Source organism: Bradyrhizobium vignae (genome assembly GCF_004114425.1).
GTDB lineage: Bacteria > Pseudomonadota > Alphaproteobacteria > Rhizobiales > Xanthobacteraceae > Bradyrhizobium > Bradyrhizobium vignae.
In genome coordinates, this window is the sequence record NZ_RDQF01000036.1 from 1 (window position 1) to 57,671 (window position 57,671).

The 57,671-nt window shown below is 65.7% G+C and carries 43 protein-coding genes (1 of these 43 running past the window's edge); 25 read left to right on the forward strand and 18 right to left on the reverse strand.

What is annotated here, in order from left to right:
• Positions 1-198: 198 nt before the first annotated feature.
• Positions 199-1,593: a hypothetical protein gene (locus tag EAV90_RS25715; RefSeq protein ID WP_162500202.1), complete on the reverse strand. Its 1,395-nt coding sequence runs from the start codon at positions 1,591-1,593 to the stop codon at positions 199-201.
• Between the two features lie 75 nt (positions 1,594-1,668).
• On the opposite strand from EAV90_RS25715, the gene EAV90_RS25720 reads away from it, so the two are divergent.
• Positions 1,669-2,865 (forward strand): MFS transporter, encoded by a 1,197-nt coding sequence (locus EAV90_RS25720; protein WP_122402380.1) that lies wholly within the window; start codon positions 1,669-1,671, stop codon positions 2,863-2,865.
• Here EAV90_RS25720 and dgcA read toward each other — a convergent pair.
• The gene (gene dgcA, locus EAV90_RS25725) at positions 2,835-3,830 is read right to left on the reverse strand and encodes an N-acetyl-D-Glu racemase DgcA (RefSeq protein WP_122402381.1); all 996 of its coding nucleotides are present in this window, start codon (positions 3,828-3,830) and stop codon (positions 2,835-2,837) included. The genes EAV90_RS25720 and dgcA overlap by 31 nt on opposite strands.
• Positions 3,831-3,964: 134 nt before the next feature.
• Between dgcA and EAV90_RS25730 the strand changes: the two genes are divergently transcribed.
• From EAV90_RS25730 to EAV90_RS25760, 7 genes are all read left to right on the forward strand, one after another.
• Positions 3,965-5,098 carry an MlaE family ABC transporter permease gene (locus EAV90_RS25730; RefSeq protein WP_122402382.1) on the forward strand — a complete coding sequence of 378 codons (1,134 nt, stop codon included), beginning with the start codon at positions 3,965-3,967 and terminating at the stop codon, positions 5,096-5,098.
• 2 nt (positions 5,099-5,100) lie between these two features.
• Positions 5,101-5,871 (forward strand): ABC transporter ATP-binding protein, encoded by a 771-nt coding sequence (locus EAV90_RS25735; protein ID WP_162500203.1) that lies wholly within the window; start codon positions 5,101-5,103, stop codon positions 5,869-5,871.
• Positions 5,872-5,910: 39 nt separating this feature from the next.
• Complete coding sequence (locus tag EAV90_RS25740; RefSeq protein ID WP_122402383.1) at positions 5,911-6,780, forward strand: MlaD family protein; 870 nt, start codon at positions 5,911-5,913, stop codon at positions 6,778-6,780.
• Positions 6,781-7,014: 234 nt separating this feature from the next.
• Complete coding sequence (locus EAV90_RS25745; RefSeq protein WP_129145030.1) at positions 7,015-7,191, forward strand: DUF3311 domain-containing protein; 177 nt, start codon at positions 7,015-7,017, stop codon at positions 7,189-7,191.
• Positions 7,181-8,671: a monocarboxylate uptake permease MctP gene (gene mctP, locus EAV90_RS25750; protein ID WP_129145031.1), complete on the forward strand. Its 1,491-nt coding sequence runs from the start codon at positions 7,181-7,183 to the stop codon at positions 8,669-8,671. Before EAV90_RS25745 ends, mctP begins: the two co-directional genes overlap by 11 nt.
• Before the next feature lie 149 nt (positions 8,672-8,820).
• Positions 8,821-12,366 (forward strand): hybrid sensor histidine kinase/response regulator, encoded by a 3,546-nt coding sequence (locus EAV90_RS25755; protein ID WP_162500204.1) that lies wholly within the window; start codon positions 8,821-8,823, stop codon positions 12,364-12,366.
• On the forward strand, positions 12,363-13,016 hold the full coding sequence (locus tag EAV90_RS25760; RefSeq protein ID WP_122406561.1) for a response regulator: 654 nt from the start codon (positions 12,363-12,365) through the stop codon (positions 13,014-13,016). Before EAV90_RS25755 ends, EAV90_RS25760 begins: the two co-directional genes overlap by 4 nt.
• 72 nt (positions 13,017-13,088) lie before the next feature.
• On the opposite strand, the gene EAV90_RS25765 is transcribed toward EAV90_RS25760, so the two are convergent.
• Entirely contained in the window at positions 13,089-18,863 is a 5,775-nt protein-coding gene (locus EAV90_RS25765; RefSeq protein WP_129145032.1) for an apolipoprotein A-IV repeat region-like domain-containing protein, read from the reverse strand.
• Positions 18,864-19,289: 426 nt separating this feature from the next.
• Here EAV90_RS25765 and EAV90_RS25770 point away from each other — a divergent pair, with 426 nt between their 5' ends.
• Together EAV90_RS25770 and EAV90_RS25775 are read left to right on the forward strand one after the other, a co-directional pair.
• Complete coding sequence (locus EAV90_RS25770) at positions 19,290-19,634, forward strand: Hpt domain-containing protein (protein WP_162500573.1); 345 nt, start codon at positions 19,290-19,292, stop codon at positions 19,632-19,634.
• A 165-nt stretch (positions 19,635-19,799) separates the two neighbouring features.
• Entirely contained in the window at positions 19,800-20,120 is a 321-nt protein-coding gene (locus tag EAV90_RS25775; protein ID WP_008143731.1) for a 2Fe-2S iron-sulfur cluster-binding protein, read from the forward strand.
• Positions 20,121-20,135: 15 nt separating this feature from the next.
• Here EAV90_RS25775 and EAV90_RS25780 read toward each other — a convergent pair whose 3' ends face one another.
• The gene (locus tag EAV90_RS25780; protein ID WP_122402388.1) at positions 20,136-20,603 is read right to left on the reverse strand and encodes an acyl-CoA thioesterase; all 468 of its coding nucleotides are present in this window, start codon (positions 20,601-20,603) and stop codon (positions 20,136-20,138) included.
• 182 nt (positions 20,604-20,785) lie between these two features.
• Between EAV90_RS25780 and EAV90_RS25785 the strand changes: the two genes are divergently transcribed.
• The 3 genes from EAV90_RS25785 (at position 20,786) to EAV90_RS25795 (ending at position 23,161) form a co-directional block, all read left to right on the forward strand.
• Positions 20,786-21,814 carry an NAD(P)/FAD-dependent oxidoreductase gene (locus EAV90_RS25785; RefSeq protein ID WP_122402389.1) on the forward strand — a complete coding sequence of 343 codons (1,029 nt, stop codon included), beginning with the start codon at positions 20,786-20,788 and terminating at the stop codon, positions 21,812-21,814.
• Positions 21,815-21,919: 105 nt separating this feature from the next.
• A complete protein-coding gene (locus EAV90_RS25790) occupies positions 21,920-22,510 on the forward strand; it encodes a DUF2147 domain-containing protein (RefSeq protein WP_122402390.1) in 591 nt (196 codons plus the stop codon).
• 297 nt (positions 22,511-22,807) lie between these two features.
• Positions 22,808-23,161 carry a hypothetical protein gene (locus EAV90_RS25795; RefSeq protein WP_164937105.1) on the forward strand — a complete coding sequence of 118 codons (354 nt, stop codon included), beginning with the start codon at positions 22,808-22,810 and terminating at the stop codon, positions 23,159-23,161.
• Positions 23,162-23,342: 181 nt separating this feature from the next.
• Here EAV90_RS25795 and garD read toward each other — a convergent pair whose 3' ends face one another.
• From garD to EAV90_RS25840, 8 genes are all read right to left on the reverse strand, one after another.
• A complete protein-coding gene (gene garD, locus EAV90_RS25805; protein WP_129145034.1) occupies positions 23,343-24,884 on the reverse strand; it encodes a galactarate dehydratase in 1,542 nt (513 codons plus the stop codon).
• 92 nt (positions 24,885-24,976) lie between these two features.
• Positions 24,977-26,425 (reverse strand): aldehyde dehydrogenase family protein, encoded by a 1,449-nt coding sequence (locus EAV90_RS25810; RefSeq protein ID WP_122402392.1) that lies wholly within the window; start codon positions 26,423-26,425, stop codon positions 24,977-24,979.
• A gap of 18 nt (positions 26,426-26,443) precedes the next feature.
• On the reverse strand, positions 26,444-27,787 hold the full coding sequence (gene gudD, locus EAV90_RS25815) for a glucarate dehydratase (protein WP_122402393.1): 1,344 nt from the start codon (positions 27,785-27,787) through the stop codon (positions 26,444-26,446).
• Between the two features lie 24 nt (positions 27,788-27,811).
• The gene (gene kdgD, locus EAV90_RS25820) at positions 27,812-28,756 is read right to left on the reverse strand and encodes a 5-dehydro-4-deoxyglucarate dehydratase (RefSeq protein ID WP_129145035.1); all 945 of its coding nucleotides are present in this window, start codon (positions 28,754-28,756) and stop codon (positions 27,812-27,814) included.
• A 124-nt stretch (positions 28,757-28,880) separates the two neighbouring features.
• Positions 28,881-29,786 (reverse strand): LysR family transcriptional regulator, encoded by a 906-nt coding sequence (locus EAV90_RS25825; RefSeq protein ID WP_122402395.1) that lies wholly within the window; start codon positions 29,784-29,786, stop codon positions 28,881-28,883.
• A 122-nt stretch (positions 29,787-29,908) separates the two neighbouring features.
• A complete protein-coding gene (locus EAV90_RS25830) occupies positions 29,909-31,261 on the reverse strand; it encodes an MFS transporter (protein ID WP_162500205.1) in 1,353 nt (450 codons plus the stop codon).
• Between the two features lie 319 nt (positions 31,262-31,580).
• The gene (locus EAV90_RS25835) at positions 31,581-33,530 is read right to left on the reverse strand and encodes an SGNH/GDSL hydrolase family protein (protein ID WP_122406563.1); all 1,950 of its coding nucleotides are present in this window, start codon (positions 33,528-33,530) and stop codon (positions 31,581-31,583) included.
• 82 nt (positions 33,531-33,612) lie between these two features.
• Positions 33,613-34,695: a lysylphosphatidylglycerol synthase transmembrane domain-containing protein gene (locus tag EAV90_RS25840; protein ID WP_129145036.1), complete on the reverse strand. Its 1,083-nt coding sequence runs from the start codon at positions 34,693-34,695 to the stop codon at positions 33,613-33,615.
• Between the two features lie 426 nt (positions 34,696-35,121).
• Between EAV90_RS25840 and EAV90_RS25845 the strand changes: the two genes are divergently transcribed.
• Complete coding sequence (locus tag EAV90_RS25845; protein WP_122406564.1) at positions 35,122-35,628, forward strand: YciE/YciF ferroxidase family protein; 507 nt, start codon at positions 35,122-35,124, stop codon at positions 35,626-35,628.
• A 57-nt stretch (positions 35,629-35,685) separates the two neighbouring features.
• Here EAV90_RS25845 and EAV90_RS25850 read toward each other — a convergent pair whose 3' ends face one another.
• Complete coding sequence (locus tag EAV90_RS25850) at positions 35,686-36,906, reverse strand: MFS transporter (RefSeq protein ID WP_122402399.1); 1,221 nt, start codon at positions 36,904-36,906, stop codon at positions 35,686-35,688.
• A 271-nt stretch (positions 36,907-37,177) separates the two neighbouring features.
• Here EAV90_RS25850 and EAV90_RS25855 point away from each other — a divergent pair, with 271 nt between their 5' ends.
• Entirely contained in the window at positions 37,178-39,577 is a 2,400-nt protein-coding gene (locus tag EAV90_RS25855; protein ID WP_122402400.1) for a bifunctional diguanylate cyclase/phosphodiesterase, read from the forward strand.
• A 195-nt stretch (positions 39,578-39,772) separates the two neighbouring features.
• Here the strand turns inward: EAV90_RS25855 and EAV90_RS25860 are convergent, their stop codons facing one another.
• Positions 39,773-40,207 carry a hypothetical protein gene (locus EAV90_RS25860; protein WP_122406565.1) on the reverse strand — a complete coding sequence of 145 codons (435 nt, stop codon included), beginning with the start codon at positions 40,205-40,207 and terminating at the stop codon, positions 39,773-39,775.
• A gap of 55 nt (positions 40,208-40,262) precedes the next feature.
• Between EAV90_RS25860 and EAV90_RS25865 the strand changes: the two genes are divergently transcribed.
• Positions 40,263-40,853 carry a hypothetical protein gene (locus EAV90_RS25865; protein WP_407119664.1) on the forward strand — a complete coding sequence of 197 codons (591 nt, stop codon included), beginning with the start codon at positions 40,263-40,265 and terminating at the stop codon, positions 40,851-40,853.
• Positions 40,854-40,861: 8 nt separating this feature from the next.
• Here the strand turns inward: EAV90_RS25865 and EAV90_RS25870 are convergent, their stop codons facing one another.
• Positions 40,862-42,205, reverse strand: a complete 1,344-nt coding sequence (locus EAV90_RS25870) for an aminotransferase-like domain-containing protein (RefSeq protein ID WP_122402401.1) — start codon at positions 42,203-42,205, stop codon at positions 40,862-40,864.
• A gap of 186 nt (positions 42,206-42,391) precedes the next feature.
• Between EAV90_RS25870 and EAV90_RS25875 the strand changes: the two genes are divergently transcribed.
• The gene (locus EAV90_RS25875) at positions 42,392-42,628 is read left to right on the forward strand and encodes a DUF1127 domain-containing protein (protein ID WP_122402402.1); all 237 of its coding nucleotides are present in this window, start codon (positions 42,392-42,394) and stop codon (positions 42,626-42,628) included.
• A gap of 391 nt (positions 42,629-43,019) precedes the next feature.
• Here the strand turns inward: EAV90_RS25875 and EAV90_RS25885 are convergent, their stop codons facing one another.
• The 3 genes from EAV90_RS25885 to EAV90_RS25895 form a co-directional block, all read right to left on the reverse strand.
• A complete protein-coding gene (locus EAV90_RS25885; RefSeq protein WP_244607951.1) occupies positions 43,020-44,024 on the reverse strand; it encodes an IS110 family RNA-guided transposase in 1,005 nt (334 codons plus the stop codon).
• Positions 44,025-44,645: 621 nt separating this feature from the next.
• Entirely contained in the window at positions 44,646-45,071 is a 426-nt protein-coding gene (locus EAV90_RS25890) for a universal stress protein (RefSeq protein WP_122402404.1), read from the reverse strand.
• A 55-nt stretch (positions 45,072-45,126) separates the two neighbouring features.
• A complete protein-coding gene (locus tag EAV90_RS25895) occupies positions 45,127-45,663 on the reverse strand; it encodes a SixA phosphatase family protein (RefSeq protein WP_122402405.1) in 537 nt (178 codons plus the stop codon).
• A gap of 224 nt (positions 45,664-45,887) precedes the next feature.
• Here EAV90_RS25895 and EAV90_RS25900 point away from each other — a divergent pair, with 224 nt between their 5' ends.
• From EAV90_RS25900 to EAV90_RS25935, 8 genes are all read left to right on the forward strand, one after another.
• The gene (locus EAV90_RS25900) at positions 45,888-47,363 is read left to right on the forward strand and encodes an NAD(P)/FAD-dependent oxidoreductase (protein ID WP_122402406.1); all 1,476 of its coding nucleotides are present in this window, start codon (positions 45,888-45,890) and stop codon (positions 47,361-47,363) included.
• A gap of 82 nt (positions 47,364-47,445) precedes the next feature.
• Positions 47,446-47,958, forward strand: coding sequence for a peptide-methionine (R)-S-oxide reductase MsrB (msrB, locus tag EAV90_RS25905; protein WP_129145038.1), 513 nt, complete (start codon positions 47,446-47,448; stop codon positions 47,956-47,958).
• A 228-nt stretch (positions 47,959-48,186) separates the two neighbouring features.
• Complete coding sequence (locus EAV90_RS25910) at positions 48,187-50,439, forward strand: flagellar hook-basal body complex protein (RefSeq protein WP_129145039.1); 2,253 nt, start codon at positions 48,187-48,189, stop codon at positions 50,437-50,439.
• Between the two features lie 35 nt (positions 50,440-50,474).
• Positions 50,475-52,358: a flagellar hook-associated protein FlgK gene (flgK, locus tag EAV90_RS25915; RefSeq protein WP_122402409.1), complete on the forward strand. Its 1,884-nt coding sequence runs from the start codon at positions 50,475-50,477 to the stop codon at positions 52,356-52,358.
• Positions 52,359-52,379: 21 nt separating this feature from the next.
• A complete protein-coding gene (locus tag EAV90_RS25920) occupies positions 52,380-54,263 on the forward strand; it encodes a flagellar protein (protein WP_129145040.1) in 1,884 nt (627 codons plus the stop codon).
• Between the two features lie 72 nt (positions 54,264-54,335).
• Positions 54,336-55,121, forward strand: a complete 786-nt coding sequence (locus tag EAV90_RS25925) for a hypothetical protein (protein ID WP_122402411.1) — start codon at positions 54,336-54,338, stop codon at positions 55,119-55,121.
• Between the two features lie 53 nt (positions 55,122-55,174).
• Positions 55,175-56,428: an ATP-grasp domain-containing protein gene (locus EAV90_RS25930; protein WP_122402412.1), complete on the forward strand. Its 1,254-nt coding sequence runs from the start codon at positions 55,175-55,177 to the stop codon at positions 56,426-56,428.
• Positions 56,425-57,671: the 5' portion of a pyridoxal phosphate-dependent decarboxylase family protein gene (locus tag EAV90_RS25935; RefSeq protein ID WP_122402413.1), read on the forward strand. 253 nt of this gene lie beyond the right edge of the window; the window shows 1,247 of its 1,500 coding nt (coding positions 1-1,247); the start codon lies at positions 56,425-56,427; its stop codon lies off the right edge, out of view. Before EAV90_RS25930 ends, EAV90_RS25935 begins: the two co-directional genes overlap by 4 nt.

Below are 57,671 nucleotides of genomic sequence, written 5' to 3' on the forward strand. Positions count from 1 at the left end.
GACCTTGACTCGATCTGCGCGCGCCATCCTACGTGCTCCACGGTCGGGACGAAGAGCTGGCCTGCAATCGAACAAAGAGCTGAACAAACCGCCTTGACACACCAAATCCCCATGTGAGCAATCCAGAATCTTTCCGCGGCGGCAGTCTGGATTTGCTTCGCTGCGCTCGCAATGACGGTGTGGAGAGAGCGTAGTCTCTTACGAGAAGAACGCGATCTTCTCAGCCTGGGTCATGCGGCGGATCGGGGCGAGGGGATCGTTGGCCGGCGCGCGGGGCTTTTGCAAGATGCCGCTGGCGAGGATGGTGGCGCCGAGCGAGGGCTCGGGCGAAGACGTGGGCAGGGGCGAGGGCATCGGCAGCGTCGCGGTCGGCCCTGCGGCGAACGTTGCCGTCGCCGCCATGGCTGGGGCCTGCTGCTCCATCACTTCGGCGGCGGCTTCCGCGATGGCGTCGGTGAGGCGCGCGAGCGAGTCCATCGCGATCGGTGCGTCCGCTGCAGGCTCTTCCGCGACGGCTGCGACGACCCGCTGAGTTGCGATCGGCTCCGGAAGCTCGGAGGCAATGGGCGCTGCGACATCCGAGGGCATTGGTTCCGGCTTTACCGGGGCAATCTCGACCGGCTCGATGATCTCGTCGAACTGAGGATCGGGCGCCGCCATCTCCAGCGCGATGGCCTCGAGGATGGCTTCGTCCTCGGCTTCCGCGGCGGCGTCGAGCGAGAACTCGTCCGTGACCTCCAGGACCGCGGCGGGCCCTTCAAGAGCGACGTCTTCAACCGCGACCTCGTCCGGCGCTCGCTCGCTTCCAGCGATGTCCGGCGCGATGGTCGCATCCATGGCCTGCTCGGCCACTGCGAATGCTTCCGCGCTGCCGGCTTTCTCAAGCGCTGCTTCGGCCTCGCCAGCGGCCGCGACGTCCTGCAGCGCCTCCGTAAAGGCCACGGGAGCTTCGCTCGCCATCGCGGCGGGCGCGGCTTGCGCAGGCGCAGCTTCCGCCACGGCGGAGGGCGCTGACTGCACCGGCGCCGGCGAGGGATGCTCTGCCTGCGACGCTGCGCCGCCCTCGGTCTGCTCGATCCGCTCCCTCAGCAGATCGAACGCAGCCTTGAGCTCGGCGCGAGGGTCGAGGGTCGAAATCTGTCCGCAGGCGGCCTCGATCGAGGCGAGCTGCGAATCAATGAGGTCGCAGATTCGCCCGTCGGCGCCGATCTCGCGCCAGCGCCAGGAGATCTCCTTGATGATGCGAACCCCGCGCGGGATCGGCGCGAGGCTCGCCTCGATCGCGGCGGGATCGAATGCCGCGATTGCGATCGTCTCGGCCTCGCGGATGGCGCGGCGGATCTCGACCAGCGCCTCCGGCAGGCGGTCCTCGACAACGGGTTGCCGCTGTGCCGCAAGGGTTTCTTCGATTTTCGCGACCGCGTCCAGCACCATGCGGGTGTCCGCATTGCGGTTGCGCTTGGCATATTCGCCGAGGAACCAGCGGCCGCGCGCGGTCTCCATGAAGGCTTCGCGGATCGCGTCGTAATCCTGCTCGTTCGGCTCGGCCGCGCGGGCAGACATGGGCGAGAGGGCGAATGCTTCGTTGGCCATGACAATCTCGTCGCGCAAATCAGTGCGCGTTACTGTAACGATCACCACGATATCGACCGAATCGCAATTGGTTTGATGCAGCCCGAATCACAAATCCCCATCGCGGCAGCGAAGAAGCGGCGATTTGCCGTGAGCCTCGCGCTGTTCTATTCGGCGGTCTTCGCGGTTTCGGGCACGCATCTGCCGTTCTTTCCGGTCTGGCTGAAGGCGATCGGCGTGGACGCGGCCTGGATCGGTCTCATCAACGCGCTGCCGGCGATCACGCGCTTCACCACGCTGCCGCAGGTCACGGCGTTTGCCGAAAAGCGACGGGCCATTCGCGCCGCCATGATGGTGTCGGTGCTGGCGACCGCGATCGGCTTCACAGCGGTTGGACTACAACAGCAGCCGCTGGCGCTGTTCCTGATCTATGCGCTGACCTGCGTGCTGTGGACGCCGACGATGCCGCTGACCGATGCCTATGCGCTGCGCGGCGTTGCCCGTTATGGGCTCGACTACGGGCCCTTGCGGCTGTGGGGCTCGGCGGCCTTCGCCGCGGGTTCGCTCGCCTGCGGCTATCTCGTCGACGTCATCGCGGCGCGCGATCTGATCTGGGTCATCGTGGCCTGGGCGGTCGTTGCGATCCTTGCCAGCCTGTTGCTTCAGCCGCTCGACGACATCAGGCGCAAGAGCGCCGAAGCGCGCGCCAACACGGCGCTGCTGCGCGATGCCGGCTTCTGGGCCATCATCGCCTCGGCCGCGCTGATCCAGGGCAGCCACGTCGCCTATTACACCTTCTCGGCCATCAACTGGCAGCTCCATGGCATCAGCGGGCTGACCATCGCGGGCCTGTGGACACTGGGCGTGATCGCCGAGATCGTCGTGTTCGCGCTGTCGCCGCGCTTCTCGCTGCATCCCTCCACCATGATGGCGATCGGGGGCCTGGCCGCCGTGCTGCGCTGGACCGTCACCGCCAACGAGCCGCCGCTCGCGCTGCTCGCGATCGTGCAGCTCGGCCACGGCCTCACCTTCGGCATGACCATCGTCGGCACCATGAATCTGCTGGTGCAGCGCGTGCCCCCGCATCAGATCGCGCGGGGGCAGGGCTATTATGCCGCCTGCAACGGGCTCTTGGGCGCTGCGACCTCGATCGCGTCAGGCGCGATCTACGCCCGCATCGGCGATGGCCTGTACTACGTCATGGCGGCGATGGCCGCGGCCGGCGCGCTGGTGATCTGGTCGGCGCGGCACCGATTCTCGGCTCATCCCCAGAGCGAGGCGTCCGGCGGATAGACCAGGCTGCCGTCATAACGCAGGCCGTGGTCGCGGTCGCGCGCGAGCAGAAGCGGGCCGTCGAGATCGACGAAGCGCGCCTGCGGCGTCACCAGCATGGCGGGGGCCATCGACAACGAGGTCGCGACCATGCAGCCGATCATGATCTCGAAGCCGAGCGCCTGCGCGGCATCGGCCATGGCCAGCGCCTCGGTGAGACCGCCGGTCTTGTCGAGCTTGATGTTCACGGCGTCGTAGCGTTCGCGCAGCGGTGCCAGCGAGGAGCGGTCATGCACGCTCTCGTCGGCGCAGACCGCGAGCGGCCGCTTGATCCGCGCCAGCGCCTCGTCCTTGCCTGATGGCAGCGGCTGCTCCACCAGGGTGACGCCGGCGGCGGCGCAGGCGGCGAGGTTGTGCTCCAGATTGGCTTCGGTCCACGCTTCATTGGCATCGACGATCAGCTGGGATTCGGGGGCGGCCCTGCGCACGGCGGCGATGCGTTGGGGATCGCCGTCGCCGCCGAGCTTGATCTTGAGCAGCGGCCGGTGCGCCGCTTTGGCGGTCGCGGCGGCCATGGCCTCGGGGGCACCTAACGAGATCGTGTAGGCCGTGGTGCGCTCGCCCGGCACGGGGCGATCCAGCAGGTTCCAGGCGCGCAGGCCGGCCGCCTTGGCCTCCAGGTCGATCAGGGCGCAATCAAGGGCATTGCGGGCCGCACCGGGCGGCATGGCGGCCTGGAGGGCCTGCCGCGTCAGCCCGCCCGCTACGGCCCCCTGCATGGCCTGGATGGCGGCGAGCGTCGCCTCGGGCGTCTCGCCGTAACGGGGATAGGGCACGCACTCGCCGCGGCCGGTCAGGCCGCCGCGGCTGACCTCCGCGACGACCGTCACGGCCTCGGTTTTCGCCCCCCGGCTGATGGTAAAGCTGCCGGCGATCGGGAAGCGCTCGATTCGCGCCGCCAGAGCCACAAGTTTGCTGGAAGTCATTTTGAACTCTGGCGAAATCTGAACCTGCTAGTTACCTCTAGCAACTAACATTAACCACTTGGGGATACCTTCTCTGGGTAAGGGCGCGTGCGCAACCATCTGATTTTCTCCGCCCCGGCACGGGAGCGGACGTCTTGAGTAGCGATCCGAAGCTGGAGCGGATTGCGAAGGGCAACGCGCTGGCACTCCGCGCCACCGGAACCTGGACCGCGAGCTTTGCGCCGGTCCTGGAACGGATGGTGGCCGACGCCGAGAAGCTCGGCGGCAGTCCGCAAAGCATCTTCATCGACGTGTCCGAGATCGCCAAGCTCGACACGTTCGGAGCCTGGCTGATCGAGCGGCTGCGCCGCAGCCTGACCACGGGCGCGGTCGAGCCGCAGATCGCCGGGCTCTCCGCGAATTATTCGAGCCTGGTCGACGAGGTGCGGCGGGTGCGGGCGACCCCCGTGATCGACCGCAGCCCCATCACCATCACCGGCATGCTGGAGCAGATCGGCCGGGCGGTGGCCGGCCTCGCCGGCACGGTGGCAGGCCTCGTCGACATGCTCGGCGCGGTGCTCGCTGCGGGCTTTCGCGTCCTGATCCATCCGCGCTCGTTCCGCCTGACCTCGACGGTGCATCACATGGAGCAGGTCTGCTGGCGCGCGGTGCCGATCATCGTGCTGATCACCTTCCTGATCGGCTGCATCATCGCGCAACAGGGCATCTTCCATTTCCGCCGCTTCGGCGCCGACATCTTCGTCGTCGACATGCTCGGCGTGTTGGTGCTGCGCGAGATCGGCGTGCTCCTGGTCGCGATCATGGTCGCGGGCCGCTCCGGCAGCGCCTACACCGCCGAGCTCGGCTCGATGAAGATGCGCGAGGAGATCGACGCGCTGCGTACCATGGGCTTCGATCCGATCGAGGTCCTGGTGCTGCCGCGCATGATGGCGCTGGTGCTGGCGCTGCCGATCCTTGCCTTCCTCGGCGCGATGGCCGCGCTCTATGGCGGCGGTCTGGTTGCCTGGCTCTATGGTGGCGTGCAGCCGGAGGCCTTCCTGTTGCGCCTGCGCGACGCCATCTCGATCGATCATTTCATCGTCGGCATCGTCAAGGCGCCGGTGATGGCCGCCGTGATCGGCATCGTCGCCTGCGTCGAAGGGCTCGCCGTGCAGGGCAGCGCGGAATCGCTGGGACAGCACACCACGGCGTCGGTCGTGAAGGGCATCTTCTTCGTCATCGTCATGGACGGCGTGTTCGCCATCTTCTTCGCCTCGATCGGGATGTGACGATGGCAGGCGAAATTCAAAACCCCATCATCCGCGTCCGTGACATCACCGTCCAGTTCGGCGCAACACGTGTGCTCGACGGGCTCAACCTCGACGTCAAGCGCGGCGAGATTTTGGGATTTGTCGGCCCCTCGGGCGCGGGCAAGTCCGTTTTGACGCGGACCATCATCGGTCTGGTGCCGAAGGTCGCGGGCAGCATCGAAGTGTTCGGCGTCGACCTCGATTCCTCCAGCACGTCGCAGCGGCGCAACGTGGAGCGGCGCTGGGGCGTGCTGTTTCAGCAGGGCGCGCTGTTCTCCTCGCTGACGGTGCGGCAGAACATCCAGTTTCCGATGCGCGAATACTTGCGCGTCTCGCAGCGGCTGATGGATGAGATCACCATGGCCAAGCTGACCATGGTCGGGCTCAAGCCCGAAGTCGCCGAGCGTTTCCCGTCCGAGCTCTCCGGCGGCATGATCAAGCGCGTGGCGCTCGCCCGCGCGCTGTCACTCGATCCCGATCTCGTGTTCCTGGACGAGCCGACGTCGGGCCTCGACCCGATCGGCGCCGGCGATTTCGACGAGCTGGTCCGGACCCTCCAGCGCACTTTGGGACTGACGGTTTTCATGGTAACCCACGATCTCGACAGCCTTTACACAGCGTGTGACCGCATCGCCGTTTTAGGGAACGGTAAGATCATTGCGGCAGGGTCGATCGCCGACATGCAGGCCTCGCAGCATCCCTGGCTGAGGCAATATTTCCATGGCAAGCGCGCCCGCGCGGTCATGGGTTAAGTGGCTGGGTTGAGAGCTGGGTCGTAGCCGGAGCACCTGATGGAAACGCGGGCGAATTACGTATTGATCGGCTCGTTCACGCTGGCGGTGATCGCCGCGGCGATCGGCTTCGTGCTGTGGTTTCAGTCGCTGCACACCACCAAGCAGCGCAGCCCCCTGCGCGTCGTGTTCGAGGGGCCCGCAGCGGGCCTGCGCAACGGCGGCAGCGTCAACTTCAACGGTATCCGGGTGGGCGAGGTGGTCTCGGTGAAGCTGGACAACCCGCGGCGGGTTGTCGCACTCGCCATGATCGAGAACAACGCCCCGATCCGCAAGGACACCCTGGTCGGCCTCGAATTCCAGGGCCTCACGGGCGTCGCCGCAATCTCGCTCAAGGGCGGCGACGAGGCCGCGGCACCGCCGCCGCTCGACCAGGACGGCATCCCGACGCTGACCGCCGACCCCAACAAGCTCCAGGACGTCACCGAGGCGATCCGCGCCACGCTGCAGAACATCAACAAGATCGTCGCCGACAATCAGGAAACGGTGAAGAACTCGCTGAAGAATCTGGAGACCTTCACCAACTCGCTCGCCCGCAACTCCGAGAAGATCGACGGCGTGATGGCCAAGGTCGACGGCGTCATGCTCAAGGCCGACAATCTCATGCTCGGCCTCAACACGCTGGCGGGCGGCAAGGATGGCGGCGAGCTGTTTCAGGCGGTGAAGTCGATCCGCGAACTCGCCGAGGATTTCGACAAGCGCTCCGGCGCGCTGATGGCCGACGGCCGCCGCACCCTCGGCGACATCAGCCGCGCCGTGAACAATTTCGACCGCAACCCGACCCGCGTGCTGTTCGGCGCCAGCAACTCATCGCAACCCGCCCCGCCGCCCGAACCGCCGAAGCCGGCGGCGGCCGAGCGCAGGCGGTAGCAGGCGGACGCGTTCACGCACCCTGTGCGTTCGTCATCGTGGGTCTCGTGTCCCGGACGCGCGGCAGCCTGCAACGCTGCTGCGCAGATGTGGGGCCGCTGCGCCAGTACGAAAGTATGGGGGTCGGGCCGAGCCAAGGTAGGGGGAGGGGCCGTCCCTCGTTGTCAGCTATACCGCGCTCAAGGCGCGTCCACGAAAAGGCGCGTCGACTTCACTCACAGGGGAGGAGAGCGCGTGGTACGCCTGTTGCTGTTGTTGCCGTTCATCGGCCTGATGATCGTGCCGTTCTACAATGTCTGGGAGCCCCATCTATTCGGCTTCCCGTTCTTCTATTGGTATCAGCTCGCCTGGGTGCCGCTGACCTCTCTACTCACCTACATCGTCTACAGGAGCGTGCGCCGTGCTGACTGATGTCGATAGCGCGGCGTTCGCCGTATTCATCGCTCTCTTCGTTCTCGTTACCGGCATGGGTTTCGTCGCTTCGCGCTGGCGCAAGCCGGAAACGCTCGCTCATCTCGACGAGTGGGGCCTGGGCGGCCGCAAGTTCGGGACCTGGATCACCTGGTTCCTGGTCGGCGGCGATTTCTACACCGCCTACACCGTGATCGCGGTTCCCGCGCTGGTCTATGCGGTCGGCGCCTACGGCTTCTTCGCGCTGCCCTACACCATCATCGTCTATCCCTTCGTGTTCGCGGTGATGCCGGTGCTCTGGAAGGTCGCCAAGGAGCGCGGCTATGTCACCGCCGGCGACGTGGTGCGCGGTGCCTACGGCTCGCGCGGCCTCGAGCTCGCGGTTGCGGCGACGGGCGTGCTGGCGACAATGCCCTATATCGCGCTCCAGCTCATCGGCATGGAGGTCGCGATCAAGGCGCTCGGGCTTCACGGCGAGGTGCCGCTCGTTCTCGCCTTCCTGGTGCTCGCGCTCTACACCTACTCGTCGGGGCTGCGCGCGCCGGCGCTGATCGCCTTCGTCAAGGACATCATGATCTACATCGTGGTGATCGCTGCGATCGCGATCGTGCCCTCCAAGCTCGGCGGCTATGGCGCGATCTTCACCGCGGCGGATGCGGCTTTTGCCGCAAAGGGCTCGGGCGGTATCCTGCTGTCGCCCGCGCAGATCGTGCCCTATGCGTCGCTGGCGCTCGGCTCGGCGCTCGCGGCCTTCATGTATCCGCACACGCTGACCGGCATCTTCGCGTCGTCAGGCGGCAAGACCATCCGCAAGAATGCGATGCTGCTGCCGGCCTACACGCTGCTGCTCGGTCTCCTCGCGCTGCTGGGCTACATGGGCCATGCGGCCGGGTTGAAGCTCGCGAGCAACAACGACGTCGTGCCTGAGCTGTTCAAGACCCTGTTCCCGAGCTGGTTCGCGGGCTTTGCCTTCGCCGCGATCGCGATCGGCGCGCTGGTGCCGGCGGCCGTCATGAGCATCGGCGCCGCCAACCTGTTCACCCGCAACTTCTGGAAGGTGTGGGTCGATCCGAAGGTGACGCCGGCGGGTGAGGCGAAGGTCGCCAAGATCACCTCCATGCTGGTGAAGGTCGGCGCGCTGCTCGCCATTCTCCTGATGCCGACGCAGTTCGCGCTCGACCTGCAACTGCTCGGAGGGCTCTGGATCCTCCAGACGCTGCCGGCGCTGGTGTTCGGCCTCTATCTGAACTGGTTCTCGAGCACGGCGCTTCTGGCCGGCTGGGCCGTCGGCCTTGCAGGCGGCTCATGGCTCGCCTGGTCGGACGGGCTGAAGCCGCTGCACAGCATCGACTTCGGCGCCGGCAAAGTCGCGATCTACACCGGCGTCCTGGCGCTCGCGCTGAACATCGTGGTTGCCGTCGTGGTCAACCTGGCGGTCAAGCGCGTGCCGCAGGAGCGGCTGTCCCGCGAGGCGGCCTGAAGTGACCCTCAAGCGGCGGCCGACGATCCTCCGGCCGCCGCTTCTTCGGAGCGAAATAGCCTTCCATGCGATTGAAAACGCTATAGTATCCGCCCGCGATCCGGCCCCGCTCATCGCCGGCCGATCAGACGATCTCGGGTGAGGATGTCTTGCAGGCGTGGTTCGTTCTTGCGGTCGCTGCGGGCTATGTGACCACGTTGTTCCTGGTGGCCTGGTGGGGCGATCGGCGGAGCGCCGGTGGACCGCTGGTGTCGCCAAACTCCTGGGTGGCCGCGATCAGCTATTGCCTGACGCTTGCGGTCTACAACACCTCCTGGAGCTTCTACGGATCGGTCGGACGGGCCGCCACCAGCGGGCTGGACTTTGCCACGATCTATATCGGCCCGACCCTGGTGCTGCTGTTCGGCCAACGGCTCCTGTCGAAGGTGATCGCGATCGCGAAGGCGCAGAACGTCACCTCGATCGCCGACTTCATCGCCGCGCGCTACGGCAAGAGCCAGGCGCTGGCGGCCTTCGTGACGCTGGCATCGCTGCTCGGCGTGCTTCCCTATATCGCGCTTCAACTCAAGGCTGTCGGCAAGAGCTTTGACTATCTGATCCTCCAGCCCGAGCGCGCCGGAGGCGAAGCACTGCGATTCTGGCAGGACTCCGCCTTCGGCGTCGCCGCGTCGATGGCGCTGTTCGCGATCGTGTTCGGCGTCCGGCATGTCCATGCCAGCGAGCATCATCGCGGCCTGATGCTCGCGATCGCCTTCGAGAGCGTCGTCAAGCTGCTCGCATTCCTGATCGTCGCGCTGTTCGTGCTGTTCGGCCTGTCTTGCGGTCCCGCCGCCCTGCTGTCGCAGTTTCAATCGGAGCCGCAACTGGCGGGGATCCTCAGCTTCGATCCGACGCAGCCGGTGTGGCCTGCGACGATCGTCATCTCGGGCATCGCTTTCCTGTGTCTGCCGCAGGCCTTCCATGTCGCCGTCGTCGAGAACGAGGCGCCGGCGCACACGCGCACAGCGGCATGGCTCTACCCGAGTTACCTTGCGCTGTTCAGCCTGCTGATCCTGCCGATCGCCGCGGCAGGGCTTGCGAGGTTCGGCGCGATGATGGACCCCGACACTTACGTCATCTCGCTGCCGATCGCGGCGGATGCGGGCACCATCAGCCTGATCGCGTTCCTGGGCGGGCTCTCGGCCGCCACCGGCATGGTGATCATGACGTCGGTCGCGCTCAGCACCATGCTCTGCAACGACGTCATCATGCCGCTGCTGTTGCGCTCGCGCGTCTTCGGCCTGCGTGCGCAGAGCCGGCCGATGACCTCGGTGCTGGTGGCGGTGCGCCGGCTCTCGATTGTTGGCATCCTGCTGCTCGCCTATCTGATGCACCGCCTGGTCAATCAGTCCTATCCGCTGACCTTGATCGGACTCCTGTCGTTCGTCGCGGTCGCGCAATTCGGTCCGGCGTTCGTCGGAGGGCTGTTCTGGCCGCGGGCCAACAAGGCCGGTGCCTCGATCGGAATCGCGGTCGGCTTTTCCATCTGGGCCTATACGCTGCTGCTTCCCTCGGCCGCGCCGCTCTGGCCGGCGATCGAGGAGATCGTCCGCCAGGGGCCGTGGAAGCTCGCCTGGCTCAAGCCGAACGCATTGCTGGGTCTCGAAGGGATCGATCCGATCTCGCACGCCACGCTCTGGAGCCTCGGCGCCAATCTCGTCTGCTTCCTGATGATCTCGGCGTTGGGGCGGCAGTCGACCGTCGAGCGCAACCAGGCGGCCGCATTCGCCGATGGCGTCATCCGCGAAAAGATCCCGACGCTGTCCTCCCGCGTGGTGGTCCGGCTCGACGATCTCCGCGCGCTGGCGTTGCGTTTTGTCGGCGCGCAGCGCGGCGCAGCGGCCTTCGACAACTATCTCGCGGCGCGTAGCGCCGGCACCGGGCCGCGCCTCGATCCGTCGGGGCTCGTCGATCTCGACTCGATCCGCTTCACGGAGAATCTGCTTGCCGGTGCCATCGGTGCTGCATCGGCGCGCGTGGTGATCGCCGCATCCCTGGAGGGGCACTCGCTGTCGCGGCGGGCGGCGATGGCGATGCTCGACGAAGCCTCGGAGGCGCTGCGCTTCAACCGCAACCTTTTGCAGAGCACGCTCGAAAGCGTGCCGCAGGGCATTTGCGCCTTCGATGCCGATTTCAACATCACGGCCTGGAACGGCCGTTTCATCGCGCTCCTGGACCTGCCGCCGGATTTCGTGCGCGTCGGTCTTCCGCTGGCGGATCTCATTGCCTTCAACGTCGAGCGCGGCGAATATGCCGCGTCCGAATTCGCCGCGCTCCTTGTCAATCGTGACGTCGCCACCCAGAGCTGGCCGTATCTGTACGAGCGCAAGCGGCCGGACGGCACGGTGCTCGAGATCGTCTATGATCGCGTCGCCGAGGGCGGCTACGTATCGACCTACACCGACGTCACCGAGCGTCATCGCGCCGCGGAAGCCCTGCGCCGGGCCAACGAGGGGCTCGAGCTGCGCGTCCGGGAGCGGACCGAGGCGCTCGAGCTGGCGAAGGCGGAAGCCGAGCAGGCCAATCTCGGCAAGACCCGCTTCCTGGCGGCGGCCAGCCACGATCTGCTGCAACCGCTGAATGCGGCCCGGCTGTTCCTGTCCGCGCTCGACGAAAGCCTGCATGCCGCATCGCGATCCGGCGACGTCGACAAGGAGCGCAACCTGGCGAGCAGCGCGATCACGGCGCTGCGCTCGACCGAGCACGTGCTGGACAGGCTGCTCGACATCTCCTCCTACGATGCCGGCGCCGTTCGCGCCGAAGCGTTTGATTTTCCGATCGCGGATCTGCTCGTGCAGTTGAACGTCGAGTTCTCCGCGATGGCGCACGAACGCGGGCTCGTCCTCAACGTCGTCGATTGTCGTGTCGCCGTGCGCAGCGATCCGCATCTCCTGCGTCGCATCTTGCAGAACCTGTTGTCGAACGCGCTCCGCTACACGCCCAGGGGACGCATCCTGCTCGGCTGCCGGCGGCGCGGCGGCGATCTGCGCATCGAGGTCTGGGACACCGGCGTCGGGATCGCGGCGGAGGATCGGACGCGGATCTTCGAGGAGTTCCAGCGTCTGACCCCCGGATCGGAGAAGGGCCTGGGTCTCGGTCTTGCGATCGTGGATCGTATCTCGCGGCTCCTGGGCCATCCCGTCGACGTCCGATCGCGGCCCGGACACGGCTCGTGCTTCGCCGTCACGGTGCCGCTGGCGCGCGGAGCGGGAACGCCGCTTCAGCGCAAGGTGGCAGATGCGCCGCCCGCGGTCGCGGAGCGCACGCTGACGATCCTGTGCCTCGACAATGAGGCGGCCATTCTCGACGGCTTGACGGCATTGCTCGGTGGGTGGGGGCACCATGTGCTTGTCGCCACGGACGCCGATGGAGCGATGGCGGCGGCCGCGGCCCATCCACCGCACCTCGTGCTGCTCGATTACCACCTCGACGATGGTCGCAGCGGCTTGGACTTTCTCGACGATCTCAGGCAGAAGTCGGGGCGCGACGTCCGTGCGCTGATCGTCACAGCCGATCGCAGCGAGGCCGTGCGCGAGGAGGCAAGGGCGCGCGGCTGCGAGATCCTGACGAAGCCGATCAAGCCGGCCGCTCTGCGGCGCTTCCTCGGCAGCGAAGCCCTGAACCGGCAGTTCGAGACGAAACTGGAGACTTCCTGACGATGCGCATCCTGATCGGCGACGATCATCCGCTGGTGCAGGCGGCGTTGCGGAGCGCCTTGTCGAGCGTGCTGCCGGATCTCGACATCATCGCCTGCCAGTCGCTGGACGAGGCGATCGGCGTCCTGACCGCCCAGTCCGACGAGATCGACCTGATCCTCTGGGATCTGACCATGCCGGGCATTCAAGGGTTTGCCGCGCTGTTCATCCTGTCGGCGCAGTTCCCGACCGTGCCGGTGGCGATCATCTCGGCACGGCAGGACGCCGCCACGATCCGCCGTGCGATTGCCTACGGCGCATCCGGCTACATCCCGAAATCGCTCGGCCTGCCCGAGATGGCGGATGCGATCACGAAAATACTCGCCGGTGAAATCTGGATGCCGCCCAATGTCGGCGGGCGCGGCTCGATCCAGAGCGCCGACGTCGAGCTTGCCGCAAGAATGGCTTCGCTGTCGGCGCAGCAGCTGCGCATTCTCGCAATGATCGTCGAAGGCAAGCTCAACAAGCAGATCGCGGGCGAACTCGACATCGCCGAGCAGACCGTGAAGGGCCACGTCTCGACGATCCTGCGCAAGCTCGGCGTCGGCTCGCGCACCCAGGCCGCGGTCGTGGCCGAGCGGCTGTCATTCGGTCAGCCCAACGGCACCTGAGATCCCTCCCGCAAAACACGACGGAGGCCGTGAGGCCTCCGTCTTCATTCTGTTGTCTTGGAATTCTGCTGCTTATCCCAATCGTCCCGCCGCGTGCGCCAGCAGCGTGTACACCAGCCCCGTCTCCGAGATCAGGTGGCTGCGCAGCTCCTGCGGGCCGCGGCCGTCGCGGGCGACTTCGTCGAGCAGGCGCTCGAACTCGGCGACGTAGCGGTCGACCGTGCCCTTGAAGTTGCGGTCGGCGCGGTACTTGCGGGCGACCTCGTCGAAGGCCTTCTGGCCGGCGGGCGTGTACAGGCGCTTGGTGAAGGCCTTGTTCTCGCCGCGCTGATAGCGGTCCCACATCTCGGCGGCGAGGTTGCGGTCCATCAGCCGGCCGATGTCGAGCGACAGCGATTCCAGCGGATTGCTGCCATCTTGCGGTGCCTGCGGCTGCGGCGCGGCGGCATTGCGCCCGCGCAGAGCCTCACGACCGGTCGGGGCGCCGTGATTGGCGTCCGTGCGGTTGAGCAGGTCCGACAGCCAGCCGTCGCGGCCCTGGTCGCTACCGCCAGGTGCGACCGGCGGCGCTTCGGTGCGGCGCGCGGCCGGCATGCCGAGGTCCGGCGGCGGCAGCGTCGAGGCGCTGCCGGTGTCGCGCATGCGGGTCTCGGGAGCCCGGCCGCCGACGGCGGCGGCCAGCACCGGCTCTTCCTGGCGATGGATGCTGGCGCGGCCCGCCGTAGTGACGTCGAGCCCGCGGCCATGCTGGGCCACGATGCGGTTGAGCTCGGCGAGCGCCTCGATCTGGTCGACGATCACCTTGCGCATCTGGGCCGTGCTCTCGGCAGCCTCCTGCGGCATCTCGAGCACGCCGCGGCGCAGCTCGTTGCGGGTGGCTTCGAGCTCATTGTGCATCTCGAGAGCCATCTGCTTCATGCTGCCGACGAGGTTGGTGAACTTCTCGGTCGACTGCTTGAACATCGCATCCGCCTCGTCCGTGGTCTGGCGGTAGATGTCGTGCATCGCCTCGATGGTCTGGCGGTGCTCCTCCTCGGACGCCGCGCGCACCGCCTCGAACTGGCGGGTGATCGCGGCGGAGCCTGCGCCGGCGGTCTCGGCGACGACGCGGGCGATGTCGCGGGCGCGCTCTTCGGCGGCCGCCAGCGATTCATCGAGGAGGCCGGTGAAGCGCGACAGCCGCTGGTCGAGATCGGCCGTGCGCAGGTCGATCGTGGTGACGAGCGATTCCAGTGCCTGCTTGCGCTCGGCGAGCGAGGCGGTGGTGTTCTTGTTGCTCTGCTCGACGACCTGCGCGGCCTCGACCAGCGCCTTGCCGTGCTTGTCGAACTGGGTCGACAGCTCGCCGAGATCCTGGAGCGCCTTCGTGGTCTTGCTGTTGAAGACGTTGAGCTGCTCTTCCAGGTTCTGAGTCGCAGCGCCGTTGCGCGAGGTGACGTCGTTCATCGCCGAGACGAAGTCGGCGACGCGCGTCACCAGCGCCCGCTCCAGCGAGTTGAGGTTGTCGTGCGCACCGGTCAGCACCTCCTGCAGCAGGATGTTGCCTTCGCGCAGGCGCTCGAACAGGGCGACCGTGTCGGTGCGCAGGATCTTGCTGGTCTCCTGCATCTCCGTGACGGCCGCGATCGAGACCTGGCGCGACTGGTCGATCGCCGAACGCGAGGCCTGCTCGAGGTCCTTCAGCGACTTGCCGACCGCGCTGGTGGCGATCTCGCTCGCCGCGTTGATGGTGCGGGCGACTTCCGAGCCGTTGCCCATCATGGTCTGCGAGAAGGCGTTGCCGCGCGTCTCGATCGACTTCAACGCGTCGGAGGTGACGCGGTCGATGTCGAGCGTGAGCTGGTCGGTCTTCGAGCCGATGGCATCGACCAGCGCGCCGCGCTTGGCGTCGATCATGTTCGACAGGCGGTCGGCCTGCTGCTGCACGTAGGTGACGATCTCGTCAGTCTTGCCGGTCATGGCCTGGCCGAAGCTGGAGGTGGCGGCGAGCACCGAGCGCTCGACGTCGGCCGAGCTCGTCTTGACCCGCGAGCTCGCCTCGTTGGAGGCGGAGATCAGCGCGTTCTGGGCGTTGAGCGCGCTGGTCTGGATGTCGTTGGTCGCGTTGGCGGTGGCCGCGCTCAGCGTGCGCTCGATCTCGGTCGAGATCGTGCGGATCTGGCTCGCGGCGTCGGCCGAGGTCGAGGTCAGCGAGATCTGCGCCTCGCGCGCGCTGTTGAGGATGGTCGAGGCGGTGTCGGCGCCGACCGCGGTCAGCGTGCGCTCGATGTCCGTCGTCAGCGACTTGATCTGGCTCGCCGCATCGCTCGAGGCGGAGATCAGCGAGCCCTGGGCCTCGCGGACACCGCTGGTGAGCGCCTCGATGGTGGCGCCGCCCGCGGTCGCCAGCGCGCGCTGCATCTCGGCCGCGAGCGAACGGACCTGGCTGGTCTGTTCGGCCGAGACCGCGAGCAGGGTGCTCTGGGCGTCGCGCGCGCTGGTGGTGATCGTCTCGGCCGTCGTCTGGCCCACCTGCGAGAGCGAACGATGCACTTCGGCCGCGAGCGACTTGACCTGGCTCGCCGCATCCGAGGACGCCGTGACCAGCGTGCTCTGGGCCTCGCGGGCGCCGCTCATGATGGTCTCGGCCGTCGAGGTGCCCGCCATCGTAAGCGAGCGCTGCACGTCCGAGGACAGCGCCTTGATCTGGTTGGCGGTCTCGGTCGAGGCCGCGATCAGCGCGTTCTGCGCATCGCGGGCGCCGGCGGTGATCGATTCCGCCGTGGTGGTGCCCGCCATCGTAAGCGAGCGCTGCACGTCCGAGGACAGCGCCTTGATCTGGTTGGCGGTCTCGGTCGAGGCCGCGATCAGCGCGTTCTGCGCATCGCGGGCGCCGGCAGTGATCGATTCCGCCGTGGTGGTGCCGGCCAACGACAGCGAACGCTGCACGTCGGCGGTGAGCGCCTTGACCTGGCTCGCCGCATCCGAGGACGCCGTGACGAGGGTGGTCTGCACCTCGCGGGCGCCGGCCAGGATGGAGGCCGCAGTGGCGGAGCCGGCCGCCGACAGCGTGCGTTCGACGTCGGCCGCGAGCCCCTTGATCTGGTTGGAGGCCTCGCCCGATGCGGCGACGAGCGTCGACTGGGCTTCGCGGGCACTGGTCAGGATCGAGTTCGCCGCACCGGTGCCGACCGCGGTCAGAGCCTGCTCGACCTCGGCCGAGGTCATCTTGAGCTGGGCGTTGACGTCGGAGGAGACCGTCAGCAGCGATTGCTGGGCCGCGCGCGCGCCGGTCTGGATGGTCTCGCTGGTGTTGACGACGAGGTTGGTGAGCGAGCGCTCGGCGTCCTCGACATGCGAACGGATCGCGGTCGAGATCATCTCGGCGCGGGACATCATGTCCTCGCTGGCCTGGCGTCCGCTGCTCTCGATGCGGCCGGCGACGGCCTCGACGCGCGAGCCGAGCAGGTCCTCGAACTGCGCCACGCGCACGTCGATGTCGCTGGCGACGGAGCCGATCTTGGTCTCGATGGCCTGCTGGATGTCCTGGAAGCGCGCCGTGACCGTGTCGGTCAGATGCGTGCTGCGGCCGTCGATGATCTCGGTGACGCCGGTGATGCGGCGGTCGACCGCCTCGATCGCCTGCGCGGTGCCGTCCGTGAGCGTCGAGGTCAGCAGCGTGAGGCGCGTGTCGATCGACTGCACGGCCTGCGAGGCGCCGTTGGTCACGGCGGTGGTCAGATAGGTGAGGCGGGAGTCGATGGATTCGAGCGCCTGCGACGCGCCGCCGGTGAGCGTCGTCGTGAGGTGCGTCAGCCGGGTGTCGATCGTCTGGATGGTCTGCGATGCGCCATCGGTCAGCGAGGTCGTGAGGTGGGTGAGGCGGGAGTCGATCGACTGGATCGCCTGCGCGGCACCGTCGGTCAGCGATGTCGCCAGCGTGTTGATGCGCCCGTCGATGGTTTCGGTCATGGACTTCGCGCGGGTGTCGAACGACTGTTCGAGTGCGGCGACGCGGCCGACGAGCTGCTCGTCGAAGGTCCTGATGTGGCCTTCGATCGTGCCGTCGAGGCTCGCGATCTTGCCGTTCAGCGAGGTGTCGAGGTTGGCGACGCGTTCGCCGATCGTGGTCTCGAACTGCACGAGGCGCTGGTCGAGCACCGCCGTGATCTGGCCGCCGTTCGCCGTGAAGCGGGTGTCGAAATTGTCGACATAGGTCCTCAGCGTCTCGGCGATGTCCTGCGTGCGCTGGCCCATGCGCTCGACGATCTCGCCGCCGAAGGTCTTCACGGTGCGGTCGAACTCGGAGATGTGGCGCGTGATCAGCGCGCCCAGCGTGCCGGAGTCGCGGGCGAACTTCTCGACCAGCTCGGTGCCCTGGTTCCTCACCAGCTCGTCGAAGGCGCTCATCTGCAGCGACAGCGAGTCGTGTGCGGTCTCGGTCTGGCTGACGACCTTGGCGACCAGGGCGTTGACGGTGGCGTCGAGCGCCTCGCTCGCCTTGTCGCCGCTCGTCATGATCTGGCCGGCGAGGCGGTTGCCGGCGTCGTCGATCTTGGCGGAGATGTCGTTGGAACGCAGCTCGAGCTCGAGCAGCAGCGAGTCCGACGAGTTCTTCAGGGAATCGTGCACCTGCTCGGTGCGCTCGGAGATGCCGTCGACGATCGCGGCGGAACGCTGCTCGAATTCGCCGGTGATGCGGTCGATGCGCTCGTTCAGCATCTCATGAACGCGGTCGGCGAGATCGACGAACTCGTCGTGGACGTGGCCGGTCTTGAAGTTGAGGCTGGTGGTCAGCCGCTCGCTGGCGTCGAGCACGGCGCGCGTGGTCTCGTTGCTGGCTTCCTCGAGGCGGTCGAGCAGGTCGCCGCCGCGCTCGCCGAGCGCCAGGATCATGTTGTCACCGGCATTGCTCAGCGCCTGGGTGATGTGGGCACCGCGCTCTTCGAGCGCGCCGGTGATGGACTTGGCGACCTCGTCGACGCGGGAGGCGATCGCGTCCGAGATCAGCGCGATGTCGTGGCGCAGGTCGATCTGCACGCCGGAGATGGCGCTGCGGACCTGCTCGGCCTGGCCGACCAGATTGTCGCGCTGATGCGCGATGTCCTGGAGCAGGGCGCGGATGCGCACCTCGTTGTCGGAATAGGCGCGTTCCAGCGCTGCGACCTCGTTGGCGACCAGCGTCTCGAGCTCGCCGGCGCGCGCAATCGCGCGTTCGATGCCGTCGCCCATCGCCGCGACCTCGCGGCGGATGGCCTGGCCGACGGTGACCATGGAATCGGAGGCCGAGCCTTCCGGCTCGGAGAAGCGGATCGCGACCTGCGCCATCGCCTGCGCGATCATGCGCATTTCCTGGCCGCGCCAGACGAGGCTCGCCAGGAAGTAGAACAGCATGATCGGCGCGAAGAACATCGCGACGAGACCGGCGATGACGAGCACGCCGCCGCTCTGGCCCATGGCGGCCTGGATCGAGGGCAGGAAGCCGACGGTCAGCGCGGCGCAGGCGGCGAGCCAGATGCCGGCGAAGATGGTGGCGAAGGTGTAGACGCTGCGGGCAGGGCGGCCCTTCTGCAGCGCCTGGAGCAGCTGGCCGATGGTCTCGCGGTCGTCATTGGCGGCGCGGCGCGAGGGGCGCGGCTCCTCGACCGGGTCGAACACGGTCGCCCCCTCGTTGGCGGCCGGGCGCGGCTCGAAGCTCGGCTCATCGAAGATCGGAGGGGCAGGCGGCGGCACCGGGGGCGCCGCTTCGTTGCGCACGGAGACGTTGCGGCTGGTGTCCGCAGCCGTGTCGCTGATGTTGAGGGCTTCCTGGATCGCAGAAAGCGCGACTTCTGTGGGGTCTTTGACCTTTTTCGGAGTGTTCGCCATGTTCAGTCCGAGCCCTCGTTACGTGTACGCGTCCCCCCGCGAGCCCTGCGCGCGGCGCAAGCCCACAGACCGGATCATGCCGCTTGCGCGGATCCCCGAGCCGTCCCCACCCGGACGGCTTGTCCGCCAATTTCTGCAACATCCTATTTGCAGAGCGTCGCGAATGAAATGCCCGCGATTAAGACATTCTTAATCATCGTTAACAGGATCGTGGCGTAACGCCTTAGCAATAAATGCAATTCTCCACCGGACTCGGTCGATTGCGGCAACTTGTTGTCAATAAACGGGCAGATCTACGTCAAATAGCCCAAACATTTCGTTAACCATTTTCATGCTTGGGTAAGGGGAACCTGACCGCCGGACCGGCGGCCGCCGCGCGATGCCGGGGCCTGCGCCATGACGCCTGAACTGCAACGGATGCATTGGATGCCGTCGCCCCCGCTTGCACCCATCGATAGCCCGCTGGATCTCGATCACCTGTCCCGGATGACGCTCGGCGACACTGAACTGGAACAGGAAGTGTTGGCGATGTTCGCCGAGCAGGCGGTCCGCCTGCTGGCGGCGATGGCTGCGATGCCGGCCGAGACCGGCGCGCTCGCGCACAAGCTCAAGGGTTCGGCGCGAGGAATCGGCGCCTTTGCGGTGGCCGATGCCGCAGCCAGCCTGGAGACCGCGATCAGGACCGGCCGTGGCCGGCCCGATGCCCTCGCCGCGCTGAAACAGGCGGTGACGGAGGTCCGCGCCGCCATCGAGGCGATCCTGAAGCCGTAGGCCGATACGGTCAAAGCCGCGCTCTAGTCATTTGTTTTGACGCGTTTTCTTCCCGCAAGATGGGATTCATTTCGCATCAAAACGCTATGGCGCCGGGCTGACCGACCCGTTATAGGACAGCCCGGACCCTCCTTCCTTCCCAGCACCGCGGCAGCACGAGCAGATATGGCCAAGATTCACTTTGTCGACCACAAGGGCGAAACCCGCACGGTGGAAATCGAGAACGGCGCAACCGTGATGGAAGCCGCGATCCGCAACAGCATTCCCGGCATCGAGGCCGAATGCGGCGGCGCCTGCGCCTGTGCGACCTGCCATGTCTATGTCGACGAAGCGTGGCGTGAGAAGGTGGGCAGCCCGACGCCGATGGAGGAGGACATGCTCGATTTCGGTTTCGACGTGCGCCCGAATTCGCGCCTGTCTTGCCAGATCAAGGTCTCCGACGAGCTCGACGGTCTCGTCGTGGCGACGCCGGAACGCCAGGCCTGATCGTCTCCAAACAAACTAGATGCTCGGCGGCGCGACCTCGATGCCGCGCTTGTGCCAGGGTCTGAGCTTCTCGATCACCTCTGCAGTCAGCGGCGCGGGGCGCCGCGTCGCCTCATCGAGCAAGACGCCGACCGACGTCGCCGACGCGATGCACTTTCCTTGCGAGAACACGACCTGCTCGAAGGTCACCGACGTTCGTCCGAGCTTCACCACCCCGAGGCCGAGCTCGATCGTGTTCGGCCAGTGCAGCTCGGCACGAAAATGCATGTCGAGTCGCACCATGATCCAGGCGAGGCCCGGCGGGGTCAGCCCGTATTCGGGAAGCTTCATCAGCGTGACACGGCCCGTCTCGAAATAGGTGGCGTAGACCGCGTTGTTGACGTGCTGGTTTGGATCGAGATCGCCGAAGCGGACGTTGTCGCTGAGGCGGTAGGGATAGTCCTCAAGGCGCGGCGTCGTGTCGGGGCGGGCTGGCGCGTTCACCGATTGATCTCCGTCATATCCATCCTCGTTACAGCCCAGTTATTTTGGCCCGGCAAGTGGGCGCGACTGCGGGGCGATCCCGCTTTTATGCCTTCCCTGTTCCATCCCCGTTGGCTAGACAGGCAGGGTCACCTCAGCCCAAAGGGCTCCGTCTAACCGATAACGATCGATAAAGAGACGACATGAGCGACGTGATCAAAACCGATGTGCTGATTATTGGCGCCGGCCCCTGCGGTCTGTTCGCCGCCTTCGAGCTCGGCCTTCTCGACATGAAGGCGCATTTCGTCGACATCCTCGACAAGGTCGGCGGCCAGTGTGCCGAGCTCTATCCGGAAAAACCGATCTACGACATTCCCGGCATTCCGCAGGTTTCGGGGCAGGGGCTCACCGACGCGCTGATGGAGCAGATCAAGCCGTTTCATCCGACCTTCCATCTCGGCGAGATGGTCGAGACCGTGGAGAAGATCGGCGATCCCGCCTTTCGCTGCACCACCGACACCGGCAAGGTGTTCGAGTGCAAGGTGGTGGTGATCGCGGCCGGCGGCGGCTCATTCCAGCCCAAGCGTCCGCCGGTGCCGGGCATCGAGGCCTATGAAGGCACGTCGGTGCATTATGCCGTGCGCAAGATGGAGACGTTCCGCGACAAGAACGTGCTGATCGTCGGCGGCGGCGATTCCGCGCTAGACTGGACGCTCAATCTGCATCCGCTGGCCAAGCGCATCACGCTTCTGCATCGGCGCGACGAGTTTCGCGCCGCGCCCCACAGCGTCGAGCAGATGCGCGCGCTCGTCGCTGGCGGCAAGATGGATCTGCGGCTCGGCCAAGTCACCGCGCTCTCCGGCGCTGACGGCAAGCTCACCGGCGCGACCGTCAAGGGCAACGACAACAGCTTGAGCGAGATTGCCTGCGAGGCCATGCTGCCGTTCTTCGGGCTGACCATGAAGCTCGGCCCGGTCGCGAATTGGGGCATTGCGCTGGAGAACAACCTCGTGCCGGTCGAGACATCCGCGTTCGAAACCAACGTATCAGGCATCTTCGCCATCGGCGATATCAACACGTATCCCGGCAAGATCAAGCTGATCCTGTGCGGCTTCCACGAGGGCGCGCTGATGTCGCAAAAAGCCCATCGTTATGTCTATCCGGAGAAGCGGCTCGTGTTCCAGTACACGACCTCGTCCTCCAGCCTGCAAAAGAAGCTCGGTGTCAACTGACGGAACGCAGCGGGGAGGCGATGCCCCATGTTTCTGGTGCTGGAACCGTTCGCGAAATCGCCGTAGTCTGCGGCCATTCCGGTCGTGGAATAACAAGGTGATCTAATGCGGAATTTCTCCAGCTTTCGGCAGCTCTCCTTCCTCGCGCTCGCATTGTCGCTCGCGACGGTGACGCCGTGTGCGGCACAGACCACCGAGCCCACGGCGGCGGGCCTCTGGCAGAAGGTCGAAGACGGCAAGACGGTCGGATGGTTCCTCTTCATCGACCACAACGGCGTGTTCGAAGGTGTGATCGCCAAGACCTTCCCGCGGCCAACCGACAATCCGAACGAAGTCTGCTCCAAGTGCACCGACGATCGCAAGAACGCGCCGGTGCTCGGCATCTCCTTCGTCCGCAACATGAAGCGCGAAGGATTGAAGTACGAAGGGGGCAACGTGCTCAATCCGCGCGACGGCCAGATCTGGAAGGCCAATATGCGGGTCAGCCCCGACGGCCAGACCCTGACGCTGCGCGGCTATCTCGGCATCGCGCTGCTCGGCAAGGACGAGACCTGGACGCGCCTACCCGATGCCTACATTGCCCAGGTCGATCCTGCCATCGTCGCAAAATACCTGCCCGCGCAGGCTGCAGCCGCGAAACCGCCCGCACCCGCGGCGAAGAAGGGCGGCGCGATGATGGCCCCTGCGAAGCAGTAGGCGCGCCGCCTCAGCACTCGTAGCTTCGGTGCGTCCTCTTCCCGCTTAGGCTGGGAATCCAGGACGTGCCAGCTTCTCAACGTCATTGCACGGCCCGTGCGGCCACGTTCGCCGAAAGGCGAACACGCGCCGGACCCGCTCCAGTAGTTCCCCGGAATGCGCGCTGGCGCCGGATTTGCATGGCTGCCGGCAAAGCTGCTGGGGGAGCGAGTCGCCGTCTCCACGCCTGCCGCGCACCACGCGGAGGGCGGACGGCAGCGTTTGCCTCGCGGCGATCACTTCGACCGCGGAGACACCATGAAAGCAATATCGTGTGCCGCCACGCTGCTGGGATTGATGGCGCTATTGGCCACATCGGCGCTGGCGCGCGATGACGGCCGCTACGCCAACTCGCCATTAAAACCCTGGTTCGAGAGTCTGCATAGCGAATACGGACAGTGCTGCTCCGATGCCGACGGCTATGTCATCGCCGACGTCGATTGGGAATCCGATCGCGGCCACTACCGCGTGCGCATCGACGACGAATGGGTCGTGGTGCCCGACGGTGCGGTGATCACCGTGCCGAACAAGATCGGCCGCACCATGGTGTGGAAGCACTATGTCGACGGCCATCCGCGCGTGCGCTGCTTCATGCCGGGCAGCATGACGTAGACCCGCGTGTCATTCCGGTCTGCGCGCCAATGTTTCCGGACGGTTTCGCGGAAGCGCCGATGCACCTGCCTAACGCTCTTGCAGATCAAGCTGCGGAGATTTGACCGGGGCGGCGGCCGCGGGAAAGCGCAAGGGGTAAGAGCGCCTGTCTGTGGAACAGGAGGTCGGTGGTTCGAGCCCCTCACGTCACCGGCGCGGGGTTGAACAGCGTGAGATCATTGTGGATGCCCCAGCGGTCCGACCACGGCTTGACGCGGCCGGAGGCGACATCGAGGATCAGGCGGAACAGATCCCAGCCGCATTCCTCGATGGTCTTCTCGCCGGTGGCGATGCTGCCTGAATCAAAATCGATCAGGTCTTTCCAGCGCCGCGCGAGCTCGCTGCGGGTCGCGACCTTGATGACGGGCGCGGCGGCGAGGCCATAGGGCGTGCCGCGACCGGTGGTGAACACCTGCAGCGTCATGCCGGAGGCGAGCTGGAGCGTGCCGCAGATGAAGTCGCTTGCCGGCGTTGCTGCGAACAGCAGGCCCTTCTGCGTCGCCTTCTCGCCGGGCGAGAGCACGCCGGCGATGGCGGAGGAGCCGGACTTCACGATCGAGCCGAGCGACTTCTCGACGATGTTGGCAAGGCCGCCCTTCTTGTTGCCGGGCGTGGTGTTGGCGCTGCGGTCGGCGCCGCCGCGGGCGAGGTAGGAATCGTACCAGGCCATCTCACGCACCAGCGCGCGGCCGACATCCTCGTTGATGGCGCGTCGCGTCAGCAGCTGGATGGCGTCGCGCACTTCGGTGACTTCCGAGAACATCACGGTGGCGCCGGCGCGCACCAGCAGGTCCGCGGCGAAGCCGACGGCGGGATTCGCCGTGACGCCGGAGAAGGCATCGCTACCGCCGCATTGCAGGCCGATGACGAGATCGGAGGCCGGGCAGGTCTCGCGCTTGCGCGTGTTGAGCACCTTCAGGCGGGCTTCGGCCTGGGTCATGATCGCATCGACGATCGCGCCAAAGCCGTCGAAGGCTTCGTCCTGCATGCGCACGATGGCGTCGTTGATGCCTGCCGGCACCAGCCGCTCGGGCGCGAGCTTCTCGCAACCGAGGCCGACGACCAAAATCTCGCCGCCGAAATTCGGGTTGAGCGCGAGGTTCTGCAGGGTGCGGATCGGCACGACCGCGTCGGGCGCGGTGATGGCGACGCCGCAGCCGTAGGCATGGGTCAACGGCACGACGTCATCGACGTTCGGATATTTCGGCAGCAGCTCGGCGCGGATGCGCTTGACCGCATATTCCATCGTGCCCTTGACGCATTGCACGGAGGAGGAGATGCCGAGGATGTTCTTGGTGCCGACCGAGCCGTCCGGATTGCGATAGCCCTCGAAGGTGAAGCCTTCGAGCGGCGGCAGCGGTGCGGGGACCGCGGTCGAGATTTCCAGCTTGTCGAGGGCAGGGGCCTCCGGCATGCGGATGCGGGCCTCGTCCACCCACTCGCCGGCCAGGATCGGCGACAGCGCGTAGCCGATGATCTCGCCATAACGGATGATCGGCGCGCCTTCCGCGATATCGACCAGCGCGGTCTTGTGCCCTTGCGGCACGAAGGCGCGCAGCGTCAGTCCCGATGCAAAGCGCGAACCGGCGGGAAGCCCGAAATCATTGACCACGATCGCGACGTTGTCGCGCTCGTTGAGCTTGATGTAGCGGGGCTGCTCTTTCGCTGCGACGTCCTGGTCCATCTTCGCTTGCCTCAAGAACGGAAGAAACCGTGTTTTCGTTCACCTCTCCCCGGAGGGGAGAGGTGGACTGCGCCGCGGCACGACATCGCTCGTCAACCCGGATTCGTGTAGGCCGTCTTCACCGTGGTGTAGAACTCGCGCGCGTAGGAGCCCTGCTCGCGGGCCCCGTAGCTCGAGCCCTTCCGTCCGCCGAACGGCACGTGATAGTCGACGCCGGCGGTCGGCAGATTGACCATCACCATGCCGGACTCGCTGTTGCGCTTGTAGTGCGAGGCGTATTTCAGGCTGGTGGTGCAGATGCCGGAGGCGAGGCCGAACTCGGTGTCGTTGGAGATCGCGAGCGCTTCCTCGTAGTTCTTCGCACGAATGACGGCGGCGACCGGACCAAAAATTTCCTCGCGCGCGATGCGCATGTTGTTGTTGGCTTCGGTGAACAGCGCCGGCTGCAGGTAATGACCGGGGTTCTCGCGCTTGAGCAGCTCGCCGCCGAAGGCGAGCTTGGCGCCCTCGTCCTGGCCGATCTTGATGTAGCGGAGATCCTGGTCGAGCTGGCTCTGGTCGACGACGGGGCCGATATGCACGCCGGTCTTGAGCGCATCGTCCACCGACAGCCCCTTCAACCGCTCGGCCATCGCCGCGACGAAGCGGTCGTGGATGCCTTCGGTGACGATCAGGCGCGAGGAGGCGGTGCAGCGCTGGCCGGTCGAGAAATAGGCGCCGTTGACGGCGACCTCGACGGCGGTCTTGAGGTCGGCGTCGTCGAGCACGACCAGGGGATTCTTGCCGCCCATCTCGAGCTGGAATTTCTTCATCGGGTTCGAGAGCACGCAGGCCTGCGCGATCTTGCGCCCCGTCTGCACCGACCCGGTGAAGGAGATCGCGGCCACATCGGGGTGCTCGAGCAGGGTCTGGCCGACCACCGAGCCGGAGCCGACCACGAGGTTGAACACGCCGGCGGGAACGCCGGAACGGGTGATGATTTCGGCGAGTGCATGTCCGGAGCCCGGCACCAGCTCGGCCGGCTTGAACACGACCGTGTTGCCGTAGCACAGCGCCGGCGCGATCTTCCAGGCGGGGATCGCGATCGGGAAATTCCAGGGCGTGATCATGCCGACGACGCCGACCGGCTCGCGGGTGAGCTCGACGTCGAGGCCGGGACGGACCGAGGCGCCCTTCTCGCCGATCAGGCGTAGCGCTTCGCCGGCGAAGAACGCGAAGATCTGGCCGGCGCGGGCGACCTCGCCGATCCCCTCGGGCAGCGTCTTGCCTTCCTCGCGGGCGAGCAGGCGGCCGAGCTCTTCCTTGCGGGCGAGGATCTCGGCGGAGATCTTGTTCAGCGCGTCATAGCGCTCCTGCGGCGTCGAGCGCGACCAGGCGGGGAAGGCAGCCTTTGCGGCGGCGATCGCCTTCTCGGTCTGCGCCTTGTCGGCTTTGGCATATTCGCCGACGAGATCGTTGGTGTTGGAGGGGTTGATGTTCTTCGTGATGCCGGAGCCGTCGACCCATTCGCCGCCGATGAAGTTCTTCAGGATCGCAGTCATCGTTTCCTCCAGAGTATTTTAACGAACGAGGCAGGGACGCTTGTCGTCGAAGGTCCAGCCGGGGATCAGGTCCTGCATGGCAATAGCGTCATCGCGGGCGGCAAGTCCATGCTGCTTGTAGAGCTCATGCGCGGCGTCGATAGCGGCCCTGTCGATTTCGATACCCAGGCCCGGCCTGTCCGGGACCGCAATTTGGCCGCCCTTGATCTGCAGCGGCTCTCTGGTCAGGGCCTGGCCGTCCTGCCAGATCCAGTGGGTGTCGATCGCGGTGACCTTGCCGGGCGCGGCTGCGCCGACATGGGTGAACATGGCGAGTGAAATGTCGAAATGGTTGTTGGAGTGCGAGCCCCAGGTCAGGCCGTTGTCACGGCAGGTCTGGGCGACGCGCACCGAGCCTTGCATGGTCCAGAAATGGGGATCGGCGAGCGGAATGTCCACCGCCCCTAAGCGCACCGCGTGGGAGAGCTGCCGCCAGTCGGTGGCGATCATGTTGGTTGCGGTCGGCAGGCCGGTGGCGCGGCGGAACTCGGCCATGATCTCGCGGCCGGAGAAGCCGGCCTCGGCGCCGCAGGGATCCTCGGCATAGGCGAGGATGCCGTGCATGTCCTTGCAGAGGCTGATCGCCTCATCCAGCGACCAGGCGCCGTTGGGGTCGAGCGTGACGCGCGCGTTCGGAAAGCGCTTTGCGATGGCAGTGACGGCCTCGATCTCCTGCTCGCCGCGGAGCACGCCACCCTTGAGCTTGAAATCGGCAAAGCCGTAATGGTCGTGGGTGGCCTCGGCGAGGCGCACCACCGTCTCCGGCGTCATCGCCTCCTGATGGCGGAGGTTGAACCATTCCGCCCCGCCGGTCTCGCCTTCCACATAGGGCAGGCGGGACTTGCGGCGATCACCGACGAAGAAGAGATAGCCGAGCGTCTCGACGCTTGTGCGCTGCTGGCCTTCGCCGAGTAGCGCGGCGACCGGCAGCCCGAGATGCTGGCCGAGCAAGTCGAGTAGCGCGGATTCGATCGCGGTGACCGCGTGGATCATCACCCGCAGGTCAAACGTCTGCTTGCCGCGGCCCCCGGCGTCGCGGTCGGCAAAGGCGGTACGGACGTCGGCGAGGATGTTGTTCATCGCCCCGACGGTCTTGCCGATCACGAGATCGCGCGCGTCCTGGAGTGTCTGCCAGATCTTCTGCCCGCCCGGCACCTCGCCGACGCCGGTGTGGCCGGCATTGTCGGTGAGGATGACGATGTTGCGGGTGAAGAAGGGCGCATGCGCGCCGCTGAGGTTGAGGAGCATGCTGTCGCGGCCCGCAACCGGGATCACCTGCATCGATGTGACGACCGGTGCACCAGAAATCTCAGTCCGGGCCATCGCACGCTCCTCCCTGTCGTCTTGTTATTCTGCAGCCTGTTGTGACGATCGTGCGGCGGGCAGCTTCTTCACCAGCGCGGTCAGTTCGGCGATCTCCTGCTCCGTGAGGTCGGTCAGCGGCGGACGGACCGGGCCGGAATCGCGGCCGATCACCTTCATGCCGGCCTTGATGATCGAGACTGCATAGCCCTTCTTGCGATTGCGGATCGCGATCAGCGGCAGGATGAAGTTCTTCAGGCCGGCGTGGATCGTCTCATGGTCGCGCTTGCGCACCGCGGCGTAGAAATTGGTGGCGAACTCCGGCACGAAGTTGAACACGGCCGAGGAATAGGTCGTCACGCCCATGTCGAGATAGGGCAGCGCGAAAGTCTCCGCGGTCGGCAGGCCGCCGATATAGGTGAGGCGATCGCCGAGCTTGGTGTAGACGCGCGTCATCAGCTCGATGTCGCCGATGCCGTCCTTGTAGCCGACGAGGTTCGGGCAGCGCTCGGCGAGGCGCGCGAGCGTATCGGGCTGGAGGATGGCGTTGTCACGGTTGTAGACGATGACGCCGATCTTAACGGAGGCGCAGACCGCCTCGACATGGGCGGCAAGGCCGTCCTGCTCGGAATGGGTGAGGTAAGGCGGCAGCAGCAGCAGGCCGTCGGCGCCAGCCTTCTCGGCACCGATCGCGATCTCGCGGGCGATTGCGGTGCCGTAGCCGGTGCCGGCGAGCACGGGCACGCGGCCCTTGGTCTCCTCGACGGCGATCTTCACGATCTGCGGAACCTCGGTCGGGGTCAGCGAGAAGAACTCACCGGTGCCGCCGGCGGCGAACAGTCCGGCAACGTCGTAGCCGCAGAGCCAGTCCATGTTGGCGCGGTAGGTCGCCTCGTCGAAGGAGTAGTCCGCCCTGAACGGCGTGACGGGGAAGGACAGGAGGCCCGATCCGATCTTCTGGGCCATCTCCTGCGGGGTCATCTTGCTCACGGGCGCTGCTCCCTTTCGTGCGTGTTGTGGAGGACGCAAGCCTGCGCGTCCATGCGCCGTGGTTTAGGAGACCGTTCGATGCGCGTCCAAGCCAAAGCCTATATCGACCGATGCAGATTGAGCATCAATCCTCCGTCAGCTCCGCGGAGGACAATTCGCCGGCGATTTTGACCAGGGCCGACAGCAGCGGATTCTCGTCGTCGCGGCGCCAGACCATGAAGAGCTCGACGGGAACGCGGGTGCGCAGCTTCAGCGGGCGCAGCCGCACGTCGGAGATCTTCAGGCTCGCGGCTGCGGCCGGCACGATGGCAAGGCCGAGGCCGGCGCGCACCATGGCGAGGATGGAGTGGATCTGGCTGAGATGCTGGACGTAGCGCGGCAGCACGTCGGCCCGGGTGAAGAGAGCCACCAGCAGATCGTGGAAGTAGCGGCTCTCATAGGGCGAATACATCACGAAGGGCTGGTCGTCGAAATCCTTGATGGTGATGCCGTCGGCGTTGGCGAGCGGATGCTTCTTCGGGATCGCGGCGAGCAGGGGCTCGGCGACGACGCGGCGGCTGGTCAGCTCGGGCCGCGCGATCGGCGGCCTGAGCAGGCCGGCGTCGATCTGGCCCGAGGTCAGCGCCTCGAACTGGTCGCCCGACACCATCTCCTTCAGCGAGAAGTCCACCTCGGGCAGCTTGGCACGGCAGGCGGCGACGAGCTCGGGCAGGAAGCCGTAGGCGGCGGCCGCGGTGAAGCCGATCTTGAGCGAGCCGGTCTTGCCGAGCGCGATGCGGCGGGCAACTTGCGAGGCGCTTTCCGCAAGCTTGAGGATGCGCCGCGCCTCCGGCAGGAAGCTGCGTCCCGCAGGTGTCAGGCGCACCGAGCGGCTGGTACGCTCCAAGAGCGGCGCGTCGATGATGTGCTCGAGCACCTGGATCTGCCGGGACAGCGGCGGCTGGGTCATGTTCAGCCGCGCGGCGGCGCGGCCGAAATGCAGTTCCTCCGCCACCGTGACGAAACAGCGGAGCTGGTTGAGGTCGAACATCGATACATGCCTTAGATGAATAAGGCGTTTCGCCGGCACTTCTAGCATCGATCATCCCCAAAACAAAGACGGCGGCCGTGAAGCCGCCGTTGAGTTGCCTGGTCAAGCTCCCATGGGAGCCCTCAGGAGGAACGTTTCAGCGTCACCCGCTCGATCTTGCCGACGATGACGAGATAGGCGAAGGCGGCCACTAGCGCGTTGAGGCCGACGAACACCAGCGCGCCGTTGAACGAGCCGGTCGCGGCCAGGATGTAGCCGATCACGATCGGCGTGGTGATCGAGGACAGGTTGCCGAAGGTATTGAACAGGCCGCCGGAGATGCCGCCGGCTTCCTTCGGCGAGGTGTCGGAGACGACCGCCCAGCCGAGCGCGCCGATGCCCTTGCCGAAGAAGGCGAGCGCCATGAAGCCGACCACCAGCGCCTGTCCCTCGACATAGTTGCAGGCGATGATCGACATCGACAGCAGCATGCCGCCCACGATCGGGATCTTGCGCGCCATGGTCAGCGAGCCGGTCCGGCGCAGGATCGCGTCCGAGATGATGCCGCCGAGCACGCCGCCGATGAAGCCGCACAGAGCGGGTAGCGTCGCGACGAAGCCCGCTTGCAGGACCGACAGCCCGCGTTCCTTGACGAGATAGACCGGAAACCAGGTCAGGAAGAAATAGGTCAGCGTGTTGATGCAGTACTGGCCGAGATAGACGCCGAGCATCATGCGATTGGAAAGCAGCTGGCGGATGTGGTCCCAGCCGGAGCCGGCCTCGGGCGCACGCGCGCGCAGCCGATCATCCTTGGGCGCGTCGAGATCGACCAGCGCGCCACCTTCCCTGATGTAGTCGAACTCAGCCTCGTTGATCGAAGGGTGCTCCTTCGGGCCATAGATGGTCCTGAGCCAGACGAGGCCCATGACGATGCCGAGCGCGCCCATCACGAAGAACACGAAGCGCCAGCCGTAGGTGTGCGCGATCCAGCCCATCAGCGGCGCGAAGATCACAGTGGCGAAGTACTGGCCGGAGTTGAAGAAGGCGGATGCGGTGCCGCGTTCATTGCCGGGAAACCAGGCCGCGACGATGCGCGCATTCGCCGGGAAGGAAGGCGCCTCCGCAATGCCGACAAGCAGGCGAAGCGCAAACAGCACGACGATGGCAGCGCCGGCGCTGAGGAAGCCGACCCAGCCCTGCATCAGCGTGAACAGCGACCAGATGATGATGCTGAAGGCATAGACGAGGCGCGAGCCGTAGCGGTCGAGCAGCCAGCCGCCCGGCACCTGCGCCACGACATAGGACCAGCCGAAGGCCGAGAAGATCCAGCCCATGGCGACGGGATCGAGATTCAGCTCTTTCGAGAGCGCGGGACCCGCGATCGAGAGCGTAGCGCGGTCGGCATAATTCACGGTGGTGACCAGGAACAACATGGTCACGATGAACAGCCTGACGCGAGACCTACTCACGTCCGCTGCGGACACCACTGCGCTCATCACGCGCCTCCTCGAAGTCGAAATGTTTCCTCGACCCGAGTCCTAGAGGTGCGCGCGGCGGGGTGTCCAAGTTCAAGGGAGTATCGATCGATGCCGTTTTTGGATTGATGGAACGGCAGGTGAGGGGACGTTCGTGGTGATGGCGAACGCGCAAGCATTGATGATGCGCGAGCTCGTGCTCCGCATACCGCTGTCATTCCCCGCAAAAGCGGGGAATCCAGTACGCCGCGGCCTCTCGATTGAATCACTGCTGTCACGGCGTACCAGATCGCCCGATCAAGTCGGGCGATGACACCGAGTAAGTGGAAGGAGCGTCGTGCTACTGCTGCGCGCTCGGCAGCAGCTGAGGCAGAAATCCTCGCGTCACGTTGGGAGGCACCGCGTCGAGCCCGAGCACGGCGCTTGCAGCCGGCAGTGCCGCATCCGCCATCGCGGCGTGGCCTTCGGCGCTCGGATGCACGGCGCCGCCATAAACGGCGGACAGCACGCCCCAGGTCGCGTCGTGGATGTCGGTCGGCTGGCTCGCCGCGGGCAGGCCCTGCGGATAGGTCATCGCAGCAAAATAGCTGTCGTTGGCATCGCGGATCCAGCGCGCGCGGGGCAGGTAGGCGCGATATTCCGAGGCGCCGCGACCGCACAGCATCGGCTGGCTCGCTGCGCTGACGATATCAGGATTGAAGCTCTGGCCGTTCTCGGCAAAGCAGCTGCGGTCGAATTCGGGATCGCTGCCGGAATGGGCGCAGAAGCCGTGATCGGCGAACGCGGCCTGGTGCCCGTCGACGAAGGTCATGCGGTCGGATTCGGGATCGCGGCACAGCGCGCCGCGGGTGCAGGTAGCGAGTCCCTTCAGTTGCGGCAGGAATTCCGTGTCGACGAAGGTGGAGACGCGGGCGAGGCGCTGCGGGTCGGCGTTGAAGGACGGATGGATGTCGAAGCCGGCGCGGCCGCCGCGGCAGGGCACGCCGCCGTCGGCGAGCGCAGGATTGGCATAGGAGACATAGACCACATGCGAGAGGTCGCCGCCGACGAGCGGCTTCAGCGCCTCGCGCAACTTGACGAAGTTCTGCGGCAGCTCGCGCTGCAGCGCATCGCGGGAATCATCGACGCTGGCCATCACGCCGGAGCGGCGGAACAGCGTGCGCTCGGTCGCAGTGTCGACGATGACGTCGGCGACGAGGCCGGAGAAATAGACGTCGTTGGCGCCGACCGACAGCAGCACGAGATCGAGCGTGCGGTCGGGCTGGCGTTTCTTTGCCGCGGTGAGCGCTTCGCGCAGCTCGGCGAGCTGCGCGTTCACGCTGGTGTTGCAGACACCGGTCTTGCCGGGCGGGCATTCGCGGGCGCGCTGTGAGCCGAGCAGCCCGTCGCCAATGCTGGCGCCGGTGCAGGCGAGCGGCAGGAAGGTCACGGCGATGTGGGTATAGCGCACGGCGAGCGCCAGCGCGGTACGCGCCTGATAGCTGTAGAGCGAGCGATGGCAAGGTGCGTTGAACCAGAGCGCGCTGTAACGTTGCCAGTTGGCGAGCGTATCCGGCGCCTCACAGGCGCGACCGCCCTTGAAGCCATGGCGGCTCGGCCGGTAATACTGCGCGCCTGCAGTGCCGAGATAGGAGCGGAAGCAAAATCCTTCATCTGCCAGTGCCAGCGGCCGATCCGGATTGCCTTCGCCGGAGGCGATGCTATCCCCTAGGCCAGCGACGAAGATGTCGCGGACCTGAATCTCGGTCTGGACCCGCTGGGTCGGATCGGAGCCGGCTGAGACGTCGACGGTCGCGACCGTCGGCTTGCCGTAGCGGACGCGCAAATTGATCGGCTCGGCGCAGTCGAAGGTCGAGGCTTGCGGTCCATCGCCATCATCGAACGACCAGGTGCAGATGGCGCCGACCGGCACCGCGCCGGTCAGGCGTACCGTCACCGGATGGTCGATCGGTGTAATGTAGTTCTCTTTGACGTTGTCGCGGGTGCAAGGCTGGTTGACCCGGCCCTGGAGGTCGATGCACAGGCGGTTGACCATGTTGCGGGCCCAGCCGCGGCCCTCGCTCTGGAGCTCCAGTGACTGCTCGGCGGCAAGGATGCTGCGGTTACGCGCGTTTTCGACATGGAGCAGGAAGTCGCGCTCCTCACGGAACAGCCGGAAGCGGTTACGTACCTCCCAGGTGATTTGCAGGGCATCGTCCTGTGCGGCAGCGGGCTCGGGCGGCAAAATCGTCAGCAACCCGACAAGCAGCAGGGCGCCTGCGGAGAGGGTTTTAAGCGATGATCGGAACATGGCCCGCGTCTTCAACGGCAAAGTTGAGGCGGAAATAAGAGAGCATTGCTCACCCGCCTGCAACCTTTGTCTCAGGGGAGACCTAGCGCTTGGCGACTTGGCGCAGCGACCGCTCACGTTCCATGGTCGTCACCTGCTTGGGCAGGTTGGCCTGCGCGCAGGCCTCCGCCAGCCGCCGTCGTTCCTGCCACGGCTTGACCACGTTCATCCAGAGCTCGCGCGCGCCCATGATGGAGATGGCAAGGGCGAACGGGATCACGAAATAGAGAAGACGGAACACCAGCAGCGTCGCCAGCAGCTGTTCGCGGCCGAATTCCGGCAGCGCCACCAGCATGGCTGCATCGAACACGCCAATCGAGCCGGGCGCGTGGCTGGCAAAGCCGATCAGGGTCGCCAGAATGAACACGACGGCGAGCGACATGAAGTCGATCGGCGGGCTGGCCGGCATCAAGAGGTACATGGCGGTGGCGCAGAAGCCGAGATCGACCACGCCGATCAGGATCTGCACCAATGTCAGCGGCGCCGATGGCAGCACCACCTTCCAGCCCTTCTGGCCGAGCTCGCGCCGCTTTTCGCCCATGCAGAGCCAGACCAGATAGGCGCCGATCGAGGCGAGGCCGCCGAGCGCGATCAGGCGGTTGAGCGGCGCGGGCAGCTGGTCCATCGCGGAGGCGGCATCCGGATGGATGGCCATGCCGATCGAGAGCACGAAGATGTTACCGAGCCAGAAGGTCAGGCCCGACAGGAAGCAGATCTTCGCGACGTCGATCGCGTTCAGCCCGTAGTCCGAATAGATCCGGAAGCGGATTGCCCCGCCGGTGAAGACGGTGGCGCCGATGTTGTGGCCGATCGAATAGGACGTGAAGCTGGACAGCGCCGCGATGCGATAGGGCACGTGCTTCTTGCCGATCGTTCGCAGCGCAAAAAAGTCGTAGAAGGTCAGCGTGCAGAACGCAAAGAAGACGCAGATCGCCGCCAGCCCGATACTGCCGCGCGGAATCTCGGTCAATGCGGTCAGGATGACCCCGGTATCGATGCCCTTGAGGGTCCGCACCAGCGTTGTGATCGCGAAGGCGATGATGAAGACGCTCGCGGCAATTCCGAGCCGTCGCCAGCCGATCCATCTTTTGAAGCCGCGCTTCAGCGCGGGCAGCAGTCCGTGCATTCATCCTCCCGGCGGGGGCAAAGACGACCGGGCCAGGCATTGGCCGGTCAGGCGCGATCACGGCCAAAGGCAAGCATCGATCGCTAGGCATGATCCAGCTCATTTAAGGCAAAAACAGCGGCTTGTGCAGCCCTTGACAACATTAGGTTCTGCGTTGGACCGGCCACTTTTGTCATACGCGGTTCACATCGGGTGCGCCTTAAGCATATGAGTCGTGAAACCGGCTCCGCTCGCGCGCTTAGTGTGCCAGCATGATTTCAAATCTTGGCGCCGTCCGCATTGTTCCAGCGCAAGTGGTCATCGGCCTTTTTGGAACGTCGATACCGCGTGCTCGTTAGGCTCGATCAGCAATCGAACATGGCGGAATATGCGGCTTTTCATGCAAGCCGACGCCTCCGTGTTCCCAAAACCGAGAGGACCGGAACGATGGGACTGTTCACAAAGGACATCAAGACCATGAACGATCTGTTCGTGCATCAGCTCCAGGACATCTATTATGCCGAGCAGCAGCTCACCAAGGCGCTGCCGAAGATGGCAAGCAGGGCCACCGATCCGCAGCTGAAACAGGGCTTTTTGACGCACCTAGAGGAAACCAATCAGCACGTCACCCGGCTCGAGGAAGTATTCAAGATGCACGGCGTCGCCGTGAAGGCGGTCGACTGCCCGGCCATCGACGGCATCATCGAGGAAGCCGACGAGACCGCGGGTGAGGTTGCGGACCAGGCGGTGCTGGATGCGGCCCTGATCAATGCGGCGCAGGCCGCCGAACATTACGAGATCGCCCGCTACGGCAGCCTGATCGCCTGGGCCAAGCAGCTCGGCCGCAATGACTGCGCGGCTGTGCTGGCCAAGACGCTCGAGGAAGAGAAGGCGACCGACAAGAAGCTGACGGCGCTTGCGGAGAGCAAGGTGAATCTGCGCGCGGCGAGCTGAGGCGAATGTAGCGGAACGATATCGGCAACGCCGCGCCGTCAGCGCGGCGTTCTCGATTCAGCGATCCGAATATCTGAGGCCGAAGCCGAGCGCGATCACGGCAAAGGCCGCGATCATCGCGGCGAAGACCAGGCTCGCAACACGCGGGCTTGCCAGGGTCGAGATCACGCCGATGCCGATCACCGGCAGGGCGTTGCCGAGAAAGCCGCAGATGAAATAGGCCGAGACCACTTCCGCGCGACGATCCTCCGGCGCGATCTGGTTCACCACCTGCAGGCTGCCGCGATAACCCAGTCCCACCGCGACGCCGCATAGCGCGGTCGCGGCGATCATCAGGGCGAGCGAGCCTTGGAACTGTGCGGCGACGATCAATGACACGCTCGGGAGCATGAGGCCCAGCGAGCACAGCATGGCCGTCCGGCTCGGCAGCGGCCGCGTCAGCGCGATGACGATGGCAACCGTCGCAGCGAGCTCGAGGAAGACGGCCCCCGCGATGGCGTGGCTGGTCTCGTGCAGCTCGTTGGCGAGCACACTCGGCACCAGCGCGGCAAAGAACGCCACCAGAGCCATCGCGCCGAAGCCAGTCACCGCCGGTGCGACGAACGCCGCGCGAATGGCGGTGGGCACGGCTGCGCGCGGACGGAGCGAGACCTGCCTGAGCGCATCGAGAGGCCGGGGAACGGTTTCGCCGGCAAAGGCGATCAGGATGACCGTCATCATGAGAGCCGCAAGATAGGCAATGAAAGGGGTCCGCAACGGATGTGGTGCGTAGTCGGCGAGCAGGCCCGCGATCACCGCACCGATACCGAGGCCAGCGAAGTTTGCGGACGTCGCGACGACGGTGGCGCGGGATTTGTCCGTCTCGTCGATCAACTCCGAAAGCCACGCCGTGCCGGTTCCCGCACCGATCCCGATCGCCAACCCGCTCAGCACCCGCCCCACATAGAGCGCCGCGATGCCGTGCGCGAACAGGAACACCAGCGCGCCGATGATGGCGATGGCCGTTGCGATTGCGGCCGTCCGGCGGCGGCCGATCTGGTCGGAGATGCGCCCGAACACCAGCAGCGCTGCCAGATTGCCGATCACATAGGCCGCGTAGATCAGCGTCAGGGTGACCTGCGCGAAGCCGAACTGCCGCTCGTATATCACATAGAGGGGCGTCACCACGGTGCTGCCGGCAAACAGCACCGCGATCAGGGCGGCGACGGTTGCAAGGGTCGCGGTCCTGCTGAACTCCGACTCGGCGCGTGATGGAACGGAGGTGTGCTTCGTCGCCATGCATGACCCCTGGATGTAGGTTCACGGCACCCAACTCGAAGCAATCATGCGCCGTTCCCTGTGCAGCCGGCGCGGCTGGCCTGCGCGCGTGAAGATTGACTATCCAGGCAGAGCCCATCCCCCGTTGAAAAGACGACAGCGAAGGACATTCGGACCGCAACGAACGGTTGATTCTGGAAGCGCCTGTTCACCATCCGGCAAGCCAGTCCTCCTCCGTTACCCAAAATCCACCACTTGCCCGCTCTGGTAATGGCAGGTTTGGGGAAAGCTCATGTACCAGGTGCTTTACTGTCTGACGGATGAACACGACTGGCGACTGGTCGCGCTTGGCGGCGCGGTTTGCCTGCTCGCCAGTTCGGCTGCAATCAGCCTGTTTCACCGGGCGCGCGCGACGCGAGGATCGGGGCGCCTGGTATGGTTAACGCTCGACGCAGTCGTTGCCGGCTGCGGCATCTGGGCGACGCATTTCATCGCCATGCTGGCGTACGGCCCGGGTGCCGTCGGCGCCTATAACGTGCCGGTGACGCTGCTATCGCTGATCTTCGCCATCGCCGTCACATTTGTCGGCTTGAGTGTTGCGGTTTCGACCATGCGACCCAGCCTCGTTGCACTCGGAGGGGCGATTGTCGGAGGCGGCGTGGCGGCGATGCACTATACCGGCATGATGGCCCTCGAGATCCCTGCGCGCGTCAGCTGGGCAACCGGCACCGTGGCCGCGTCGATCCTGCTTGGGCTCGTCTTCGGTGCATTCGCACTCCATGTCGCTGGACGACGCGAAAGCTTGTCCGGCGCGCTCGGCGCCACTGTGCTGCTGACGATCGCCATCGTCTCGCATCATTTCACGGCTATGGGCGCAGTGCAATTGACGCCGGATCCGGCATTGGCGATCAGCGGACTGTCGATCCCGCCGACATCGCTGTCGGTTTTCACCGCGAGTGCTGCGGCTGCGATCATCGTGATCGCACTGGTAGCAGCGCTGCTCGACCGCCGCGCCAAGGGCGAGCTGGGCCGCCAGCAGATCGTGTTGGACAGCGCGCTGGAGAACATGTCGCAGGGACTGTGCATGTTCGATGCGGACGGCAAGATCATCCTGTTCAACGAGCGCTATGCCGCGATGCTCCGCCGCACCGACATTGCATTGACCGGTCGCCTGCTGGTCGACGTGCTGCGGGAAGAGCAGGCCAAGGGCGAGTGGCAGGGCAATGCCGATGAATTCTTCGCACGTCTCGTCGCCGACGCGCGCGAGGGCCGCACCACGACCGAAATCGTCAATCGGTCGGGCCGTTCGATCCGGGTCGTCAACCAGCCGATGCAGGGCGGCGGCTGGGTGGCCACCTTCGAGGACATCACCGAATGGCTGGAGGCGCAGGCCAAGATCTCACACATGGCCCGCCACGATGCGCTGACCAGCCTGCCGAACCGGGTGCTGTTCCACGAGGAGCTCGAGCAGGGCCTGCGTCGCACCAAGTCGGGCGACCAGCTCGCCGTGCTTTGTCTCGATCTCGATCACTTCAAGGACATCAACGACTCGCTCGGCCATCCCATCGGCGATGCGCTGCTCAAGGAGGTCGGCCGCAGGCTCAAGGCCACCGTCGGCGAGAACGACACCGTGGCGCGGCTCGGTGGCGACGAGTTCGCGGTGGTCCAGATCGGACGTTCCGAGGAGACCGCTGCGAGGTCCCTCGCCGGGCGCCTCGTCGAGGTCATCTCGGCACCCTACGAGATAGACGACCATCAGATCGTGATCGGCGTCTCGATCGGCATCTCGCTGTCGCCGCAGGACGGCAGCAATCCGGATGAGCTGTTGAAGAACGCAGACCTTGCGCTCTATCGCGCCAAGGCGGACGGCCGCGGCACCTATCGCTTCTTCGAGACCGGCATGGATGCGCGCGCGCAAGCCCGGCGCCTGTTGGAAATGGATCTGCGCGCGGCGCTGCAACGCGACGAGTTTCAGGTCTATTATCAGCCGATCCGCGACGTCGCCAGCGGTCGCGTCGTTGCTTTCGAGGCGCTGTTGCGCTGGCACCATCCGCAGCGCGGGCTGATCGCACCCATCAGCTTCATTCCGCTCGCCGAGGAGACCGGGCTCATCGTTCAGCTCGGCGAGTTCGTGTTGCGCTCCGCCTGCACCGACGCAGCCACCTGGCCCGACGATGTCGATGTCGCCGTCAATTTGTCGCCGGTGCAGTTCAAGAGCCCGCACCTGATCACGTCCGTGACCGAAGCGCTGACCGCTTCGGGGCTTGATGCGCGCCGTCTCGAGCTCGAGATCACCGAATCGGTGCTGCTCCAGAACGGCGAGGCAACGCTGACGACCCTGCACGAGCTGCGCGCCATGGGCGTGCGGATCTCGCTCGACGATTTCGGCACCGGCTATTCCTCGCTGAGCTATCTGCGCAGCTTCCCGTTCGACAAGATCAAGATCGACCGCTCCTTCGTGTCGGAGCTGGCGACGCGCGAGGATTCCATGGCGATCATCCGTGCGGTGACCGGCCTCGGCCGCAGCCTCGGCATCATCACCACGGCGGAAGGCGTCGAGAACGACGTGCAGCTCGAGCTGCTCCGGCGCGAAGGCTGCACCCAGGCGCAGGGTTATCTGTTCAGCAAGCCGCGGCCGGCGTCCGATGTGGCGATGATGCTGGACCGCCCGCGGCTGCGCGCATCGGCTTGAGCGCGGTCCGCCGCCCTAGCTTCACCTCTACCCAGCGGGGAGAGGTCGGATTGCTATGGCGCGCAATTGCGCGCCTGAGCAATCCGGGTGAGGGGCCGCAGCGTTCAGTGCCACTGTAACCTCTCACCCGGATCGCATCTTATGATGCGATCCGACCTCTCCCTACGGGAGAGGTGAAGCTAGGCGGCAATCGTGTTAGCCGCGGCGCAGCGCGAAATGCGCGCCGCAGAACGCCATCACGGCACCGAGGCACAGGGCGGCGAGCCCGGCGAGCACGCCCGAGACGGTCGGGATCGGGCTCGGCGCCGAGGCCGCCTGGCCCGCTCCCGCAAGCAAGAGCACGCCGACCGCGATCAGGAATTGCCGCATCCGTTGCGGGATCTGTCCGGAAACGGCGCTCTGCATCAGGCTCGCCGTGAAATAGCCGCCGGAGAAGCCGACCGTGGCGATCAGCCACCAGGCGATCGCCGCGCCCGCGGGGATGAACTCATGCGTGTCGGAGCGCCAGAGCCCGCCGAGGTCGAGACCGTAGCGCGCGCCCAGCATGTGCACCGCGAGCGCCAGCAGCACGCCGGAGATCATTGCGGCGCCGAGAATCAGGTGGCGCGGAAAATAGGTCGTCTCAGCCATGCCTCGCTTGTAGGATGGGCAAGGGCGATCGCGCAAGCCGATCGCGAATGGGATCATGATCGATATGCAGCGAGCTGAAGCTGGTTCGGCCACGAGCTACGCCTACAAGGCCTCGCTGATCGGCTCGGCGCATCGATTCGAGCTGACGGAGCAGGGGCTGTCCTGGCACGTCGCCGGACGCTCCGGCCTGTGGCGCTACGACGAGATCTCGGCGATCCGGCTGTCGTTCCGGCCGGTCTCGATGCAGCAGCACCGCTTTCGCGCCGATATCAGCCGCGACGGCGGCGGCCGCGTCGCGATCCTGTCGACGAGCTGGCAGACCGCGGCCCTGATGGCGCCGCAGGACAATGGCTTTCGCGATTTTCTCATCGAGCTCCATGCGCGGATGGCGAAAGCGGGCAGCCGCGCGGAATTGACCGCAGGCCTCGGTCGCACGACCTATGCGGCGGTGCTGGCGTTCCTGTCGGTGCTGACGCTGGCCATGACGGGGCTGCTGATCAGCGCCCTGATGATCGGCGAGTTCGCGGGCGCGCTGTTCATTGTCGGCTTTGCCGCGCTGTTCGCCTGGCAGATCGGTGGCTTCGTCCGGCGCAACCAGCCGCGGAGCTACAGTTTCGATCAATTGCCCCGGTCCTTGCTGCCGTAGACCGATCGCTACTCCGTCGAATCAAAATCCTCTTCCTTGGTGCCGAGCAGCGAGACGATGGTGCGCAGGCCGGAATCGAGCTGCTCGGGTGAGGGCGGAGCAAGCGCAAGCCGTACGGCGTTCGGTGCATGTCCATGCGCGATCGCGAAGGTCGAGGACGGCGTCAGCGCGATGCCGCGCCTTGCGGCTGCGGCGACGAAGGTCTGCGAGCGCCAGTGCGGCGGCAGCGTCAGCCAGAGATGATAGGACCGCGGATCGGCGGCGAGCTGGTAGCCGGCGAGCAGCCTCGCCGCGGTCTGCTGGCGCCGCGCCGCATCGATGCGTTTCAGACGCGTCAGCTCGGCGACGGTGCCGTCGGCCATCAGCCGTTGCCCGGCCGCCAGCGCATGGCCGGAGGCGATCCAGCCACCGGTGCGGACCGCGCTCATCACACCTTCGCGCAAGTGAGGCGGTGCGACGAGAATGCCGAGCGCAAGGCCCGGCGCGACCTTCTTGGACAGGCTGTCGATCACGATGCAGCGGTCGGGCCCGAGTGCGGCCAGCGGTGTGTCGTCGGCGAGGAAGCCGTAGACGGCGTCCTCGATGATGGTGAGATCGAGCTTCTCGGCGACGCGCATGATGTCGGCGCGCCGCGTCGCGTTCATGGTGACGCCGAGCGGATTCTGGATGATGGGCTGGAGATACAGCGCCGACAGGTGCGCCTCGCGATGCGCCTTCTGGATGGCATCGGGACGCGCGCCGAATTCGTCCATCGGAATCGGGACGAGCGTCACACCGAGCCGCGCGGCGATGCTCTTGACGTAAGGATAGGTCAGCGCTTCGACACCGCAGCGGCCACCGGTCGGAACGAGCGCCGCAAGCGCGGCCGCGAGCGATTGCTTGCCGTTGGCGGTGAAGAAGATCTGCTCGGCCTGAGGCGCAAAATCCTTGCGCGCGAGATAGGCGGCGGCAGCGACGCGCGCGCTCTTGGTGCCGGTGCTGGTCGAAACGCGCAGCGCGGATTCGAGCGCGTCGATGCGCTCGAGCCCCGCGAGGCTCTTGGCGATCATCGCCCATTGCTGCGGCAACAGCGGATAATTGACCTCGAGATTGATGCGCGCATCGGCCGGCTCGCTCGTGGTTTCGACCTCACGCCTGACGTCGCCGGAGATGAACGTGCCGCGCCCGACCTCGCCGACCACTAGCCCGCGGCGGAGCAATTCGGTGTAAACCCGGCTCGCGGTCGAGACCGCGATCCCGCGGTCATAGGCAAAATTGCGCTGGGGCGGCAGCCGATCGCCGGGTCTTAACGTGCCGTTAGTGATATCGGCCGCAATGGCATCGGCAAGCTTCACGTACTCGAACTTGGACATTATTGCACCGAGAGCAATGTTTTACTTGCTCCGAGGAGTGTACTAAAGCATTTAAGTTCCATCAAGTTCCGCGATTGAGCCGAGGGGAGCGAGAGCAATCCGACGGCAAATGAGGTGCAGGCGCTGACAGCGTCCGCGCCAACGGCACCTGCTTCGCCGCGCGGGACAACAGGCCGGAGAAGAAAAATGACCACGATCTCGCAAACTGCCGGGCGGAGTTTACGCCCATCCTCAATGAGCGGATTTTTCACTGCGCTCACCCATAGCGTCTCTGCGTTGTTCAACCGTCTCGAGCGCCGCTCTGCCGTCAAGACGCTGAACGAGCTCGACGACCGCGCCCTGCGCGACATCGGCATCACGCGCAGCCAGATCGAGGATGCTGTTTACGGGCAGTTCAAGACCGAGCTGTCGCGGTATTTGTGAGTCGGCTCAATCACTGCTGTCTCGGAGTACTGGATCGCCCGGTTAAACCGGGCGATGGCAGCGAGCGTGTCGCCGCAGACATGCATATGCATCCTCGCGGCTCATCTCGCCCGAGCTTTGCCTTGATGCCTTCGGCGATCGGCCGGCCTCAAGGCTGGCGCTGGCGCGCCCCCGCCTGCGGCGGCTGACGGCCTTGCCCCCGTCCGCTCACCGGTCTGTTGGCTTTGCATGCGCTCGGTGGAGTACCGAGCGCGACGAGATGCGCTCGTTCAGTTCAGCGCGTAGCGGCTGGGATCCCACTTCTGCCGTCGTGCGATCATCGTGTTGAGGATGACGATCAGCTTGCGCATGCAGGCGATGATGGCAACCTTCGGTTCTTTTCCCTTGGCAATCAGGCGCCGATAGAGGCCTTCAGAACGGGGTTATTCAGCGTGGCTGCGCCGACACAGGGCATGTAGATGGCATTGCGGACCCAGCGGCGGCCTCCTTTGATGTGGCGCTCGCCGCGTCGCTTTCCGCTGTCATCGTCATAGGGAGCAACGCCGATCAAGGCCGCGGCGATCTGGTTGCTCACCTCGCCAAGCTCCGGCATGCCTGCGACGAGGTTTGCGGCGCTCGTCTCGGCAAAACCCGGCACGCTCTCGATGATCTCGACGCGCTCGGCAAAATCCGGCGTGGACTTGATTTGGGCGCGGATGGCAGCCTCGAGCTTGGCAATCTCGCTGGCCAGGCTCTTCAAGATGCGGGCATGCGTTTTCTGAGCCAATCCCGGCGCAGCATGTTCGGTTTGGCCAACCAGGCGTATCCTGGAATCGATCAGATCCAGGCGCGCCTTCACCAACGCCTGCAACTCCTCACGTGCCGCATCGTAGGTCTGGCTCGGTGCATCGTTGAACGTCTCGGCGAACCAGGCGATCATCTCCGCATCGATCGTATCGTTCTTGGCCAGCCGTCCGGCCGACAGCGCAAAACTGCGGACCCGCTTGGGATCGACGATCCGAACCTCAATGCCGGCCTCGCGCAGCACCTTGGCCCAGACGCGCTCATAGCCGCCACTCGCTTCCATCACCGCCTTGCCCACTTGGTGCTTGCGAAGCCAAGCGACCAGCTTGCGGTGGCCCTGGGTGGCGCTTGGGAAGACTTGCCTCGCTCCCAACGAACGAATGCACACATCCACCTTGTCCTTGGCAACGTCGATACCCATGACAACAACATCATTTTGTGCCATCATCCACTCCCTTCCTTGCTCGGTTCGGGCTAGAAGCCCCTGCAACTGTTCGGGTTGAGGAAGACACCGGAGCTGTCCCTCGCTCTCGCACAGGCTCTGGTCGCCTTTGGGCGCAACGGGCTCAGTTCCAGCAACGGGCGGTTCTGATCCAACCGCCCGTTTGCACATTCTGACAGATTTCCGGGACACAAGGGCGCAGGGAAGACCGCATAGGCGTTAAGGTAGCGCGAGCATCGATTGATACGGACGTATTCGAGGAGGCTCGCGCAGGTGCCGCCCAAGCGCTCGCTTTCTGCGGCGAAAGCAACGGATGGTTGGTTGTGGAATGACGCGTTGACCCACCGCTCGCGCGTTTTGCCCGTCAGGCAACACAAGGCCTCGTAGCAGATTGAAGCGAAGCGACATCCGGAATTCGCGGCACGAGCTGTCCCCACAGCGCATCGCCGATTGCGAGCGGGGCCTCGTAGGTCCATTTCCGCCAGAACTGCTTCACGACATTGCTCCGAGATGAGGGGCTGATTGCTACTGCGCGCGTTGACCCACCGCTCGCGAAAGCATCGGATTGCACTCTCCGCTCCATCCGGGCTGTGCAACGATCTGGGGCCTGGCTTGGATCAGACGCACACGAGTGCCAAATCCGGGGCGAGCCAGCGTGCGGAGTCTATTTCCGTTGCGTAAGCACGCTGCAGTCTCGGCAGGCCACTTCCGGATCTGGGGAATGAGCGGACATCTGGAGCACTCGAACCAAGCGCCTGAGTTATGACGGCGCGCCCTGGCGCCCGCCGACGCTCAGTGCCGCACCACCAGCACCGAGCATTTGGCGTAACGCACGACGTGTCCGGCATTCGAGCCGAGGAAGTAGGTGCGCATCGCCGGCCGGTGCGAGGTCATGACGATCAGGTCGGCCTTCATGTGTGCGGCTTCCTCCAGGATTTCGTGATAGATGCCGCCCTGGCGCACTACGCTGGAGATGCGGGAAGGCTCGATGCCGGATTCGCGTGCGACGATGGCGAGGGCTTCTTCCGAGGTCTGGCGCTGCTGCTCGTCGAAATCGGCCGGCACGTATTCGGCCAGCATCACCGGCGTCATCGGCAATACGTTGAGCAGGCGCACCGTGCTGCTCCAGGTCTGCGACAATGTCGCTGCGGTCGCGATCGCCGGCTTGGCGAGATCGGTATCGGCGAGGTCGATGGGCACGAGGATGGACTTGAACATCTGCGCCTCCCTATGAACCAAGCTGACCAACCGGTCGAGACGGCGCCCGCGCGTCTCAGGCCGATCGGAGCAGCTTGGGGCTGACGAACAGCACCAGCTTGCCGCGGCGGTAGGCCACGTCCTCCCAATCCTTGACGTCAAAGTCGAAGATCGCAAGCCCCGCGGTGGGTAGGTTGTTGGCGAGCGCCTCGGCGCCATCAGGATCGCCGCCTCCGATCAGCATCAGGGCGATCTCGTGCATGCCGGGATTGTGCCCGATCAGCAGCAATCGCTTCGGATCGGCCGGGGCGGTTGCAATGCGAATGGAGTCCAGGATCTGCGCGGGATCGGCGCCATAAAGTTCCGGCAAGATTTCGACCTGCGGCGCCGGGACGCGGTCCTTCATCGCCTCCCAGGCGATGTCCCAGGTCTGCCTGGCCCGCACGGCGTGCGAGACCAGCACGGTATCGGGGAAGGGTGGATGGCAGGCGATCCAGTCGCCCATCTGCGCGGCATCCCTGTGGCCGCGGTCGTCGAGCCGGCGGTCCTGGTCTCGGCCGCTCGGTGCGTCGGTCTCGGTCTTGGCGTGACGCAGCAGCATCAAACGGCGCATGGCATTCTCGAATCGTTACACGTCCAGGATAATCTACAGGCGCCTGTTGCGGACAAGGTGACAAGCGCCCGCACAGTCCTTTAAAGCGCGATGAGATCAGGGCAAACCCTCATCGCGCTTTAATTTTTCGTTTTGAGCTTGATCTCGCCGCAAACCCGATTTCCGGGTTTGCCGCCATAGAAAACCGCTGCACACTTTTCCGGATCATGCTCTAAGAAAACTGCATGAGCGAGACTTTCACAAGCGTGTCCCAGGAAGAAGCCGGCTTTCGCGACCGCGTGCGGCTGTCGTTCGATCTCGATGCCGACATTTGTGTGATCGGGGCGGGGCTTGCCGGGCTTTCCATCGCGCTGGAAGCCGCCCGGCTCGGAGCCAGTGTCGCAGTGCTCGAGGGCCGGCATGTCGGCTGGAACGCCTCCGGCAACCAGCTCGGCACCGTGATGCCGGGCTTTGCCCTGCCGCTCGCGGACCTGATCGAGCGCATCGGTTTCGAAGACGCCCGCGAATTGTGGGCGCTGTCGAAGGAGGGGGCCGAATTCGTCCGCGCCAATGCCACCGAGGAGAACATGCCGGGGATCGCCCCCAGCGACGGCGTGCTGGAGGTCTCCAACGTCGATGCGGGCGACCGCCTGATCAGCCGGTTGCAGATGCTGCACGAGGATTTCGATACCGAGGTCGAGGGCTGGCAGGTCGATCGGGTCCGCGAGACGCTGAAGACCGATCGCTACTTCCACGGCGTGTACTACCCCAGAGCGTTCCAGGTCGACGGCCGGAAATATGTGCACGGCCTTGCGGCGCTGGCGCGGCGGGCCGGCGCCCTCATCTTCGAGGAGACGCCGGTGGTCAGCATCGATCATTCCGGCATCCGCAAGCGCATCGTCACGCCCTCGGCGCGGCTGCGCGCGACCCACATCGTGCTCGCCGGCAACATCCATCTCGGCGCGCCCTTGAAGCGCCTGTCGGAAACGCTGCTGCCGGTCTGGCGCTATGCCGGCATCACTGCGCCGCTCGGCGAGCGCCTGCATGAGATGATCGCGTTCAAGGGATCCGTGATGGACTCGGACGGCGTCGACCACTTCCGGATCGTCGATGGCGACCGGCTGATGTGGGAAAGCCCGGAGACCACCTGGGCGGCGCGTCCGCAGCGCTTCGCCGGCGCTGTCAGGCGGCGGATCCGCACGATTTTTCCCGAGCTCGGCAATGTCGAGATCACCGAGATGTTCGGCGGCGCCACCGGCCAGACCGTGCACGGCATGCCGCAGATCGGTCAGCTGCGCAAAGGCCTGTGGGTGGCGAGCGGGTTCGGCCGCCAGGGCATGAACACCTCCGCCATGGCCGGGCAGATGATCGCGCGCAGCATTTTATGGGGCGATGACCGCTGGAAGCTGTTCTCACCGTTCGAACTGGTCTGGGCCGGCGGCACCACAGGGCGCGTCGCCGGCCAGCTGGTCGGGATCTGGGGCAGGGCGGGGTCCGCCGCCGCGGGCTTGCTCGCCCGCTATCGCGAGCGTGCCAGTATCAAGGACAGGGAACGCGAGGCGCGCCTCGCTGAAGCCAACCGGGCCGCCGGCACCGGACCGCGCCGTCCCCCGCCCGGCGTTCGGCCGCAGCCGGTCCCACCGCCGAAACCTGCGGCTCAAGACGCAGAGCAGGGCACGGAACCGGTCTCGCACGAAGTCGGCGTCTCGCAACAAGCCTGAGAAAAATCCCACCCGGACGTGTAACGTCGGTCGTCGGAAGCCCGTATCTCAGGGCGTGGACTCCTCCCGCACGGAGAATGAGATGTTTGACCGCCGCATCCTGCTAACGACTGTCGCCGGCCTGTTTGGTCTTTCGGCCTTCCGCTGGCTGAGGGCATCCCCCGCCGAGGCTGGCGAGAAGGCCGCGGAAAAGTTCGAGATCGTGAAGACGGAAGCCGAATGGCGCGCCCAGCTCACGCCGCAGCAATATGAGATCCTGCGCAATCACGGCACCGAGCGGCCCGGCTCCAGCCCGCTCTTGAAGGAGCACCGCAAGGGCATCTTCGCCTGCGCCGGCTGCGACCTGCCGCTGTTTTCGTCCGAGACCAAGTTCGAGAGCGGCACGGGCTGGCCGAGCTTCTATGCGCCGATCGAGGGCAATGTCGGCAAGACCGAGGACCGCACCTACGGCATGGTGCGCACCGAGGTGCATTGCCGGCGCTGCGGCGGCCATCTCGGCCATGTCTTCGACGACGGTCCGAAGCCGACGGGCTTGCGCTACTGCATCGACGGTTTCGGGCTGGTCTTCCACCCGGCTGCGGCGTCGGCGACGTAGGTTCGCCGGAGTCATTCCGGATTCGATGCTTCGCATCGCTCCGGAACGACAATTTCTCCCGGCAATTGTTGCCGGTCCCGGCAAATGTGCCCCGGTCGTCAGGCCGGGGCTTTTTCATTAAGTCATTGATTTCCTGAAAATACCCGCATTGGCATAGCCCTTGCGACTGTCTCTTCCGACTGCGGCCATGGTCGACCGGCCGCCGAGACCGGATTTGGAGACAAAGTTATGGGTATCTTCGATGCAATGAACACCTCGGTGGGTGGCCTGCAGGCGCAGTCCTACGCGCTGCAGAACATTTCCGGCAACATCGCGAACTCATCCACCACCGGTTACAAGGGCATCGGCACCAGCTTCGTCGATCTCATTCCGGACGCCGCGGTGCCGAGCAAGCAGGTCGCGGGCGGCGTGACGGCCAACGCCAAGGCGACCATCACCACGCAAGGCACGATCTCCTCGTCCACCGTCGCCACCAACATGGCGATCACCGGCGACGGCTTCTTCTCGATCCAGAAAGCGACCAGCATCGTCGACAACCAGCCGGTGTTCAACGGCGTCACCTACTACACCCGGCGCGGCGACTTCCAGCTCAATGCCAACGGCAACCTGGTCAACGGCGCCGGCTATTACTTGATGGGCGTCACGGTGGACCCGAAGACCGGCAATCCGACCGGCAGCGTGGCGAACGTCCTGCAATTCCAGAACAACTTCATTCCGGCGCAGGCGACCACCTCGATCCAGTACGCGGCGAACCTGCCGACCCAGCCGAACACCGTGGCGAAAACGACCGCGTCGAGCGGCACGCTGCTGGCGGCCGGCGGACTGAACCCTTCCGATTTCGCGGCCAACCCGCTGCCGGTCGGCACGCCGCCGGCGCCCTATGCCAACGCAACGGTGTCAGGCGCGGCTGCAACCGGCAACGTCCGCTCGGCTTACTCTTCGACGACGGGCACGGGCACGGTTGCACTCCAGAACAATTCGTCGGCGGTGGCCTCGACAACCACCTCGCTTGACAATACCGCCGGCACCCATCTTGCCTCCAGCATTCTGACCGCATTGAGCGGTCAGACGCTCACCATCAACGGCAACACCATCACGTTCAACGGCGGCACCACGGTGACGACCGTCGGCAACAACACTACGATCGGTCTCGGCGCAGGCACCACGGCCACGGTGGCCAACATCCTGAACGCGATCCAGACTGCCGGCGGCGCCGGCGTCACCGCTTCGCTCTCGGTTAGTGGCAATATCCAGATCTCGACCGGCACCGGCACCGACGTGGCGATCGGCAGCGGCACGGCGGCCACGGCTCTCGGCATCAGCAGCGTGACGCGCGGCGGCAATGTGCTGTCCTCGCCCGCGATTTCGGGCGCGACGGTGCTGAGTGGCACTGCGACAGCCGGCGGCGCCCAGGTGCTCACATCCGGCTTCTCCGCCGGCGATACCATCATCGTCAATGGTCAGACGCTGACCTTCATGAGCTCGGGCGCTTCGGGCCCGAACCAGATCAACGTCACCGACAACATCACGACCCTGCTCGGTAAGATCGACGCGCTCTCCGGCGCCTCGGGGTCGTCGGTCAGCAGCGGCGGCGTGATCACGCTCAACACCGGCACCGTCTCGAACCTGACGGTGTCCAGCTCCAACAGCGCTGCCTTCTCGGCGCTCGGCTTCACCTCGACGATCACCAAGAATCGCGACGGTGGCGGCACGGCCGGCACCGGCGGCGTGATCGGCAACGACATCGCCACCTTCACCAAGGAATCGATCAGCGGCGGCGCGGTGACGGCCTACAATGCCGCGGGCACGCCGGTGAACCTGCAATTGCGCTGGGCCAAGACCGACAGCGCCTCGCTGGGCGCGGGTCATTCCGATAGCTGGAACCTGTTCTACCAGACCGACCCGAACGCGACCGGCACGACCGTCGGCTGGGTCAACACCGGTCAGACCTTCACCTTCGCGGCCGACGGCTCGCTGACCTCGCCGAGCGGCTCGGGCATCACCATCAACAATGTCACCGTCAGCGGCCAGTCGCTCGGCTCGGTCGCCTTCAACATCTCCTCGGGCGGGCTGACGCAATACGCCAGCACCAGCGGCGCGGTGACCATCAATACCATCACCCAGAACGGCTACGCCGCCGGTCAGCTCCGCTCGGTCGCCGTCAACAACAACGGCCTTGTGGTCGGCACCTTCTCCAACGGCCAGAACCTCGATCTCGCGCAGGTGCAGCTATCGCACTTCAACGGCACCAACTACCTGAAGGCCCTCGACGGCGGCGCTTACGCTGCGACCGAACAGTCGGGACCTGCCATCGACGGCGCCTCGGGCACCATCAGCGGCTCGTCGCTGGAAGGCTCCAACACCGATATCGCCGACGAGTTCACCAAGCTGATCGTGACCCAGCAGGCCTATTCGGCCAACACCAAGGTGATCACGACCGCGAATTCGATGGTGCAGGACCTCTTGAACGTGTTGCGCTGATCGGCGCGTGACGTAACCAAAGGCGGGTCAGTGATATGGGTTTGAGTTCAGCCCTTGCCAGTGCGATGAGCGGCCTGCGTGCCAACCAGGCCGCGCTCTCGATCGTCTCCTCGAACGTCGCGAACTCGCAGACGCCGGGTTATGTCGTCCAGACCCCGAACCAGATCGAGGTCACCACCGGCGATTTCGGCTCGACGGCGATGACGACCGGCGTCAGCCGCGAGCTCGACAGCTATGTGCTGAACCAGCTGCGGACCGAAACCGGCGGCAGCGGTTACGCCGACCAGATGGCCAACATCCTGAAGCAGCTTCAGAATGTCTACGGCACACCCGGCAACGACGGCACGCTCGAAAGCGCGCTGAACAAATTCACCACGGCGCTCCAGGCGTTGTCGACCAGCTCGGGCGCTTCGTCAGCGCAGACCGTCGCGCTCGGCGCGGCGCAGGCGCTGGCGCAGCAGCTCAACGTCACGACCAAGGGCATCCAGTCGCTGCGCTCCAATGTCGAGCAGGATCTTTCCACTTCGGCGCAGGCTGCCAACGCGGCGATGAAGCAGATCGCCGACATCAACACCAAGCTCCAGGGCCTGTCGGCCAACGACCCCTCGGCCGCGACGCTGATGGATCAACGTGACCAGGCCATCAACGCCTTGTCGAAATATGTCGACGTCCGCGTCACCACCGATAACTCGAACCAGGCCAACATCTACACCACGACCGGCATTCAGCTGGTCGGCGCCGGGCTCGCCTCGGAATTCTCCTTCGCCTCCGCGGGCGCATTGTCGGCGACCTCGCTCTACAACATCGATCCGGCCAAGTCCGGCGTCGGCGCGTTCAACATCAAGCTGCCGAACGGCTCGCAGGTCGACGTCGTCGCCAACAACGTGGTGTCCTCCGGCCAGATCGCCGCCGACCTGAAGCTGCGCGACCAGACGCTGGTGCAGGCGCAGAACCAGGTCGACCAGCTCGCCGCGACGATGGCGAGCGCGCTGTCCGACAAGACCGCGGCCGGCAGCACGGTCTCGGGTCCGCCGGCTGGATTCGATCTCGATCTTGCCGGCGCGCAGCCGGGCAATACGGTCAACATCACCTACACCGACACCGCGACCAACACCCAGCGCCGGATCACGCTCGTCAACGTGACCGACCCGGCCGCGCTGCCGCTCCAGAACGCGACGAACGCCAACCCGATGCGGATCGGCGTCAACTTCTCCGGCGGCATGGGAGCGATCGCCGCTGCGCTCAACACCGCCTTGTCAGGCGCGCATCTGTCGTTCTCCGCCGCGCCATCGCCGGCGACCGCCACGACGCTGCGGGTGACCGACGACAACACCGGCCTTGCCAAGGTCAATTCGGCCTCGACCACCAAGACGATCTCGTCGCTGACCTCGGGCAATCCGCAGCTGCCGCTGTTCACCGATGGCGGCCAGGCGCTCTACACCGGCGCGATCACGGCATCGGGTTCGCAGATGACAGGCCTTGCCGGGCGCATCGCCGTGAACACCCAGCTGGTTTCCGATCCGACCCGGCTGTCGGTCTATAACACCTCGCCGGTGACGCCCGCGGGCGACACCACGCGTTCGGACTATCTCTATTCGCAGCTCACCAGTGCGGTGTTCTCTTATTCGCCGCAGAGCGGCCTCGGCTCGGCGAGCCAGCCTTTCACCGGCAGCGTCTCGAACTTCCTCCAGCAGTTCCTGAGCGTCCAGGCCAATGCCGCGACCCAGGCGACGCAGCTCCAGCAGGGCCAGAGCGTCGTGGTCTCGACGCTCCAGGCCAAGTTCGACTCGACCTCCAAAGTCAATCTGGACTCGGAGATGTCGAACCTGATCCAGCTTCAGAATGCCTATGCCGCCAACGCCCACGTCATGTCGGTGGTGCAGAGCATGATGAACACGTTGCTCCAGGCTCAAATGTAACAAGTAACAGGGCTCTGAAAGATGTCGATCAGCAGCATCAACTACTCCTCGTCGGTTCTCGGCGCGCAGATCCGCAACATCAATCAGCAGCTCACCGACCTGTCGACGCAGCTTTCGACGGGCAAGCTGTCGCAGAACTATTCCGGCATGGGCACCAACGAGGGCTTTGCGATCGCCGGGCGCACGCAGCTCTCCAACATCGCCGCCTATACCGATACGATTACCAACGTCAACGTCAGCATAAACCTCGCCAATACAGCGCTGCAGTCCTTGACGACGATCCGCACCAACACGCAGACCGGCTCGGCGAGCACGGCGCAGGACCTCAACGTCAACGGCCAGACGGTCGCGCAGAACACGGCCGCGGCACAGTTCGGCTCGATGGTCGGCGTGCTGAACACGCAGTCCGGCAACCGCTATTTGTTCTCGGGAACGGCGGTCAGCACGCAGCCGGTCGCCGATGCCGGCGACATCATCAACGGCACCACGACGCAGGCCGGCTTCAAGACCGTGATGGCGGAGCGCCAGGCCGCCGACTTAGGGGCGAACGGCATGGGCCGGCTGGTGCAGACGCAACCGACGCCGAGCTCGGTGCAGGTGTCCGAGGACGTCGCGGGCTCGCCGTTCGGGCTCAAGATCAAGGCGGTGTCCTCGACGCTGACGGGCGCGACCGTGACAGGCCCGAGCGGCTCGCCGGTATCGTTCTCGGTCGATCTCAACGGCGTCAATCCGAACAACGGCGACAAGCTGAGTGTCCAGTTCACGCTGCCGGACGGCACCACCGAGCAGATCGATCTGACCGCGTCCTCGGCGACGCCAACGCCGGTCGGCAGCTTCGCGATCGATGCGAGCACCCCCGTCAATCCGAACAACACCGCGGCGAACCTCAACACCGCGCTGAACACCGCGATCCAGAAGCTCGCCAACACCTCGCTTGTGGCTGCGTCGGCCATGACCGCCGGCGACAATTTCTTCAACACCGCCAGCTCCGCGATCGGCACGCCTAAGACCAACCAGGCGGTCCCATCGGCACCGATCAGCGGTGCAACGGCGCTGTCCGGTACGAGCCCCTCGGACTCGATCTCGCCGGGCTTCGTCGCCGGCGACACCATCAACGTCAACGGCACCACGCTGACCTTCGTGGCCTCGGGCGCGACCGGCAACCAGCTCAACGTCACCGACAGCATCCAGACCCTGCTCGGCAGGATCGACCAGATCACCGGGACGTCGAAGCCCTCGACGGTCCATGGCGGCTCGATCACGATCAACACCGACGATGCGGCGAGTCTCAACATCACGACGTCGAACACCGGCGCGCTGAGTGCGCTCGGTTTCAGCTCGACGCCCGTCACCGCCACGCAGCCGCCATTGCGCGTCGGCTCCTCGCCTGCGAGCTCGGCGACCACGCTGGTGAACGGCTCGGCGAACACCGTGAAATGGTACCTCGGCAATGACGGGCCCGGCTCGCCGCGCTCGACAGCGATGGCGCGGGTCGACGATGCCGTCACGGTGCAGTATGGCGCCCAGGCGAACGAGGATGCGATCCGCCGGCAATTGCAGGCGATCGCGGTGTTCGGGACGTTTTCGACGACGCCTGGTGGGCAGTATTCCGGCGGGCAGGTCTCGGCGTTGAGCCTGCGGGTGACGCAGGCGCTGACCCAGCAGCCCGGCCAGCAGCGCATCGAGGACATCCAGACCGACATCGCGATGGCCCAGAACACGATGAAGGACGCGACCACGCGCCAGACCCAGGCCAAGGCGCAGCTGCAGACCATCATCGACCAGGCGGAATCGGCTTCGCCCGACCAGGTGGCGAGCGAGATCCTGGCGCTTCAGAACGCGCTGCAGGCGTCCTACCAGGTGACCTCGAACCTCGCGCAGCTCTCGCTCGTCAAGTTCCTGTAAGGGGACACGTTAAGACGTCGTTAACCATGCCTGTTTACCTCTTGGTGAGGATTGCAGGGGGCGGAGCGATCGATGTCGGACAAGATGCAGCTGGTGGTGGCCACGCCTTGCTTCGGCGGGCAGGTGTCGAGCATCTATGCGAGCTCGATCTTCGCGCTGCAGCGCGCCGTGCACGGCATGTCCAATCTCGAGCTCAAGGTACATTTGCGCGACGGCGATGCGCTGATCACGAGGGCGCGGGCCAACCTGGTCGCGATGTTCCTGGACGACCCCAAGGCAACGCATTTCCTGTTCATCGATGCCGACATCGGCTTCAAGCCGGAGCAGGTGTTCCGGCTGATCGAATGCGGCGCTGACGTCGTCGCCGGCTGCTATCCGATCAAGCGGGTCAACTGGGACAAGGCCGCGCGTGCAATACAGTCAGGTCGGGCCGACGTGCCCGCCGCCTCGCTCGACTACGTGCTCGAGATCGAGGATCCCGACCGCATCGTCGTGGTCAACGGCTTTACCCGCGTGCGTTATGCAGGCACGGGCTTCCTGATGATCCGGCGTCACGTGCTGGAGGCGATGTGCCGCCATCCCAACTACGCCGGCCTGCAATTCTTTCGCGAGCATTCGCATGACACGCTTGCCGCGAGCCAGAACCGGTTCGCGCTGTTCGAGTGCATGATCGATCCGGCGACCGGCACGTATCTCTCCGAGGATTTCGCCTTCTGCAAGCGCTGGACCGATATCGGCGGCGAGATCTGGGCCGACATTCAGAGCTCGCTCGATCACGTCGGGCCGTCGGTGTTCCGCGGCGACATCGCCTCGCAATTCGCGCCGGCGCCCGCGGCGGTGGCCGATGCCGCGGCGTGAGCGGTCCGGGATGAGCGGCTGCTTCGCGGTGAGCTCCGCGTTCGAGGTGTGAGATGCAGCATCCAGCTTCCGCGCCGATCGGTCTGACCGCGGCGAACTATGCCGACCGGGTCGGCTTTGCGCGGCTGACGCGCCAGGCCTTCGAGGGCGTCGATCTGCATCCGTTGCGCAACCAGCTCGTGGCACGGATCGCGGCAGGGACGGCGCTCGCGGGCGAAGGGCTGGATCTGTCGTTGATCACCCAGCTTCTGGGCGACAAGGATCGGGGGCTTGCGATCCAGTCCGAGGTGCTGACCTTCCATCAATTGTTCCGGACGCCCAGCGCCGCTCCGAAGCCGGGCTTGCGCCTGCTCGCGCTGGCTGCCGACATCGACATGGGCGGCAACACACCGATCGATTTCCTGCTCGAAGGCTCCGACGTCGAGCTATTGACCCTTTATGTGGTCAAGGGCGTCGGCCTGCCGGAAACCTTGCCCGAGCACGACGTTGCCATCGTGGTCGCGTCCGATTCGGAGGAATGCCGCGAAGCGCTCGCGCTGATCGAAAAAGCCGCGCCGCACTGGCCGCGGCCGCTGCTCAACCGCCCCGATCGGATCGGCAATCTCGATCGCGACAAGCTGTATCGGCTGCTGGCTGGTGTGCCGGGTCTGGACATTCCCGCGACCATCCACGCAACGCGCGCGCAATTGTCGGATCTTTCGCGAGGTCAGATCGCCTGCGAGGACATCGCAGGCGAACTGCACTTTCCGATCATCGCGCGGCCGCGCGGCTCGCACGCCGGCGTCGGCCTCGCAAAGCTCGATGATGCGGCGGCGCTCGCGGCCTATCTCGCCGGACGGACAGAGCAGGACTTCTTCGTCGCACGCTTCGTCGACTATGTGAGCCCCGACGGGCTCTATCGCAAGTATCGTCTCGCCATGGTCGACGGCAAGCCTTACGCCTGCCACATGGCGATCGCCGATCGCTGGGACATCTGGTATCTCAACGCCTACATGGCGTTCAGCGAAGAGAAGCGCGCGGAGGAAGCCCTCTTCATGCGCGACTTCGACCACGCCTTCGCCTTGCGCCATGGAAACGCGCTCGAAGCGATGAGCCGGCGCGTCGGGCTCGACTATTTCATCGTCGATTGCGCCGAGAACGAAAAGCGCGAGTTGCTGGTGTTCGAGGCCGACAACACCGCCGTCGTGCACAACATGGATTCGCCCGTCGTGTTTCCTTACAAGCCGCCGCAGATGCGCAAGATCTTTGCCGCGTTCACGACGATGCTGTCGCGGCATGCAAATTCGGGCAAGGAGAGCGCAGCATGAACGAGATCATCCGGGGCACGCAAGGCTCCGTCACGAGCACCTCGCTCGATCCGCAGGATTGGAGCGAATTTCGCGCGCTGGCCCATCGCATGCTGGACGAGACCATCGACGGCATTGCCAACGTTCGATCGCGCCCCGTCTGGCGTCCGATCCCCGACGACGCTCGTGCGGCATTCAAGGCCGACGTGCCGCGCGAGGCGAGCGAGCTCGCCGAGGTCTACCGCGAGTTCGCCGAGCATGTCGCGCCCTATGCGACCGGCAACGTCCATCCCGGCTTCATGGGCTGGGTGCATGGCGGCGGAACCGCGGTCGGCATGCTCGCGGAAATGCTTGCGGCAGGCCTCAACGCCAATCTCGGCGGGCGCGACCACATGCCGATCGAGGTCGAGCGCCAGATCGTCGACTGGATGCGCCGCCTGTTTCTCTTTCCGGACAGCGCGAGCGGCATCTTCGTCACGGGCACGTCCATGGCCAATCTGATGGCGGTGCTGGTGGCGCGCACGGCTGCGCTCGGCACGCTGGCGCGGCAGCACGGCATCGGCAATGACGGTGCGCTGCTCACGGCCTACACGTCGCAGGCCGCGCATGGCTGCATATCGAGGGCGATGGACATTGCCGGGCTCGGGACCGATGCGCTGCGCAAGATCGCTGTCGATGCCGATCATCGCATCGACGTTGCCGCGCTGCGTGCGCAGATCGCCGTTGATCGCGAGGTCGGCTTCAGGCCGTTCCTGGTGGTCGCGTCCGCTGGTACGGTCGATATCGGTGCGATCGACGACCTCAGGGCAATTGCTGAGCTGTGCCGCGAGGAAGGAATCTGGTTTCACGTCGACGGCGCTTTCGGCGCGCTCGCGATCCTGTCCCCCGAGCTTGCGCATCTGCTCGGCGGCATCGAGCTCGCGGATTCCATCGCGCTCGATTTTCACAAATGGGGGCAGGTGCCTTACGACGCAGGCTTCCTGCTGGTCCGCGACGGCGAGCAGCATCGGCAGGCCTTTGCGCAGCCGGCGGCCTATCTGCGCCGCGAGGCGAGGGGGCTTGCGGCGGGCGCGGTCTGGCCCTGCGATCTCGGCCCCGATCTGTCGCGCGGCTTTCGTGCACTGAAGACGTGGTTCACGCTGAAGACGTTCGGCACCGACAGGCTGGGAGCGGTGATCGCGCGAAGCTGTGCGCTGGCGAAATATCTGGAAGCGCGCATACTGGCCGAACCGCGGCTCGAATTGCTGGCGCCGGTAAACCTCAA

Excerpts from the sequence above, each read along its gene's own strand:
- EAV90_RS25870 (WP_122402401.1), bottom strand. The coding sequence starts at position 42,205 with ATGTCCAAGTTCGAGTACGTGAAGCTTGCCGATGCCATTGCGGCCGAT.
- EAV90_RS25900 (WP_122402406.1), top strand. The coding sequence starts at position 45,888 with ATGAGCGAGACTTTCACAAGCGTGTCCCAGGAAGAAGCCGGCTTTCGC.
- EAV90_RS25770 (WP_162500573.1), top strand. The coding sequence starts at position 19,290 with ATGCCGTCGCCCCCGCTTGCACCCATCGATAGCCCGCTGGATCTCGAT.
- flgK (WP_122402409.1), top strand. The coding sequence starts at position 50,475 with ATGGGTTTGAGTTCAGCCCTTGCCAGTGCGATGAGCGGCCTGCGTGCC.
- EAV90_RS25890 (WP_122402404.1), bottom strand. The coding sequence starts at position 45,071 with ATGTTCAAGTCCATCCTCGTGCCCATCGACCTCGCCGATACCGATCTC.
- EAV90_RS25920 (WP_129145040.1), top strand. The coding sequence starts at position 52,380 with ATGTCGATCAGCAGCATCAACTACTCCTCGTCGGTTCTCGGCGCGCAG.
- EAV90_RS25850 (WP_122402399.1), bottom strand. The coding sequence starts at position 36,906 with ATGGCGACGAAGCACACCTCCGTTCCATCACGCGCCGAGTCGGAGTTC.
- EAV90_RS25810 (WP_122402392.1), bottom strand. The coding sequence starts at position 26,425 with ATGACTGCGATCCTGAAGAACTTCATCGGCGGCGAATGGGTCGACGGC.
- EAV90_RS25860 (WP_122406565.1), bottom strand. The coding sequence starts at position 40,207 with ATGGCTGAGACGACCTATTTTCCGCGCCACCTGATTCTCGGCGCCGCA.
- EAV90_RS25785 (WP_122402389.1), top strand. The coding sequence starts at position 20,786 with ATGAGCGACGTGATCAAAACCGATGTGCTGATTATTGGCGCCGGCCCC.
- EAV90_RS25855 (WP_122402400.1), top strand. The coding sequence starts at position 37,178 with ATGTACCAGGTGCTTTACTGTCTGACGGATGAACACGACTGGCGACTG.
- EAV90_RS25765 (WP_129145032.1), bottom strand. The coding sequence starts at position 18,863 with ATGGCGAACACTCCGAAAAAGGTCAAAGACCCCACAGAAGTCGCGCTT.
- EAV90_RS25825 (WP_122402395.1), bottom strand. The coding sequence starts at position 29,786 with ATGTTCGACCTCAACCAGCTCCGCTGTTTCGTCACGGTGGCGGAGGAA.
- garD (WP_129145034.1), bottom strand. The coding sequence starts at position 24,884 with ATGGACCAGGACGTCGCAGCGAAAGAGCAGCCCCGCTACATCAAGCTC.
- EAV90_RS25840 (WP_129145036.1), bottom strand. The coding sequence starts at position 34,695 with ATGCACGGACTGCTGCCCGCGCTGAAGCGCGGCTTCAAAAGATGGATC.
- EAV90_RS25715 (WP_162500202.1), bottom strand. The coding sequence starts at position 1,593 with ATGGCCAACGAAGCATTCGCCCTCTCGCCCATGTCTGCCCGCGCGGCC.
- EAV90_RS25790 (WP_122402390.1), top strand. The coding sequence starts at position 21,920 with ATGCGGAATTTCTCCAGCTTTCGGCAGCTCTCCTTCCTCGCGCTCGCA.
- EAV90_RS25775 (WP_008143731.1), top strand. The coding sequence starts at position 19,800 with ATGGCCAAGATTCACTTTGTCGACCACAAGGGCGAAACCCGCACGGTG.
- EAV90_RS25865 (WP_407119664.1), top strand. The coding sequence starts at position 40,263 with ATGATCGATATGCAGCGAGCTGAAGCTGGTTCGGCCACGAGCTACGCC.
- EAV90_RS25910 (WP_129145039.1), top strand. The coding sequence starts at position 48,187 with ATGGGTATCTTCGATGCAATGAACACCTCGGTGGGTGGCCTGCAGGCG.
- EAV90_RS25925 (WP_122402411.1), top strand. The coding sequence starts at position 54,336 with ATGTCGGACAAGATGCAGCTGGTGGTGGCCACGCCTTGCTTCGGCGGG.
- EAV90_RS25830 (WP_162500205.1), bottom strand. The coding sequence starts at position 31,261 with ATGAGCGCAGTGGTGTCCGCAGCGGACGTGAGTAGGTCTCGCGTCAGG.
- msrB (WP_129145038.1), top strand. The coding sequence starts at position 47,446 with ATGTTTGACCGCCGCATCCTGCTAACGACTGTCGCCGGCCTGTTTGGT.
- EAV90_RS25895 (WP_122402405.1), bottom strand. The coding sequence starts at position 45,663 with ATGCGCCGTTTGATGCTGCTGCGTCACGCCAAGACCGAGACCGACGCA.
- EAV90_RS25835 (WP_122406563.1), bottom strand. The coding sequence starts at position 33,530 with ATGTTCCGATCATCGCTTAAAACCCTCTCCGCAGGCGCCCTGCTGCTT.
- EAV90_RS25720 (WP_122402380.1), top strand. The coding sequence starts at position 1,669 with ATGCAGCCCGAATCACAAATCCCCATCGCGGCAGCGAAGAAGCGGCGA.
- EAV90_RS25930 (WP_122402412.1), top strand. The coding sequence starts at position 55,175 with ATGCAGCATCCAGCTTCCGCGCCGATCGGTCTGACCGCGGCGAACTAT.
- EAV90_RS25885 (WP_244607951.1), bottom strand. The coding sequence starts at position 44,024 with ATGTGCAAACGGGCGGTTGGATCAGAACCGCCCGTTGCTGGAACTGAG.
- gudD (WP_122402393.1), bottom strand. The coding sequence starts at position 27,787 with ATGGCCCGGACTGAGATTTCTGGTGCACCGGTCGTCACATCGATGCAG.
- EAV90_RS25740 (WP_122402383.1), top strand. The coding sequence starts at position 5,911 with ATGGAAACGCGGGCGAATTACGTATTGATCGGCTCGTTCACGCTGGCG.
- EAV90_RS25795 (WP_164937105.1), top strand. The coding sequence starts at position 22,808 with ATGAAAGCAATATCGTGTGCCGCCACGCTGCTGGGATTGATGGCGCTA.
- EAV90_RS25845 (WP_122406564.1), top strand. The coding sequence starts at position 35,122 with ATGGGACTGTTCACAAAGGACATCAAGACCATGAACGATCTGTTCGTG.
- EAV90_RS25875 (WP_122402402.1), top strand. The coding sequence starts at position 42,392 with ATGACCACGATCTCGCAAACTGCCGGGCGGAGTTTACGCCCATCCTCA.
- dgcA (WP_122402381.1), bottom strand. The coding sequence starts at position 3,830 with ATGACTTCCAGCAAACTTGTGGCTCTGGCGGCGCGAATCGAGCGCTTC.
- EAV90_RS25735 (WP_162500203.1), top strand. The coding sequence starts at position 5,101 with ATGGCAGGCGAAATTCAAAACCCCATCATCCGCGTCCGTGACATCACC.